At 34.0% G+C, this 48898-nt stretch carries 34 protein-coding genes; 13 read left to right on the top strand and 21 right to left on the bottom strand.

Going from position 1 to position 48898, the window contains the following annotated elements; genetic code table 11:
* The 3 genes from rpoC to VGE71_RS09965 form a co-directional block, all read left to right on the top strand.
* The coding region (gene rpoC / locus VGE71_RS09975) for a DNA-directed RNA polymerase subunit beta' (RefSeq protein WP_331138198.1) at positions 1-3879 on the top strand (3879 nt) is incomplete at its 5' end.
* A 10-nt stretch (positions 3880-3889) separates the two neighbouring features.
* A complete protein-coding gene (locus VGE71_RS09970) occupies positions 3890-4201 on the top strand; it encodes a DUF3467 domain-containing protein (protein WP_012024017.1) in 312 nt (103 codons plus the stop codon).
* 355 nt (positions 4202-4556) lie between these two features.
* On the top strand, positions 4557-5282 hold the full coding sequence (locus VGE71_RS09965) for a hypothetical protein (protein ID WP_331138197.1): 726 nt from the start codon (positions 4557-4559) through the stop codon (positions 5280-5282).
* Between the two features lie 70 nt (positions 5283-5352).
* On the opposite strand, the gene VGE71_RS09960 is transcribed toward VGE71_RS09965, so the two are convergent.
* Positions 5353-6945 carry a peptide chain release factor 3 gene (locus VGE71_RS09960; RefSeq protein ID WP_144215154.1) on the bottom strand — a complete coding sequence of 531 codons (1593 nt, stop codon included), beginning with the start codon at positions 6943-6945 and terminating at the stop codon, positions 5353-5355.
* Positions 6946-7293: 348 nt separating this feature from the next.
* Here VGE71_RS09960 and VGE71_RS09955 point away from each other — a divergent pair, with 348 nt between their 5' ends.
* Both VGE71_RS09955 and VGE71_RS09950 read left to right on the top strand, forming a co-directional pair.
* Positions 7294-8727 (top strand): peptidylprolyl isomerase, encoded by a 1434-nt coding sequence (locus tag VGE71_RS09955; RefSeq protein ID WP_331138196.1) that lies wholly within the window; start codon positions 7294-7296, stop codon positions 8725-8727.
* 77 nt (positions 8728-8804) lie between these two features.
* Positions 8805-9758, top strand: a complete 954-nt coding sequence (locus VGE71_RS09950; RefSeq protein WP_331138195.1) for a MoxR family ATPase — start codon at positions 8805-8807, stop codon at positions 9756-9758.
* A 50-nt stretch (positions 9759-9808) separates the two neighbouring features.
* Here the strand turns inward: VGE71_RS09950 and xrtN are convergent, their stop codons facing one another.
* Entirely contained in the window at positions 9809-11050 is a 1242-nt protein-coding gene (gene xrtN / locus VGE71_RS09945; protein WP_331138194.1) for an exosortase N, read from the bottom strand.
* Positions 11047-13548, bottom strand: a complete 2502-nt coding sequence (locus VGE71_RS09940; protein WP_331138193.1) for an XrtN system VIT domain-containing protein — start codon at positions 13546-13548, stop codon at positions 11047-11049. Before VGE71_RS09940 ends, xrtN begins: the two co-directional genes overlap by 4 nt.
* Positions 13549-13973: 425 nt before the next feature.
* Between VGE71_RS09940 and VGE71_RS09935 the strand changes: the two genes are divergently transcribed.
* The 3 genes from VGE71_RS09935 to VGE71_RS09925 all read left to right on the top strand — a co-directional run bounded on the left by VGE71_RS09935 (position 13974) and on the right by VGE71_RS09925 (position 20659).
* Positions 13974-16745, top strand: a complete 2772-nt coding sequence (locus tag VGE71_RS09935) for a bifunctional aconitate hydratase 2/2-methylisocitrate dehydratase (RefSeq protein WP_331138192.1) — start codon at positions 13974-13976, stop codon at positions 16743-16745.
* Positions 16746-16862: 117 nt separating this feature from the next.
* Complete coding sequence (locus tag VGE71_RS09930) at positions 16863-19127, top strand: aconitate hydratase (RefSeq protein ID WP_331138191.1); 2265 nt, start codon at positions 16863-16865, stop codon at positions 19125-19127.
* A gap of 386 nt (positions 19128-19513) precedes the next feature.
* On the top strand, positions 19514-20659 hold the full coding sequence (locus VGE71_RS09925; RefSeq protein ID WP_331138190.1) for an NlpC/P60 family protein: 1146 nt from the start codon (positions 19514-19516) through the stop codon (positions 20657-20659).
* Between the two features lie 6 nt (positions 20660-20665).
* Here VGE71_RS09925 and VGE71_RS09920 read toward each other — a convergent pair whose 3' ends face one another.
* From VGE71_RS09920 to VGE71_RS09910, 3 genes are all read right to left on the bottom strand, one after another.
* A complete protein-coding gene (locus VGE71_RS09920; protein ID WP_331138189.1) occupies positions 20666-21049 on the bottom strand; it encodes a response regulator in 384 nt (127 codons plus the stop codon).
* Positions 21039-22349 carry a HAMP domain-containing sensor histidine kinase gene (locus VGE71_RS09915; RefSeq protein WP_331138188.1) on the bottom strand — a complete coding sequence of 437 codons (1311 nt, stop codon included), beginning with the start codon at positions 22347-22349 and terminating at the stop codon, positions 21039-21041. The genes VGE71_RS09920 and VGE71_RS09915 overlap by 11 nt, the downstream gene beginning before the upstream one ends.
* 394 nt (positions 22350-22743) lie before the next feature.
* Positions 22744-23502: a methyltransferase domain-containing protein gene (locus VGE71_RS09910; RefSeq protein WP_331138187.1), complete on the bottom strand. Its 759-nt coding sequence runs from the start codon at positions 23500-23502 to the stop codon at positions 22744-22746.
* A gap of 329 nt (positions 23503-23831) precedes the next feature.
* Here VGE71_RS09910 and VGE71_RS09905 point away from each other — a divergent pair, with 329 nt between their 5' ends.
* Positions 23832-25241: an APC family permease gene (locus VGE71_RS09905; RefSeq protein ID WP_331138186.1), complete on the top strand. Its 1410-nt coding sequence runs from the start codon at positions 23832-23834 to the stop codon at positions 25239-25241.
* Positions 25242-25426: 185 nt separating this feature from the next.
* Here the strand turns inward: VGE71_RS09905 and VGE71_RS09900 are convergent, their stop codons facing one another.
* The 5 genes from VGE71_RS09900 to dinB all read right to left on the bottom strand — a co-directional run bounded on the left by VGE71_RS09900 (position 25427) and on the right by dinB (position 32468).
* On the bottom strand, positions 25427-25888 hold the full coding sequence (locus VGE71_RS09900) for a DUF1810 domain-containing protein (RefSeq protein ID WP_331138185.1): 462 nt from the start codon (positions 25886-25888) through the stop codon (positions 25427-25429).
* 158 nt (positions 25889-26046) lie between these two features.
* Positions 26047-26673: an alpha-ketoglutarate-dependent dioxygenase AlkB family protein gene (locus VGE71_RS09895; RefSeq protein ID WP_331138184.1), complete on the bottom strand. Its 627-nt coding sequence runs from the start codon at positions 26671-26673 to the stop codon at positions 26047-26049.
* A gap of 44 nt (positions 26674-26717) precedes the next feature.
* Positions 26718-28100, bottom strand: coding sequence for an exonuclease domain-containing protein (locus VGE71_RS09890; RefSeq protein WP_331138183.1), 1383 nt, complete (start codon positions 28098-28100; stop codon positions 26718-26720).
* 129 nt (positions 28101-28229) lie between these two features.
* The gene (locus VGE71_RS09885) at positions 28230-31283 is read right to left on the bottom strand and encodes a DNA polymerase III subunit alpha (protein WP_331138182.1); all 3054 of its coding nucleotides are present in this window, start codon (positions 31281-31283) and stop codon (positions 28230-28232) included.
* Positions 31284-31286: 3 nt separating this feature from the next.
* Positions 31287-32468: a DNA polymerase IV gene (gene dinB / locus VGE71_RS09880; protein WP_331138181.1), complete on the bottom strand. Its 1182-nt coding sequence runs from the start codon at positions 32466-32468 to the stop codon at positions 31287-31289.
* 87 nt (positions 32469-32555) lie between these two features.
* On the opposite strand from dinB, the gene VGE71_RS09875 reads away from it, so the two are divergent.
* The 4 genes from VGE71_RS09875 to VGE71_RS09860 are packed head-to-tail and all read left to right on the top strand — an operon-like array spanning position 32556 to position 34839.
* Positions 32556-33329, top strand: coding sequence for an XRE family transcriptional regulator (locus VGE71_RS09875; protein WP_144215137.1), 774 nt, complete (start codon positions 32556-32558; stop codon positions 33327-33329).
* Positions 33330-33363: 34 nt separating this feature from the next.
* On the top strand, positions 33364-33858 hold the full coding sequence (locus VGE71_RS09870; RefSeq protein ID WP_331138180.1) for a hypothetical protein: 495 nt from the start codon (positions 33364-33366) through the stop codon (positions 33856-33858).
* A gap of 40 nt (positions 33859-33898) precedes the next feature.
* Positions 33899-34393 carry a hypothetical protein gene (locus VGE71_RS09865; protein ID WP_331138179.1) on the top strand — a complete coding sequence of 165 codons (495 nt, stop codon included), beginning with the start codon at positions 33899-33901 and terminating at the stop codon, positions 34391-34393.
* A complete protein-coding gene (locus VGE71_RS09860; protein ID WP_331138178.1) occupies positions 34390-34839 on the top strand; it encodes a GNAT family N-acetyltransferase in 450 nt (149 codons plus the stop codon). Before VGE71_RS09865 ends, VGE71_RS09860 begins: the two co-directional genes overlap by 4 nt.
* Positions 34840-34952: 113 nt before the next feature.
* On the opposite strand, the gene VGE71_RS09855 is transcribed toward VGE71_RS09860, so the two are convergent.
* The 10 genes from VGE71_RS09855 to VGE71_RS09810 all read right to left on the bottom strand — a co-directional run.
* On the bottom strand, positions 34953-36668 hold the full coding sequence (locus VGE71_RS09855; RefSeq protein WP_331138177.1) for a sensor histidine kinase: 1716 nt from the start codon (positions 36666-36668) through the stop codon (positions 34953-34955).
* 210 nt (positions 36669-36878) lie between these two features.
* Complete coding sequence (locus tag VGE71_RS09850; RefSeq protein WP_331138176.1) at positions 36879-38000, bottom strand: sensor protein KdpD; 1122 nt, start codon at positions 37998-38000, stop codon at positions 36879-36881.
* A 228-nt stretch (positions 38001-38228) separates the two neighbouring features.
* The gene (locus VGE71_RS09845) at positions 38229-39305 is read right to left on the bottom strand and encodes a porin (protein WP_331138175.1); all 1077 of its coding nucleotides are present in this window, start codon (positions 39303-39305) and stop codon (positions 38229-38231) included.
* 434 nt (positions 39306-39739) lie between these two features.
* Complete coding sequence (locus VGE71_RS09840) at positions 39740-40291, bottom strand: K(+)-transporting ATPase subunit C (RefSeq protein ID WP_331138174.1); 552 nt, start codon at positions 40289-40291, stop codon at positions 39740-39742.
* A 148-nt stretch (positions 40292-40439) separates the two neighbouring features.
* Complete coding sequence (gene kdpB / locus VGE71_RS09835; protein WP_331138173.1) at positions 40440-42497, bottom strand: potassium-transporting ATPase subunit KdpB; 2058 nt, start codon at positions 42495-42497, stop codon at positions 40440-40442.
* 185 nt (positions 42498-42682) lie between these two features.
* Complete coding sequence (gene kdpA / locus VGE71_RS09830; RefSeq protein WP_331138172.1) at positions 42683-44401, bottom strand: potassium-transporting ATPase subunit KdpA; 1719 nt, start codon at positions 44399-44401, stop codon at positions 42683-42685.
* 101 nt (positions 44402-44502) lie between these two features.
* Complete coding sequence (gene kdpF, locus VGE71_RS09825) at positions 44503-44580, bottom strand: K(+)-transporting ATPase subunit F (RefSeq protein WP_073489533.1); 78 nt, start codon at positions 44578-44580, stop codon at positions 44503-44505.
* A 167-nt stretch (positions 44581-44747) separates the two neighbouring features.
* The gene (locus tag VGE71_RS09820) at positions 44748-45029 is read right to left on the bottom strand and encodes a DUF7674 family protein (RefSeq protein ID WP_223710149.1); all 282 of its coding nucleotides are present in this window, start codon (positions 45027-45029) and stop codon (positions 44748-44750) included.
* Positions 45030-45481: 452 nt separating this feature from the next.
* Positions 45482-46825, bottom strand: a complete 1344-nt coding sequence (locus VGE71_RS09815) for a sigma-54 dependent transcriptional regulator (RefSeq protein ID WP_331138171.1) — start codon at positions 46823-46825, stop codon at positions 45482-45484.
* Between the two features lie 276 nt (positions 46826-47101).
* A partial coding sequence (locus VGE71_RS09810; protein ID WP_331138170.1) for a M1 family aminopeptidase occupies positions 47102-48898 on the bottom strand: 1797 nt, incomplete at its 5' end.

The following is a 48898-nucleotide window of genomic DNA, read 5'->3' as shown; positions in this document are numbered from 1 at the left end:
GTAGTAATCCAACCGGGTATTGCTAAAAATGCTGATGGTGAATCATTACAAAGATTAGATTTCTTAACTGAAGAAGAGTATTTGAATATTTTAGATACACTTCCAATGGAAAACCAATACTTAGATGATTTAGATCCAAATAAATTTGTTGCCAAAATGGGAGCAGAGTGTATTATGGATTTGTTAGCTAGAATTGACTTGGATGCTTTATCATATGAGTTAAGACACAGTGCTAACAATGAAACATCTAAACAACGTAAAACTGAGGCTTTAAAAAGATTACAAGTTGTTGAGTCTTTCCGTGAGTCTAATGAAAACCGCGAAAACCGTCCGGAATGGATGATTATGAAAGTGGTTCCGGTTATTCCACCAGAATTACGTCCACTTGTGCCACTTGATGGAGGTCGTTTTGCAACTTCAGATTTGAATGACTTATACCGTCGTGTAATCATCCGTAATAACCGTTTGAAAAGATTAATGGAGATTAAAGCTCCTGAAGTAATCTTGAGAAACGAAAAACGTATGTTACAGGAATCAGTAGATTCATTATTTGATAACACTCGTAAAGCTTCTGCTGTTAAAACAGAATCAAACAGACCATTAAAATCATTATCTGACTCATTAAAAGGTAAACAAGGACGTTTCCGTCAAAACCTTTTAGGAAAACGTGTGGATTATTCTGCTCGTTCGGTAATTGTCGTTGGTCCAGAGTTGAAATTATATGAGTGTGGATTGCCAAAAGATATGGCATCTGAGTTATACAAACCATTCGTTATTCGTAAGTTGATCGAAAGAGGTATTGTAAAAACAGTAAAATCTGCTAAGAAAATCATTGACAAAAAAGAGCCTGTAGTTTGGGATATCCTTGAAAACGTAATTAAAGGACACCCAGTATTACTTAACCGTGCTCCTACTTTGCACAGACTTGGTATTCAAGCATTCCAACCAAAATTAATTGAAGGAAAAGCGATCCAGTTACACCCATTAGTATGTACGGCTTTCAACGCCGATTTCGATGGTGACCAGATGGCGGTTCACTTACCATTAGGACCAGAGGCTATTTTAGAGGCACAATTATTAATGTTGGCTTCTCACAATATCTTGAACCCTGCAAATGGTGCTCCAATTACTGTACCTTCTCAGGACATGGTCTTGGGTCTATACTATATGACCAAAGAGCGTATTTCTACAGAAGATCACAAAATTATTGGTCAGGATTTGACTTTCTACTCTGCTGAAGAAGTAAACATTGCATTAAACGAAGGAAGATTAGAATTGAATGCTCGTGTGAAAATCCGTGCAAAAGATTTTAATGACGCTGGAGAATTAGTGTACCAAATTATTCAAACAACTGCAGGACGTGTATTATTTAACGAAGTAGTACCTGAAGCAGCTGGATATATCAACGACGTATTGACTAAGAAAAACCTTAGAGATATTATCGGACACATTTTAAGTGTGACTGATGTACCTACAACGGCAGCTTTCTTGGATAATATGAAAGATATGGGTTATAAATTTGCATTTAGAGGAGGTTTATCATTCTCTTTAGGTGATATTAGAATCCCAGAACAAAAAACGAAGTTAATTGCAGATGCTAGAGAGCAAGTTGAAGGTATCTCAACTAACTACAACATGGGTCTTATCACAAATAACGAGCGTTACAACCAAGTTATTGACGTATGGACTTCAGCAAATGCTCAGTTAACAGAGTTAGCAATGAAAAATATTAGAGAAGACCAACAAGGTTTCAACTCTGTATATATGATGCTTGACTCTGGTGCGAGGGGTTCTAAGGAGCAGATTCGTCAGTTAACTGGTATGCGTGGTTTGATGGCTAAGCCTAAAAAATCTACTGCTGGTGGTGGTGAGATTATTGAAAACCCTATTCTTTCTAACTTTAAGGAAGGTCTTTCGATCCTTGAGTACTTCATTTCTACTCACGGTGCTCGTAAAGGTCTTGCGGATACGGCTCTTAAAACAGCCGATGCTGGTTACTTGACAAGAAGGCTTCATGACGTTTCTCAAGATGTTATTGTTAACATCGAAGATTGTGGAACTTTAAGAGGTGTTGAAGTTGCAGCATTGAAGAAAAATGAGGAAATCGTTGAATCTTTAGGAGAGAGAATTTTAGGACGTGTTGCATTACAAGACGTTATTAATCCTCTTACTAACGAAGTAATGGTTCAATCAGGTCAACAAATTACTGAAGCAATTATGAGAACTATCGAAGCTTCTCCAATTGAGAAAGTAGAAGTTAGATCTCCATTAACTTGTGAAGCTTTAAAAGGTATTTGTGCTAAATGTTACGGTAGAAACTTAGCTACTGGTAAGATGACACAAAGAGGTGAAGCTGTCGGAGTTATTGCAGCTCAGTCTATTGGAGAGCCAGGTACACAGTTAACACTTCGTACGTTCCACGTTGGAGGGGTTGCTGGAGGTATCTCTGAGGAGTCTAGTATTGTTACAAGATTCGCAGGTAGACTTGAAATTGAAGATTTAAAAACAGTTAAAGGTGAAGACGGAGAAGGAAACTCTGTTGATATCGTAGTTTCTCGTTCAACTGAGTTGAAATTAGTTGATGAGAAAACTGGAATTGTTTTAAATACACATAACATTCCTTACGGTTCTAGTATTTTTGTTAATGATGGAGATACTGTTGCAAAAGGAACTGTAATTTGTAAATGGGATCCATATAACGGTGTAATTGTTTCTGAGTTTACTGGTAAGATTGCTTACGAAGATTTAGAGCAAGGACAATCGTTCATGGTTGAGATCGATGAGCAGACTGGTTTCCAAGAAAAAGTAATTTCTGAGGCTAGAAACAAAAAATTAATCCCAACTTTATTGGTTTACGGTAAAGAAGGTGAATTGATTCGTTCTTACAACTTACCAGTAGGTGCACACTTAATGGTTGAAAATGGTGAGAAAATTAAAGCAGGTAAAGTATTAGTGAAAATCCCTCGTCGTTCTTCTAAAGCAGGCGATATCACGGGAGGTCTTCCTAGAATTACTGAGTTGCTTGAGGCTCGTAACCCTTCTAACCCAGCTGTTGTATCTGAAATTGATGGTGTTGTATCTTTTGGAAAAATTAAGAGAGGTAACCGTGAGATCGTTATCGAGTCTAAATTTGGTGAAATTAAAAAGTATTTAGTTAAACTTTCTAGCCAAATCTTAGTACAAGAGAATGACTTCGTAAGAGCGGGAGTTCCATTGTCTGATGGTGCAATTACACCAGATGATATCTTAAGAATTCAAGGTCCAGCTGCTGTTCAACAGTACTTGGTAAATGAAATTCAAGAGGTTTACCGTTTACAAGGGGTAAAAATTAATGACAAGCACTTTGAAGTAGTTATTCGTCAAATGATGCGTAAAGTAAAAGTTGAAGATCCAGGAGATACTCTATTCTTAGAAGATCAATTGATCCACACTAAAGACTTTATCCTTCAAAATGATAAATTATACGGAATGAAAGTGGTTGAAGATGCTGGAGATTCTTCAGTATTGAAACCAGGTCAGATCATTACACCTCGTGAATTACGTGACGAAAATTCATTATTGAAACGTACAGATAAAAATCTTGTTGTAGCAAGAGATGTAATCACTGCAACTGCAACGCCAGTTTTACAAGGTATTACAAGAGCTTCGTTACAAACTAAATCATTCATTTCTGCGGCTTCATTCCAGGAGACAACGAAAGTACTTAACGAAGCTGCTGTAGCTGGTAAAGTAGATGATTTAGAAGGATTAAAAGAAAATGTAATTGTTGGACACAGAATTCCTGCAGGAACTGGTATGAGAGAGTACGATAACACTATCGTAGGATCTAAAGACGATTACAACGAAATGATGGCAAATAAAGAAGAATACATTTATTAATTAGGAAACTATGAGTAATCCGAAACAACAACAAGAGCAAATTAATATTGAGTTAGACGAAACTATTGCAGAAGGAATTTATTCTAATCTGGCAATTATTAATCACTCATCATCTGAGTTTGTTTTAGATTTTGTTAGCATTATGCCAGGTATTCCTAAAGCCAAGGTAAAGTCAAGAATTGTTTTGACACCACAACATGCTAAAAGATTGTTAAGAGCAATAGGTGAAAATATCCACAGATTTGAAGCAGCTCACGGCGAAATCAAAGAAACGGAACAAGCACCAATTCCGCTTAATTTTGGTCCTGCGGGACAAGCATAAATTTCAAAAGCCCCATTTTAAATGGGGCTTTTTTTATTCTTAGTTTAAAAATAAAATGTATTTCATCTGATTTAATTTACTTTAATCGACAAAATTTCTTTTCATTCCTGTGTTAAAGTAGATTTGCAAACCTATGAAAAGATTAATTTTTGAAATATAATGACTTAGTAAGGTTGATTGAATTCAAATTAAAGAAAAGCGCTGATGAAAGATTAGTGCTTTTTTTATATCTAATAGTGAGTTTGTTAGAGGTCTTTGTAAAAATATTTCGTTCGCTTCCCAACCTTTTGTTTAAAAATGTACTCTATATAAGTAAGAATCATTTGAAAGATTTTAATTTAAAAAGAAGTACAATATGAAAACGAAATTCACCTTAGAAATAGCAAGCCCATGTTCTGAAAATTTTGATAAAATGATTCCTAACGCAAATGGTTCATTTTGTAATTCTTGCATGAAAAACGTAATTGATTTAAGCAAGAAGACCAATTCGGAAGTGGCAAGATTCATTGCGGAAAATAAAGACACGAATATTTGTGCGAGATTAAAAACGACACAACTTGAAGAAGAATTTCAATATAATGAAGTGTCTAAAATCAATAACTTAAAATATGCGGCAGTGGCGGCATCTGTTTTATTAGTGTCAAATCTTTCGGCACAAGAAAAAGAGGTAGTTAAAACTGAAATAGGTTGTTCTGAGCCTGTTTATACGGTAGGTAAAGTGGCGTATAATCATAATACAAATGAGGAAGTTTCGATAATCATTCAAGGAAAATTATTGGAAGCAAAAACCAATAAGCCTTTTGATAGAAAAGAATATCCCAATTTGATGCTTGCTGTCGATGGTTCACAAGCTGTAAAAGTAAATCCGAAAACAGGAGAATTTTCTATAAAAGCTAAAATTTCAAAAAGCAGTAAAACCTTCATGATTACGATCACTGGAAATGATTATTATCTTTCAAAAGAAATATCTTTTTCTGCAAATGCGGTAAAAAATAAAGTTTTATCTCAAAATATAGTTATAGAAGCGGAAGAACTTACTAGAGTCTATATTGCAGGCGGATTAGGAATTAATTACAGATAATATAAAGATTAAAAAAGGCTGTCTATAGTATTTTAGACAGCCTTTTGTATTTTTTTCAATACAGAAAGTATTAATCAAACTCAGATGTAAAGAATAATTTTACACTTGGATATTTACTTTGTGTCATTTGAATTGTAAAATCTGAATCGGCTAAAAATACCAATTGGCCATATTTATCGTGAGCCAAGAATTTTTGTTTGATACGTTTAAATTCTTTGAATTCTTCGTTTTTAGCATCGTCTGGTTTTACCCAACACGCTTTGTGTACAGGGAAATTTTCATAAGTACATTTTGCTCCGTATTCGTGCTCTAAACGATATTGAATTACCTCATACTGAAGTGCTCCAACCGTTCCGATAACTTTACGATTGTTCATTTCTAAAGTAAACAACTGAGCAACACCTTCATCCATCAACTGATCAACACCTTTTTCTAATTGCTTAGCTTTCATCGGGTCAGCGTTATTAATGTATCTAAAATGTTCTGGAGAGAAACTTGGAATTCCTTTAAAGCTCATGATTTCGCCTTCTGTCAAGGTATCTCCAATTTTAAAGTTTCCAGTATCATGTAAACCAACAATATCACCTGGATATGAAATGTCTACAATTTCTTTTTTCTCTGCGAAAAAGGCATTTGGACTAGAGAATTTTAAATTTTTCTTCTGGCGAACGTGGTAATAAGGTTTATTTCTTTCGAAAGTTCCAGATACAATTTTGATAAACGCTAAACGGTCGCGATGTTTCGGATCCATATTTGCGTGGATTTTGAACACAAATCCAGACATTTTTTCTTCTGTAGGCTCAACTGTACGAGTTTCAGAATCTTTTGCTCTTGGAGATGGGGCGATTGTAATAAAACAATCTAACAATTCGCGAACTCCAAAATTATTCAAAGCAGAACCAAAGAATACCGGCTGAATTTTTCCATCTAAATAATCTTGACGCTCAAATTTTGGATATACTTCGTCAATTAATTCTAATTCTTCACGAAGTTTATTTGCTGCTTTTTCACCCACAATTTTATCCAATTCTGGATTGTTTTGAACATCAGAAAAAGCGATAGTTTCTTCAATGTTTTTACGACTGTCTCCGCTGAAAAGATTGATGTTTTCTTCCCATAGGTTGTAAATTCCTTGGAAATCATAACCCATTCCGATTGGGAAACTTAAAGGAGTTACTTTCAAACCTAATTTTTGCTCCACTTCATCCATCAAATCGAAAGCGTCTTTACCTTCACGGTCTAACTTGTTGATGAAAACAATCATCGGAATGTTACGCATTCTACAAACAGAAACTAATTTTTCCGTTTGTTCCTCAACCCCTTTTGCAACGTCAATCACAACGATTACACTGTCAACAGCGGTTAAAGTTCTAAAAGTATCTTCAGCAAAATCCTTGTGTCCAGGAGTATCAAGGATATTGATTTTTTTATCTTTATAATTAAAAGCAAGCACAGAAGTTGAAACCGAGATACCTCTTTGGCGTTCGATTTCCATAAAGTCACTCGTTGCTCCTTTTTTAATTTTGTTATTTTTTACAGCACCTGCTTCCTGAATAGCCCCTCCAAATAACAGCAATTTTTCTGTTAATGTAGTTTTACCAGCATCGGGGTGCGAGATAATTCCAAATGTTCTTCTGCGTTGTATTTCTTTTAAAAAGCTCATATTTCGTATAAATAGGTTGCAAAAGTACTATTAAATACGGCTTTATAAAAATATTCAGTTCTTAAATTTGGAAGTCTTTAAGTATTATTGATTTTTTTGAAAAAATAGAACTGTATACAAGAGGTTATAATAGTTTTGAGAGTATTTTTGATTAACATTCTTGAGAGCGATCTTCATATCCTATAATTTTTTGTTAATAGTATATCAGATAGTTGTATTATGTAATTGAATTGTTATTTTTGTTCGTTATAAGGTATAAAAGAACTATATTGATTATTTATGTTTGAAGGCATAAATAATGGTGAAGAATTATCTAAACAGGCTTACATTCAAATAAAATTTAAAATAATGTTATTAAAAAAATTACAGCTAAAAACAATTGATTACAGATTCGTACTAACAATTTGTTTTTTCCTTTTTTTGACTCCAATTATTAAGGCACAAGAAATAATTCCTGATGTTGTTGCTCAAAAACCTGTTGAAGCTCCTACTGGTGGGAAATTGAAAGTAGATGGGATTATTGCAACTGTAGGAGATTATATTGTTTTAGATTCTGATATTGATAAAGGATTTTTAGAAATTACGACACAAGGAGGATCTATAAAAGACATTACAAGATGTCAAATGCTTGGGAAACTTTTAGAAGATAAATTATATGCACACCAGGCAATTCAGGATAGTATTATTGTTAGTGATGCTGAAGTAAGAGGAATGATGGAAGAGCGTCTGAATTATATGACGCAGCAAGTTGGTGGAGATATCAGCAAAGTTGTTGAATATTATAAAAAGAATTCTGTAGAAGAATTTAAAACGTATTTTGCTGACATCTTAAAAGAGCAAAAACTTGCTACAGAAATGAGAGAGAAAATCATTAAAGATGTAGAAATTACTCCTGAAGAAGTTCGTAACTTCTTTAAGAAAATCCCTAAAGATGAATTACCAACTTTTGGAGCTGAAATGGAAGTAGCACAAATTGTTGTTGAACCTAAAATTTCTCCAGAAGACAAAAAGAAAGTTATCGACAGATTAAACGCTATAAGACAGGATGTGCTTGACGGGTCAAGTTTTGCTACAAAAGCGGTTCTGTATTCTCAAGATCCTGGATCTTCTCCAAATGGTGGTTATTATAAAATGACAAGAAAAACCCCATTCGTAAAAGAGTTCAAGGATGTGGCGTTCAGTTTGCAAGCAGGTGAAATTTCAGCACCATTTGAAACTACTTTTGGATTCCATATTATTATGGTTGAAAAAATTAAAGGGCAGGAAGTTGAGCTTCGTCACATTTTGATTGCACCTACAGTTTCTGAAGCTGCTTTAAAAGAAGCGAAAGAAAGAATTACTAATATCAGAAATAAAATAGTAGGTAATGAACTATCATTTGCAGATGCTGCAAGAACAGAATCTGATGAAAAAGAAACGAGAGCAAATGGTGGAACTTTAGTGAATCCTACAACTCAAGATACACGTTTTGAATTGACAAAAATGGATCCGACTTTGTATAGCCAGGTTTCTAATTTAAAAGGAAATGAGGTTTCTCAACCAATTTTAAATACAGACGATAAAGGTAAAAAGACTTATAAGCTTATTACAGTTACAAATCGTATTGAAGACCATACTGCTGATTATGCTAAAGATTATACAAAAATTAAAGAGTTAGCATTAAAAGAAAAACAAATTAACGCAATTGCAAAATGGTTTGATACTAAAATTAAAGATACTTACATCAAAATTATTGGAGAATACAAAGAATGTGATTTTGCAAATAATTGGTTGAAAAAATAATTTTTATTAAATAAATAAAAAGAGTTAGTTTTATGAATTCGTAGAACTAACTCTTTTTAATTTAAATATACTCATAAATGTCTGACGTAACAGCAATTCACAATTTAGTTCAAAAAAGAAACGAATTAAAAAAAGAAATAGCGAAAATCATTGTAGGGCAGGACGCCGTTGTAGATCAAATTTTGCTTTGTATTTTTTCTGGAGGACACGCACTTTTGATTGGTGTTCCTGGTTTGGCAAAAACATTAATGATTAACACTTTGTCTCAAGCGTTAGGTTTAGATTTTAAAAGAATTCAGTTTACACCAGATTTAATGCCATCTGATATTTTAGGAAGTGAAATTTTGGATGAAAATAGAAATTTCAAATTTATAAAAGGACCGATTTTCTCTAATATTATTTTAGCGGACGAGATTAACAGAACACCTCCTAAAACGCAAGCGGCTTTACTTGAAGCAATGCAGGAAAGATCGGTTACAATCGCAGGGCAGCATCATAAATTAGATTTACCATATTTTGTTCTGGCAACTCAAAATCCGATTGAACAGGAGGGAACATATCCTTTGCCAGAAGCTCAGTTAGACCGTTTTATGTTTGCCATAAAATTAGAGTATCCAACTTTCGAAGAAGAAGTCCAAGTTGTAAAGCGAACAACTTCTGATACAAAGACCGATATTAATCCGTTGTTTACGGCTCAGGAAATTATAGATTTCCAGCATTTAATCCGTAGAATTCCTGTGGCAGATAATGTAATTGAATATGCCGTTACTCTGGTTAGTAAAACACGTCCTGATAATGCACTTACCAATGATTTTGTGAAAAATTATTTGGATTGGGGCGCTGGACCAAGAGCTTCACAGAATTTAATTTTAGCAGCAAAAGCTCACGCTGCATTCAATGGTAAATTTTCGCCAGATATTGAAGATGTACAAGCAGTAGCAACTGGAATTTTGCGTCATAGAATTATTAAAAATTATAAAGCAGATGCTGAAGGAATAACAGAAGAAGTTATTATTAAAAAGCTAATGTAGAAAATATAGATTAAATGAAACAGCCCGATATTTTTCGGGCTGTTTTTGTTTTATAAAGGTGTTTTGAAAGTTTCATTAATTAAACGGACAGGTTTGTTGTGAATTAACTTTATCAATAAAACTTTGATAAGTGAAGTGTATTTCTTTCCATCACATTCGTACCACCAATAAGACAGATACTTTTTGTTGTTTTTCTCAATTTTAATTTGCCAGATTTCTTCGTTGTTTCTTTTCGTCTCTTTAGATTCGGTAATAGAATATCCGTCTCCTGTCCAGCATATCAATGGTTTGTGCGCTGGAGTTTTAATGTAAATAAGTTTTTCTGAAGTTGAAATTTTGAAAACTTCTTTATTAACCCAGTTTCCTTGTTGAACATTGTATTGTGGATTTAAATTTTCCAGCAAGTTGTCATTCGAGTCTGTTTTGATTTTTAAACTTGTGCAAAGTATTACTACAAAGGTTACTAGTATAGCTGAACCTAAAATCAGTTTTTTGTTTGCTTTTGGGAGCTCTTTTTGTTTCGGTTTGAAATAACGAATCAAAAATAGCATTGGAACAATTTGATAAACAACAAAACAAAACAGCCCAATACTATGATGCAGCATATTTTCTTTTGTACAATTGAATAAAATCAAAATTACAATTCTGAAATAATTAGAAACGATGTTCAGTGTTATTACAAGTAAACAAAATAGAATAATCTGCTTAATGCCAAAGTAATTTTGTTGTTTACGTTCTTCTAAAGTCAATAAGAAAGCACCAGTGAGTAATCCTGTTTTAAACATAGAAAGTCCCATGCATGCTGTGTCTACTGTGATTTTAGCACTATTTATATAAAAATTTACTCCCTCAATCTTGTCTATAGTGATTACATTTTTTAAAGTCAGAAAGACGGTGTAGCAGAGTGTTTGTTTTATTTCGGTTGTTAGAAAATTAAAAAATGTATTAAAGAGTGATGAAAATAATACAATACAGAAAAAGGCAATGAAAGAAAATTTTCCACTGAACTTATAATACAGAAAACAGGCAAATATGGCTAATGCCAAAAAATGCAATGATTTTGTATGAAGACGAAAACTTATAAACTCTAATATAAAAATTAGTCCCACCAAAGGATAATTTAGATTTAAGTTTGTTCTTCTTCCTCCAATGATAAATAAGGCGATTGAGAATAAGATTCCTATAAAATTACTATCAAGATTATTTTTAATAATGTCATAATTTATTAAAAATGCCACAATCGCACTAAGAATCATCAGAGGCTTTATGTATTGTAATAACAAATGTTTCATCGGTTGGTTTGTTTTTTGCTTTTTCTGTTGTAAAGCAGTACGGTCGTTAAGGCGATAAAAATAAGAGCCCATTCGTGTGGTTCTGGTACAGCGCCATCATTATTGATTGAGGCGTTTCTAAGAGTGTCTATGTTTTTCTCAATTCCATTATTTTTGTAATCTTCATCTGTTTCCAAAACTATTAATGATGAAATAGGTGTTACAATATTCGCGTCTTTGGCCAGATTTACATATTGGTTTGCAGTTAAAGAGTCGTTCTGAATTTTTACTTGTTCTTCTAAAACTTTTCCAAAAGCATACATTCTGTAAATATGATTTGGCCCATCACTTTTAAGAATACTGTCTTTTGCAGTTTCCTGAATAGAAATTGCTGCGGGCTCAATGTTTACTGAGTTTTCTTCAGTTTTATATACAGGAAATTGTTTCTGTTCTATCATTTTTAAACTATTCTTGAGCGAAGTCTGGTAGTAATCAATGTACTTCTGTTCTTTGATAGTTTGCCAAAACGGATTAATTTCTGCCGAAAGATTGATGACTTTTAAGTTTTGTTGTTTGGTGCCTGTTCTTATTTTATTTAAATAACCTGATTTATCTAACTCTTCAAAATTGGCCGAGAACGCGCTTGATTTAGTTATAATTAAACTGTTTTGGGTTATTTTATAAAGAGGTAATAAGGAATAATGCAAGTCTTTAAATTCTGAATGGATGGTTTTAAAATTATCAATATTAAGGGCTTTCTTCTCTTTGTCATTATATACGTAAATTGATTTTCCCGGTAAATTGACGAATGATTTTATTTCGTTTAAAGTCCATTTACTATTGAGATCTAAAATAATTTCTGAAGGCGTAAATGGAATAGTCGATTTTTGAATTTCTTTAACTTTGTAAACCTTGTCTTTCCATGCAAAAGAACTCGAATGAAGAGGCTTGCTTAAAGACATAACAGCTTCCCAATCCTCTAATCCTTTTGAATTATTTATGAAAGCGTTATTTTTAAATTCAAAATCTTTACTAGTTCTGACTTTAGTGTTATCTGTAATCTGAATTCGTGAAATTGTAGAAGCATTTGAGATATTAGGTCCTTTTATTGAGATGTTTCGGTATTTCATTTCGGTTTCACCTGCTTGTAAAGGAGTTGTAAAACCGCATTTGAAAATTCGAGGGTTTTCATAATTTACAGGAAAAACTCGAACAACAATTTTGTTGCCCTCTTTCCACTGCATCAAAGACGGATCGCGGCTTTCTACTCCAACAATTTGTTTATAGGCTTTTTGAGCTTTTTCTTTGGTAGTGAGGACACCTTTGCGTTCGATTCCGTTTACCCATAAAGAAAGCGAAGTTGCGACAGAACCTTCAGGAAGTTGAAAAGAATAAATGGCCTCTTTGTCTTGCCAAGATTCTTTTTTACAAGCAATATCCATAGTGATTTCGGTGTAAGCCAGTCTTGTAGCAGGATAAATTTTAACATCTTCTTTGATGCTTTTAGTAAACAAATCCTCGCCGCTCCATAATTGTTCTTCTGTTTCCAGTCTTTTATCAAAGTTTGATTTTAGTATATTAATTCGGTCGTCAAGACTTAAATTAAGATCGTTGCAAAATAAATAAGCAATAGTAATAAACGGATTGTGAATCTTTCTCTCGTTATACCTAGCACTTCCAAATGAATTAAAGCCTCTAAGACTAAAGAAATCATCATTGCTTTTGTAGACAATATCTTTTTTAAGCAAAATTTCATTAAAAAAATTAGGCTCCAGATGTTGTGAAATCTTAATGTAAGCAGGCAAATCGTCATTATAATCAAATGATTTTGAAATTTCGTTTTCGCTTATTCTTTTGCTTTCAATATTCAGCCGAATTGTAAAGGCAAATAAAGCAAATACGACACTTAAAATACCAGCAGTAAAAAAGGTAATGTATCGTATGTCGTTATTAAATAATCGTAAAAGTGTTGTCAAGTGAATTAAGGAGATTATTGCGGGAACTAATCCGTAAAATCCCAATCCTAACAGAAGTATTGTAACTAATGAAATTATACTAATTGGTATTAAGAATAAAGCATAATATAGAATTATTGAATAAGATAATCCATTGATGAATAATAAGGTTAATGGAATATTCCTTTCGTTTTGCCTGTTGTAAATAAAGAAATTTGAAATGCAAAAGGTCAAAGTGAGAATGTAAACCCAGATAGGGAGATCTTCAAAAATTGGAATTAAAACGTTTAACGAAAAGCATCCGATTAGCCAGTTTAAAAATAGAAAAGGAATTAGATGAGAATATCTTTCTCTTCTTCTTAAAAGAAAAAACGAAAGAATAATACCATAGATAAATTCAAAAATTAAATTTATTTGGCAGAATGGTTCTGCACTGCGTGAATTAAAAGCCGACAGAATCAGTACGGTACAAAGTAAAACCATGCAAAACAGGGTGATTACTAAACTGACCATGATACCTTCTTTTTGAGTGTATTCTTTAAATTGTTCTAATTTGTTTTTCATAGTGTTGTGTTTTTAAAAGAACTTTGAATTGCAAAGTTATAAGAAAAAATTAATTCAAGATACTTTCGTTGATTTTTTTTTAATGTAAGATTAAGGTTAAAAAAAGGTATTGATAAAAGTGCTGAATCAGTCTTTTGAAATCCTTACTATAACGTTATAATTGCTTATTTAGAACTGTTCTTTGTAGAAATAGAAGTAAAATCTCACTTACTTCATAACATTAAATTTCGACTTTGTTAAAGAAAAGATTTTAAAATATCAAAAAATCATTTTTTCAATTCAAAATTGATTTTTTGTTAAAAACAAGCATTGAAAATCGTTTTTTAACAATAATAATTTTTGAAAAGGCTAGTTCTATTATATTTTTTTTAATTCTCAGCTTTAATCTTTAAATTTGCGTACAAAAAAAATACTTCTACTTAATTATGAATACTTACAAAGATTACATTCAAGAAATTGAAGAAAGAAAAGGTCAGGGACTTCATCCAAAACCAATTGATGGAGCTGAATTAATAAGCGAAATCATTGCTCAAATTAAAGATTTAGGTAATGAATACAGAGAAGATTCTCTTAAGTTTTTTATTTATAACACTTTACCAGGTACTACAAGTGCAGCTGGTGAAAAAGCGAACTTCTTAAAAGAGATCATTCTTGGTCAATCTTTAGTAAAAGAAATCACTCCTGCTTTTGCTTTTGAATTATTGTCTCACATGAAAGGTGGGCCTTCAATTAAGGTTTTACTTGATTTGGCTTTAGGTAATGATACCGCTATTGCAAAAGAAGCAGCAAAAGTTCTTAAAACACAAGTTTTCCTTTACGAAGCAGATACAGATCGTTTAGTAGAGGCATTTAAAAATAATAATGAAATTGCCAAAGAAATTCTTGAAAGCTATGCAAAAGCTGAGTTTTTTACAAAACTTCCAGAAGTAGCAGACGAAATTAAAGTGGTGACTTTTATAGCTGGTGAAGGGGATATCTCTACAGATTTACTTTCTCCAGGTAATCAGGCGCACTCACGTTCTGACCGTGAACTTCACGGACAATGCATGATTACTCCTCAAGCACAACAAGAAATTAGAGCTTTACAAGCACAACATCCAGATAAAAGTGTGATGTTAATCGCTGAAAAAGGAACAATGGGTGTTGGTTCTTCAAGAATGTCAGGTGTAAACAATGTGGCTCTTTGGACAGGAAAACAAGCAAGTCCATATATTCCATTCGTAAATATTGCTCCAATCGTTGGAGGAACAAACGGAATTTCTCCAATTTTCCTAACAACTGTTGATGTTACTGGTGGTATCGGTTTAGACCTTAAAAACTGGGTTAAAAAAGTTGATGCAGACGGTAATGTTGTTCGTAACGAAAACGACGAGCCAATTTTAGAGCAAACATATTCTGTTGCTACAGGTACAGTTTTAACAATCAATATTAAAGAGAAAAAATTGTACAATGGTGATCAAGAATTAATTGATATTTCTAAGGCATTTACGCCTCAAAAAATGGAATTTATCAAAGCTGGTGGTTCGTATGCTATTGTATTTGGTAAAAAACTTCAAACATTAGCTGCTAAAGTTTTAGATGTTGAAGCACCTCTTGTATTTGCTCCATCAAAAGAAATTTCTCATGAAGGACAAGGTCTTACGGCTGTAGAAAAAATCTTCAATAAAAATGCTGTTGGTATCGCTCCAGGTAAAGTATTACACGCAGGTTCTGATGTTCGTGTTGAAGTAAACATCGTAGGTTCTCAAGATACGACTGGTCTTATGACTGCTCAGGAATTAGAATCTATGGCTGCAACAGTAATTTCGCCAATCGTTGATGGTGCTTACCAATCTGGATGTCATACTGCTTCTGTTTGGGATAAAAAAGCTCAAGCGAATATTCCAAAATTAATGAAATTTATGAATGATTTCGGTTTGATCACTGCTCGTGACCCGAAAGGAGTTTATCATTCAATGACAGACGTAATTCATAAAGTACTTAATGATATTACAATCGATGAGTGGGCTATCATTATCGGTGGTGACTCTCATACAAGAATGTCAAAAGGTGTTGCTTTTGGTGCTGACTCAGGAACTGTTGCTCTTGCATTGGCTACAGGTGAGGCTTCAATGCCAATTCCAGAGTCTGTAAAAGTGACTTTCAAAGGAGACATGAAAGGATATATGGATTTCCGTGATGTAGTTCACGCTACACAAGCGCAAATGCTTCACCAGTTTGGAGGAGAAAACGTATTCCAAGGAAGAATTATTGAGGTTCATATTGGAACACTTACTGCTGACCAGGCATTTACATTTACAGACTGGACTGCAGAAATGAAAGCAAAAGCTTCTATCTGTATTTCTGAAGATGATACTTTAATTGAATCATTGGAAATTGCTAAAGGCAGAATCCAAATCATGATTGATAAAGGTATGGATAACGATAAACACGTTCTTCAAGGATTGATCAACAAAGCAGATAAGAGAATTGCTGAAATTAAATCGGCAGAAAAACCTGCTTTAACTCCAGATGCAAATGCTAAATATTATGCAGAAGTTGTAGTTGATTTAGATCAGATTGCTGAACCAATGATTGCAGATCCAGACGTAAATAACGTTGACGTTTCTAAGAGATATACTCACGATACAATTAGACCTTTATCTTTCTACGGAGGAGAGAAAAAAGTAGACCTAGGATTTATCGGTTCTTGTATGGTTCACAAAGGAGATATGAAAATCCTTGCTCAAATGTTGAAAAATGTTGAAGCGCAAAAAGGTAAAGTTGAATTCAATGCACCTCTTGTTGTAGCTCCTCCAACATACAACATTGTTGATGAGTTAAAAGCTGAAGGAGACTGGGAAGTTTTACAAAGATACTCAGGATTTGAGTTTGATGATAATGCTCCAAAAGGTGCAGCACGTACAGAGTACGAAAACATGTTGTATTTAGAGCGTCCTGGATGTAATCTTTGTATGGGGAACCAAGAAAAAGCGGCAAAAGGAGATACTGTAATGGCAACTTCAACCCGTCTTTTCCAAGGAAGAGTTGTAGAAGACAAAGAAGGTAAAAAAGGAGAATCATTACTTTCTTCAACTCCAGTTGTTGTATTGTCTACAATCTTAGGTAGAACTCCTACTTTAGATGAATATACAACCGCAGTAGATGGTATCAACTTAACTAAGTTTGCGCCTTCAAACAAACAGTTGGTAATGTAATCAAGATTAATTATAAATCAAGAGCCCGAGTAGTAAAACTCGGGCTTTTTTTGTAATAATTACTCTATTTTTTGTAACTTGTGATGTTCAAAAAAGAATAATAAAAACAAAAAACATATGGCTTTTGATATCGAAATGATTAAAAAAGTGTACGAAAACATGCCTTCTCGTGTTGATAAAGCAAGAGAAATTGTTGGACGCCCACTTACTTTAACTGAGAAAATTTTGTACAATCACCTTTGGGATGGAAATCCAACCAAAGCGTTTGGAAGAGGAGTAGATTATGTTGATTTTGCACCAGACCGCGTTGCGTGTCAGGATGCGACTGCTCAAATGGCATTATTGCAATTTATGCACGCTGGTAAATCTAAAGTAGCTGTTCCAACAACAGTTCACTGTGATCACTTAATTCAGGCAAAAATAGATGCTGCAACCGATTTGGCTAGAGCAAAAACACAAAGTAATGAAGTTTTCGACTTCTTATCGTCTGTTTCTAATAAATATGGAATTGGTTTCTGGAAACCAGGAGCGGGAATTATTCACCAAGTAGTACTTGAAAATTATGCTTTCCCTGGCGGAATGATGATTGGTACCGATTCGCACACTGTAAATGCTGGTGGTTTAGGAATGGTAGCAATTGGTGTTGGTGGAGCAGATGCCGTGGACGTTATGTCTGGAATGGCTTGGGAGCTTAAATTTCCTAAATTAATTGGAGTTAAGTTAACGGGTAAATTATCAGGATGGACAGCTCCAAAAGATGTGATTCTTAAAGTAGCCGGAATTTTGACTGTAAAAGGTGGAACCGGAGCTATTGTAGAATATTTTGGTGAAGGTGCAACAGCTATGTCTTGTACAGGTAAAGGAACAATTTGTAATATGGGAGCTGAAATTGGAGCTACAACTTCAACTTTTGGTTACGATGCATCAATGGGACGTTACCTTCGTTCTACAAACCGTGCAGATGTTGCCGATGCAGCAGATAAGATTGCTCCTTATTTAACAGGAGATCCAGAAGTATACGCTAATCCAGAGCAATATTTTGATCAGGTTATAGAAATTAACTTGTCTGAATTAGAACCACATTTAAACGGACCGTTTACACCAGATTTGGCTACACCAATTTCTAAAATGAAAGAGGAAGCAATCAAAAATAACTGGCCATTACAAATTCAGGTTGGTTTGATTGGTTCTTGTACAAACTCTTCGTATGAAGATATTTCACGTGCAGCTTCTTTGGCAAGACAAGTAGCAGCAAAAAACTTAAAAACAAAAGCAGAGTTTACTATTACTCCAGGTTCTGAAGTTGTTCGTTCAACAATAGAAAGAGATGGATTTATTGATACTTTCCATAAAATTGGAGCAACCGTTTTTGCTAATGCCTGCGGACCATGTATTGGTATGTGGGATAGAGAAGGAGCTGAAAAAGAAGAAAGAAATACAATTGTTCACTCTTTCAATCGTAACTTCTCGAAACGTGCAGATGGTAATCCTAATACATTAGCTTTTGTTGGGTCTCCAGAATTGGTGACTGCAATGGCGATTGCTGGTGATTTGGGCTTTAATCCGTTAACTGACAAGTTGATTAACGAAGATGGAGAAGAAGTAATGCTGGATGCTCCAACAGGAGACGAACTCCCAGCTAAAGGATTTTATGCTGAAGATCCAGGATTTCAGGCTCCGGCCGAAGATGGTTCTGGAGTTACAGTTGTAGTCAATCCAACTTCTGAACGTTTGCAGTTATTGGCTCCTTTTGATGCTTGGGATGGTAAAAATATCACAGGTGCCAAATTATTAATCAAAGCATTTGGAAAATGTACAACTGACCATATTTCTATGGCCGGACCTTGGTTACGTTTCCGTGGGCATTTAGATAACATTTCCAATAATATGTTGATTGGAGCTGTGAATGCATATAATCAAAAAACAAATTCGGTTAAAAACCAATTGACAGGACAATATGATGCGGTTCCTGCTGTTGCTCGTGCTTACAAAGCTGCTGGAGTTCCATCAATTGTAGTTGGAGATCACAACTATGGAGAAGGTTCTTCTCGCGAGCATGCTGCGATGGAGCCTCGTTTCTTAGGTGTCAAAGCGGTATTGGTAAAATCGTTTGCTCGTATTCACGAAACTAACCTTAAAAAACAAGGCCTTTTAGGATTGACATTTGCAAATGAAGCAGATTACGATAAGATTGAGGAAGATGATACTATTAACTTCTTAGATTTAACAGAATTTGCTCCAGGTAAACCGTTGACATTAGAATTTGTTCACGCAAATGGTACAAAAGATATTATTTTGGCAAACCATACTTATAATGAAGGACAAATTGGCTGGTTTATTGCTGGTTCAGCTTTAAACTTAATTGCTGCCGGAAAAGCTTAATCCGTTGATATAATTTAAAAAAGACGCTCTGTGAAAACAGGGCGTTTTTTTATTAGGAGCTAATCCAGCTCTTCGCTATATCTTTTGTTTTTTAAAGAAAAAACAAAAGGATGCCGCTTCGATCTGGGCTAGGAGATTCATTTTTTCAGGTTAAAATGATGTTTTTTAGTATAAAATGTAAAGTGTTGAAATTCAAATACGAAGCTTTTTCTGATGTTAATTAAGGTTTAAATTTGGTCTCTAGATAAAAATTAGTTGTTAAAAAGCGTGTGTTTTTTACTTTAAAAAGTTAAATTCGCAATGCACGTAATAAAAATGATTTTTTTGAGTTTAAAAAATAACGTTTTGAGCTCATTAAATAATAATAAAGATGTAATTCAAAAAATATGGTCTATAGGTTAATAATAGTTTTGTTTTTTTTCGGTTTTGGAGCTTTTGCACAAGATAATTTCATTAAGCACAAAATTTCGCAAGGAGAAAACCTTTCTGTTATAGCCAAAAAATATGGAGTGAAAGTAAAGGAAATTGCCGATGCAAATCCAAACGCTCCTAAAATTCTTAAACTGAACTCTGTTCTGTTAATTCCTAACAAAAATAAAAGCACAACAAAAGCTAAAACTAAAACAGTTGAAGCGGTTGTAAATAATACTTCGGGTTCGCATGAAGTACTTTCTAAAGAAACACTTTGGGGAATTTCTAAAAAATATAATGTCAGTGTCGATCAGTTGAAACAAGCCAATCCGCTTTTAGAAACTGAAGGGCTGAAAGTTGGACAACAAATCGTTATTCCTTCAAATAATGTTGCTTCAAACGATAAACCTGTAATACAAGAAATTGCTTCTCCGGAAGTTGAGCTCATTAGAGAAGTCAAAACCAAAGAAACTAAATATGGAATTTCTAAAGAATACGGAATTTCAGTTGCAGAATTAGAGCGTCAGAATCCTTTGGTAAAAAGAAAAATGCCAGTTGGATATGTTCTTAAAATTCGCTTACCAAAAGAAAAAGCCGATGCGATTCAAGCATCAAAAATACTTCCTGAATCTAATGAAAATGTAGTTTCTTCTTCAACTCAAATTGCCGAAAGTACAGCTATTCCAGAAATAAAAAGAGATTCTACCTATATCAAAGTACCAACAGGAAGTCATTCAGAATTAATTGATCAGCTTATTGCAAATGCTACCGAAAATATAGGAACACGTTATCGTTCTGGTGGTACCACAAAAGCAGGTTTTGACTGTTCAGGATTAATGTTTTGCACTTTTGGCAATTTTGATATTAAACTGCCAAGAAGTTCAATAGAACAATCTCGAATAGGAACCAAAGTAGCTTCAGACGAAGCTCAAAAAGGAGATTTAATTTTCTTTAAAACCAACGGACGACGCCACATAAACCATGTTGGGATGGTTGTTGAGAATATCGATGGCGAAATTAAATTTGTACATTCATCAACACACGGAGGGGTAATCATTTCCTCTACAAAAGAACCTTATTATACTAGGTCATTTTCTCAGGTAAATCGTGTTTTAGAATAATCTTTTTTAAACAAAAGTCTTTTGCAATAATTCCAATCTGAAAGGTTTATTCCAAAAAGCAGAAACGTATTTGTTTTCTTTCACTTTGTTGATTTCATCGGTATCCAAAGTAGACGAAAGTACGAAGATTTCAATTTTATCTTTTACATCTTCGGCAAGTCTTTCAAATTCATCTAAAAATTGAAATCCGTTCATAATAGGCATTTGAATGTCTAAAATTATAATCAGTGGTTGGTTGTTTTGATGTTTGAGAAGCCACTCTAATCCTTCTTTTCCATTATTAGCAATGTATAACGGATTAACATCTAATCCTTTTTTAAGTAATTTTTTTGTGACAAACTGATCAATTAAGTTGTCTTCTATGATAATAAATTGAGATCTAAACGGCATGTGGGTTAGGTATAGTTACTATAAATTTACTTCCAATACTACTTTCTGAAAAAACAGAAATATCACCTTTGATATTTTCAACGGCTTCTTTTACGATATATAATCCTAATCCGGAACCTTTGTTTTTGTTGGTTCCGAAATACATATCAAAAATATTTTCTTTGTGTTCGTCGTGAATTCCAATTCCGTTATCCTCGACTTCAATTTTGTTCAAACCTTCGCTAAAATAAGTTTTGATTGTAATGAACATTTCTTGTTTACTGCAATCGGCATATTTTATAGCGTTTGAAATTAGATTGTTGATAATGATTTTTAGACGAAGACTATCGCTCTCAATTTGATCTATCTGAATTTCCTGAGTGAATTTTATTCTATTGGCATTTTCAATATGCATTAATTGTAAAATAGCTTCATTAAATAATTCTTTTAAACTGACAGGTTCCATGATTACCTCTTTTCTTTTGTTTTTAGAATAATCAATAATGTCGCTAATAAATTGATCCTGACGAGCCAGACTTTGATGCATCATCTGCAGATAATTACGAACCTGATTGACGTCGTCTTCCAAAGCTGTAATTTCGATTAGGCCTTTTAATGAAGTGATTGGGGATCTAAGATCGTGAGACGCACTGTAAACAAATCGGTCTAATTCGCGGTTTACAATAACCAGATTTTCGTTTTTAACTTCGATTTCCTTTTTAGAAATCAGAAGTCTTTTAACCATAATCGAATAGTAAAGACACACACTGCAGATTATGATCAGGATGAAAAAAATATTTGTAAAAATGAGCAAATCTTTTATTTTGCGGGTTCCTTCTCCTAAGATGTTAGAAAAATTACGTTGATTAATTGTTAGTTGATCACTTATTGTGCTTATTTCTTTTAGATAACGTTTTTGATCTTCGAGAGTTAGAAGTTTGTGGTTAATTTTGGCATTAATTTCTTGGCCAATAACAAATAATTGAAAAATGAGTTTGTCGCCTTTTCCCCATTCTTCTATGGCTTTTGATAAATAAGAAACTTGTTTGAAATTGTCAAATAACCAAATAATATCATCTAAATCTTCTTCGTGATTTCGACCAATTAATAATCCTTTTCGAGCGATTTTATTGTCTCCTGCTTTTAAAAGTGTAATTCTTGCAGTGCCATCTCCTTGTGGTATTTTTAATTCTTCCAAATACAATTTCCATTGATTTGGATTTTTGGTATAGAGATAAGTTATAAGATGTCGGGAAGCGTCTTTTTGTCCCTTAGAGTAATGTGATTCGCCAGTGACATAAGCTCTGCTTGCAGATAGCATTTTAATGGTGAAAAAATTAATACAGATAAGTAATGCGCAAGAGATGAAAACAATTAAAATAAGGATAAAGACATTGGGAAAACGAAAGTTTTTTAAAGCTTGTAACTTAGACATAAACTTATAATTAGTAGGTTAATAATAAAGGTGTCTTTCTTTGTTTTTTTCTAATCTTAAAACAATCTTATGGGGTAAGATGATTTTAATATTAAATTAAACATTTGTTAAAATTATCGGCGTTTAAAAAATAGATTTGGAATGATTTACTCAAATATAGTGAAATTTATCTTATAAGTTTTACAAAAAAATGACTTTCAAGCAAAATTTTTTATAATTTGTTGGTTTTTGTTTAAGTTGTTAAAAGGTAGTTGTTTAGGTGTTTTCTTCGTGTAGAAAACTAAAATTTAGCATAAAGAATTAATCTTCTGAATGCATAAATAGATGGAACGTTTGGGAAATAAGTATTTATTCTTTTTTTAAATTCTGTACTTAATTCTTGAAATTGATTTTCATTCAATCGCTCTTGATAAACCGTCAATGCCGATCCAGAAATGAAATCGAAAAAATCATCTTGTTTAGTCGAAATTATAGGATAGACTTTTTCATAAATAACAAGATCTGTTCCTCCGTTTTCAAAGAAAATTTTAGCGTATTTATCTAATGTTAAAACAGGTGAAGGTCTTGTCCAGTTGTTTAAGTAAGAAGCAAAAGGTTCTTCTTGTACAAGATTAAAAAGTATTTTATTGAGAATATTTTCGTTTTGCTGTGGCATTTGTACAGCCAATTGTCCGCCTGTATTTAAGTGCGAAATAATTCTTGGAAAAAGTTCTTCGTGATTGTCAATCCATTGTAAGGCGGCATTTGAAAAAATTAAGTCCCATTTGTTTTCTTCCTCTAGTTCTTCTAAAATAGTTTTTTCTTTAAAATGAAGATTTTCTCTTGCAGGAGCTTTTGTCAGCATTTCGGCAGAATTATCTACACCAAGAACATTGGGTTCGGTTAATCTTTCGGCTAGTTTTTGGGTCAGTTCTCCAGTACCACAGCCTAAGTCGATAACTTTTAGATTGGGTTTGTCAACAATATGACTAAAGAGATCTTCAAATGGTCTAAAACGTACTTCTTTAAATTCGTTGTATTTTTTTGGATCCCAAGTCATAAATGAATGTTTTTATTTAAAGGTAAAAAAAATCTTTAAGCTTTAAAAATTAAAAGGATCGATTGGTTTAACATAATATTTTTTTGTGGGGAATCCTAAAAAAGTACTTATGAAAACGAATTTGCGTAAGGGATAGAGGCGGTATCCTTTTATGGAGAGAAGCGGAATAAAAGATATAGCCGATAGCCCGACCCGAAGGGATACGCCCAAATTATTTTTAGAACTTAGATTTCATTCAAATTAATAAATAATGACAAGATTGGAATTTGGAATTTTTAGATTTGGGATTTAAAAAAAGTATATCTTTAACCAACACTAAACCAATAAAAATGCAAGAAAACGACCAAGAACATTTTAAAAGAGAACTCGGACTCTTAGACGGAACCATGCTTGTGGTTGGCTCTATGATAGGATCTGGGATATTTATTGTAAGCGCTGATATTGCTCGGCAAGTGGGCTCGGCAGGATGGCTGACTCTCATTTGGCTAATCTCGGGATTAATTACAATTATCGCCGCAGTAAGTTATGGCGAATTAAGCGCGATGTTTCCAAAAGCTGGCGGACAGTATGTGTATTTAAAAGAAGCGTACAACAAATTGATTGCTTTTTTGTATGGTTGGAGTTTTTTTGCTGTAATCCAAACCGGTACAATTGCTGCTGTGGGAGTAGCTTTTTCAAAATTTGCAGCTTATTTGTATGAACCTTTAAGTGACGAGAATATATTGTATGAATTGGGTTCGTTTAAGCTCAATGCAGCACAATTGGTTTCTATTTTTACAATCGTTTTGTTGAGTTATATTAATAGCCGAGGAGTAAAAAATGGTAAAATTCTCCAAACGGTTTTAACCATTATCAAAATTTTGTCATTGGTTGGATTAATTGTTTTTGGATTAACGCTTGCCGCTAAAGCTTCTGTTTGGGATGCAAATTGGGCTGACGGATGGAACACACGAGCATTTGATAAAGAAAGCGGCTCATGGCTACCAATTGGCGGAACGGCTTTGATTTCTGGAATTTCTGCTGCAATGGTAGGATCTTTATTTTCTAGTGATGCCTGGAATGGAGTGACTTTTATTGCTGGAGAAATTAAAAACCCACAACGTAATGTTGGCCTGAGTTTGTTTCTCGGAACTTTTATTGTTACGATTATTTATGTTTTAACGAATATTATGTATCTAGCTGTAGTTCCTCTTGATGAGATTGCAACAGCAAAATTTGATCGTGTTGCAGTTGTCGCTTCAGACTATATTTTTGGAAATGTTGGAGCGCTGATTATCGCAATCATGATTATGATTTCAACTTTTGCCTGTAACAATGGTTTAATTATGGCTGGTGCAAGAGTATATTATACGATGGCAAAAGACGGTTTGTTTTTTAAAAAAGCAGCCGTTCTCAACCGATCAAGTGTACCAGCATGGGCATTATGGGCACAGTGTATTTGGGCTTCGGCTTTATGTCTTACCGGAAAATATGGCGATTTATTGGACTTTGTAATTATCATTGTATTGATTTTTTACATCCTGACAATCTATGGAATTTTCATTTTAAGAAAAAAGATGCCAGATGCAGAAAGACCGTATAAAGCATTTGGATATCCATTTTTGCCAATGTTGTATATCATTATAGCGGCTGCAATTTGTGTTTCGTTATTAATTACAAAATTTTCAACCTGTGGATGGGGAGTTTTGATTATGTTGACAGGAATTCCTGTTTACTATTTAACCAAACCAAAAGAATAGATTTTTATTTCGAATAAAAACTTATATAGGTAAAAAAGCGTTTTTGAAATACTCAAAGCGCTTTTTTCAATATACTTATAACTGTAATAAATTTTAGATACAGAGTATAGGAATCTTTATTCTAAAAAAAAAGACATTGCTTTGAGAACAATGTCTTTAAAATTTAAAAATCGATGAGTTACTGTTTATACTTCAGCAGGCTCAATAGATGATTTTATAGTTGAATTAATAATTGATATAGTCAAAGGATCTAATTCTCCAGAGAAAAATGCCTCCAAAACTTCTTGAAAGATTGGATTTGTATTTTCTGTTAATGAGAACAAAGTCATACAAGAACGTAATTTTCGAGCATCTAAATCTCCAAAAATTCCGTCAGCAGATTTCATTTTAAAACTTAATAACAATTCTGAGATTTCAATTAAATGTTTTCCTAAAATTGGATGTTCCAAATAATCTGTTGCTTCTTTTAAGTCGTTAATGGCATAAAGATTTGCAGTGTCACTTTTTCCTAAGCCTTTTATTTGAGGAAAAATAAACCACATCCAATGTGTTTCTTTTTTCCCTTTTCCGATTTCAGAAAGAGCAGTAAGATAAAGTTTGTTTTGCGCATCTAAGAAACGCGCTAAATCATTGTTTGAATAAGCCATTACGGTGTATATTTAAAAAAGGTTGCAAAAATAGTAAAAAAGATAGGTTTTGCCTAATAAAACGTTCATACAGTGCATGTTTTAACTTTTTAAAGAAGGAATATCTTACTTCTATTTGAATGAAAAATGCACTTTTTACGGATTCAATTCTATAAAAATCAAAGATTTCGATTGGTTCTCCTAAAGGTAAGATTGATCCTCGGTAAAACATCGCGAGCCGTTTTCGGAACTTGATGTTGCCAAAAACTATTTGTTGTTCCGGCCATTAATAAAAACGATCCATGATGCAGCGGAATCTCAATTGGCGGAATTTCTTTCCTGAATTTATGACGAAGTTTAAACATTCGTGTCTCTCCAAAAGTAACCGAAGCAATAATAGGATTTGGGCCTGTATTGTGTTCCTTGTCACTATGCCAGCCTACACCGTCATTTCCGTTTCTATATAAATTAAGCAGAACGGCATTAAAATCAAGTTGTGTTTCTTTTTCGACACGGCCTCTTATTTTTAACAATTCATAAGTCCAATCTGGGCCTTTTGGATCTGCGCCAACATTATCTTTGTCTTCATACCAGGCAATCATTCTGGGAACCGTATAGGTTTTATCGTAAACTTCCATTTCATGCTCTCTCCATTTGGTTTTGCGAAGTATTCTTTCATAAAAACTATCAGACTCTTCTTTAGAAAAAAAGTTATCGATTAATATCAATTCAGAATCTGGGATGTCAAATATTTTTTTTCCTCCCAAACCTGTTGTAAATAATTCGGTATCGCTAAATAGTGTCATAATTCAGATTTTGGTTTTACAGCTCTATTTTGTTTGTATTCGGTTTAGGAAATAAAAAGTTGTTTGTTAAAGAACACTTTACCCGGATGTTTTTCGGCATAAGTAAAAATTAATTGTTCAATATATTGATTGCTTTTATAAGGCGTAACGTAACTTTTAACTTCTTCGGCATCATTAATAGCAACATCTCTTGGAATATAGCCCATTCCATGAAAATGACCATTTTCAATCCAGATGCAACTTCTCTCGTCTGATGATCTTCCCTTGTCTATAATGGCGAAACTCGGTCTGTTGTTTAATAAATAGTTAATTGCATTATCAACTTGTTCATTATGAAGAAAAGGATCTGGAAGTTCTTTAATCTCATTAGTATAGAAAAATTCACCTTCCTCTGGTCTTGAATATTTACAAAAACGATGGTCGATTTCAAATTGTTCAGCAAGATTTCGTAATAAATGAATTCCGGTATGTTGGTTGTTGAATTCATGAATACAAGTCTGAAATTTGCTCATTTTTCCGATTGCCAGATACTTGTAGCCATTTCGGGCTTCGTATTGATAAATGCCAAATTTGGCTTCAAAACGTTTTAAAGCTCTGTTATAAGTCGGCCAGAGTTTCTTGATTTCAGTACATTCTAAAAGAAGCGCCATAAGTTCTGTAGCGCATACTTCAAAAGAAATTCCATGAATGTCTCTTAAAAAATGCTGTCTTTGCGGATTGATATTGTTTCCTGTAAAATGCGAAGTAACACGTTTTTTTAGATTGACCGCTTTTCCAACATAAATAACTTTTTTCTGTTGATTATAAAAATAATAGATTCCAGGTTTAGCTGGTAGATTATTAAAATCGTCTGCTGGAAGATTTGGAGGCAAACGTTGATCTTCTGCTGTTTTCTTAATCATTTTGTTGATTTCTCCAGCATCATCCCATTCTAATAAAAGAGAAAAAAGTAAAGCAGTAGCATCTGCATCTCCGCCTGCACGGTGTCTGTTTTCTAATGAAATGTTTAAAGAATTACACAGATTTCCTAAACTATAAGAACCTAATCCGGGTTTTATTTTTCTTGCCGCACGAACTGTACAGAGTTTTCTGGCTGACCATTTAAAACCCGCTTGTTCTAGTTGATGATGAATAAATGAATAATCAAAATTAACATTATGAGCTACGAAAACACGATCAGTCAGCATTTCCAGCACTTTTTCTGATATATCATCAAAAATTGGCGCATTGGCTACCATTTCGTTATTAATTCCTGTCAATCCAAAAATAGAAGGAGGGATGTCCTGTTCAGGATTTACAAGTGTTTCGTAACGATCCAACACATTTGTACCGTCATGAATAATAATGGCAATTTCTGTAATACGGCTTCCACTGGCATTACCACCTGTGGTTTCAATATCGACTATGGCATATTCTTGCTTCTTCATTTGTATATAACGTAAAATGTTCTATTTCTGTTATTTATTGTTTTAAATACATAGTTTTCAATCTCAGTCTCAGTATTCAGTTAATCTAGTCATCAAAGAAATACTGAAAACTGAGACTGCGACTGAAAACTAAAACTTCATTCGATGTCTAGGCATATTAATTTCATGTGCTGACGGATACGGTTTTCTATTCGTCATACTTATATCTTCTTTAATTTGATTTTGAGTTCGATACTGATCCTTAGCATCCATATATCGCGGATCTGGAATAAAAGGCATTTTTGCCATTTTGAGAATCGTAATAGTAGGGAAGTGGTAATCAACTTCGACATTTCCAAGCAACAGATAACAGCCTCCGCCCTGAAAAGGATGTTGTGCCAGACTATCTGGAAAATGAGCCGTATCAAAATAAGTTCCCTCATGATCAATCCAAGTTCCAAAATACATCGTGCCTTTCTTGGTCGGAACGTGTTTTCTGGAAATAAGGTATGCCAGCATTTTTACTTGTTTTTTATGATATTTCACCAAATCTTTCGCCATTATATTACCGCGGTATTTTGTTTGTAATAAATCGAAAACGGTACACGAAACGGGAAAACTCAACAATTCGATTTCGTCAAAAGCATCTTCAAAAACAGAGCGTTCCAAAACTGGTAATTTAAATTCTTTAGCTGGTTCTTGAAGTAGTTTTAAGTTTCTGTTTTCGGGCTTAAAATTGTTCAGTAATAAACTCGCAGTAATCAAAAGCTGATTTTTTGTTTTTCCTGTAAAACGAAAAGCGCCAATGAAAATGAGTACTTTAATACCTTCAATCCCAATCGGAATGCGATTGATGAAATCTTCTAAAGAAAGAAAATCACCGTTTTTTTCTCTTTCAGATTCAATTAAATGGGCAATTTTAGATTCCAGACTCTGTATATGCATAAAACCTAAATAAATATCGGTTCCATATAAAGTCGTTTGATATTCGCTTTTATTCACACACGGATTATGAACCGTTCCGCCCGACATTCGCGCTTCGTGTACATAAACTTCCGTTCTGTAAAATCCGCCTTGATTGTTGATTACCGCGGTCATAAATTCGACTGGATAATTGACTTTCAAATACAAACTCTGATAACTTTCAACAGCATAAGAAGCCGAGTGCGCTTTGCAAAAAGAATATCCAGCAAAAGATTCGATCTGACGGTAAATTTCCTGACTCAAAGTTTCAGGATGTCCTTTTTGAGCACAGCTTGCAAAAAAGTTGTCTTTTACTTTTTGAAGCGCTTCGAGCGATCTTCCTTTTCCAGACATGGCACGACGCAAAATATCACCATCAGGAGCGGGAAGTCCGCCGTAATGTTGAGCGATTTTAATCACATCTTCTTGATAAACCATAATCCCGTAGGTTTCACCAAGATGCTCTCTAAAAACCTCATGAAAATATTCAAACTGATTTGGATTGTTATGGCGAAAAATATACTCTTTCATCATTCCCGATTGCGCAACCCCGGGACGAATAATAGACGAAGCGGCAACGAGAATTTTATAATTATCACAATTCAATCGGCGCAATAATCCGCGCATCGCTGGACTTTCGATATAAAAACAGCCAATCGTATCTCCTTTTGCTAAATGAAAATTGCAAACCGCTTCATCTTTAGAAATCGAAGTATTGCGAATGTCAACTTTTATCCCTCGATTTTTTTCAATCAGTTTTACGCTGTCATCAATATGTCCGATACCGCGCTGACTTAAAATATCAAATTTGTCAAAACCGATTTCCTCAGCAATATGCATATCAAAAAGTACAATTGGAAAACCTTTTGGAGGCATTTCTAAAGGCGTATAATTTGTAATTGGTTCTTCGGAAATAATAATTCCGCAGGCATGCATACTACGTTGATTTGGGTATTTCCCCATCATATGCCCATATTCCTGAACCAATCTCACGATTTTATTTGTTGGGTGAAGTTCTTCTGGATTTTTTGCCAAAACATCCAATTCTTCTTTCGGAAGACCAAAAACTTTTCCAACTTCTCTAAAAATAGAACGATATTTAAATTCAACATTAGTTCCGCAGAAAGCAACATGTTCTTTGCCGTATTTTTCGAATATATATTCTAAAATCACATTACGTTCCTGCCAGCTCCAGTCAATATCAAAATCGGGTGGCGTTTTACGGTTAAGATTTAAAAAACGTTCAAAATACAAATCAAGTTCTATCGGACAGATATCTGTAATTCCGAGACAATAAGCGATAATGCTGTTGGCGCCACTTCCGCGCCCGATGTGCATAAAACCTAGTTCCGTGCTGTGTCGAACAATATCCCAAGTAATTAAGAAATAACCACTAAATTCTAGTTCGTCAATTACTTTCAGTTCTTTTTTTACACGTGCTTCGGCTTGCGGATTTTCTTTTCCATATCTTTTTTCAAAACCGTCTTCAGCTAATTCGGTTAATTTTTTTAAATCACCTTCACGACTTCCTGTGAAGAATTTTTTATTTTTTTTAATTGAAAAATCATATTGAAAATTACATTCGTCAATGATGCGTTGCGTATTTGAAATGATTTCAGGATATTTTTCATAAAAAGGCAAAAGCGCTTCTAAAGGTTTTATGAAATCTGAAGTTTTGCAATAATCTGCTTCGGTAAGTTTTGATAGAATAATATTCGTATCAATTGCTCGAAGGACTTTATGCAGATTGTATTCTCTTTTACAGCTAAAAGTTACGGGTTGTAAAACCACCATTTTAGCCATTTTATTTTTATGTTTGGAAGTCAGAAGACTTGAAACTTCTTCAGGACGAATACCGATAAATTCATTTTCATAAAGTGTTTCGGGAGCATTTTCTAAAGTATAAATCAAAAAAGCCGATTCAAATTTTGGAGCACGCAAAGGCAAAACTTCTCCGCTGAAATTATGATCCGTTAAAAAACGATTCATTTCAGCTAAACCTTCCGCATTTTTAGCCAAACCAATATATCTGAATTCATGATTGCAACGAAATTCCATTCCAATCAAAGGCTTGATTCCCCTTTTTTCACATGCTCTTATAAAATCATAAATTCCGGTTACCGTATTAATATCTGTCAATGCCATTGCTTTTAAACCATGCGAAACCGCCTGCTCGATAAGTTTATCGAGCGGAATCGTGCCGTAACGCAGAGAATGATAGGAATGACAATTGAGATACATGATTTATTTAGTACGTTTTAAAATTTCGTCCTTATTATTTGGTTTGAAAGAAGCTCCAGCACAACGCATAACGGCATCAAAACCATAACGACTTTTCATTTTGTCCATGGCTTCATAAAGTGCGAGCATTTCCTGAGTATCTTCAAAAAGATCAATTTGATACGTTCCGCGCACTAATCCGCTGAAGCGAACTCCAATCAGACGCAGACGCATACGACGCTGATAGACTTTTTCAAAAAGTTCCATTACATTTTTGGTCAAAACATGATCGGCAGAAGTATAAGCGACCCGACATTGTTTGGTTTCGGTATCAAAATTGGCGTAACGAATTTTAACCGTAACGGTTGAAGTCAGCCATTGTTCAGAACGTAACTGAAAAGCCAGTTTTTCGACCATTCCCAAAAGCACTCTTTTCAATTTTGCAATATCAATTGTATCCTGAGAAAAAGTATGTTCTGTCGAAATAGATTTTCTTTCACTATATGGTTCTACAGGCGTATGGTCGATTCCGTTGGCTTTTTTCCAAATATCGAGACCGTTTTTTCCAATCATTTGCTGTAAAACCTCGGCAGGCATTTCGGCTAAAGTTTGAATTTTGCGAACGCCAATTCGGGACAAAAGCTGAAATGTTACAGTTCCGACCATTGGTATTTTCTGAATCGAAAGCGGATTCAAAAAAGTCTGTACTTTATGTTCCGGAATTTCAAGATTCCCTACTGGTTTTCCTTCGCCTGTAGCGATTTTAGAAACCGTTTTATTGATTGATAATGAAAAACTAATCGGTAATCCAGTTTCTTTAATTACTTTTTGAGCCAATTCATCGGTCCATTTATAACTTCCGTGAAAACGATCCATTCCAGTAATATCCAAATAAAATTCATCAACACTTGCTTTTTCTAAAACAGGCGCTTTTTCTTGTAGAATTTCGGTTACATCATGAGACATTTTTGAATATAATTCCATGTCGCCTTTGATAATTTTTGCATCGGGACAAAGCTTCATCGCCATTGCAATAGGCATTGCAGAACGAACTCCAAATTTGCGCGCCTCATATGAGCATGAAGCTACGACACCGCGATCTCCTCCACCTATAATAAGCGGAATTCCGTTAAGTTCAGAATTAGTGAGTCGTTCGCAGGATACAAAAAAGGTATCCAAATCCATATGTACAATTGCCCGTGCCATTTTCCTTTTGTTTTTGTATGAAACAAAATTAGTACAGATTAGAACATTTTGTGTATATTTGCTGTTCCAAATTATAACAAATTCATTATGTCCTTATTTTCAGACAACATCAGAGCATTAAGGGTTAAGCATAAAATATCTCAAGAGAAATTAGCTGAAAACCTTAGCATTACCAGAGGTAGATACGTAAAATACGAAGACGGAACTTCGGAAGCACCGTATGATATTTTAAAGAAGATTGCATTGTATTTTCATATGAGTATTGACTTGATATTATCGGTTGATATCCGCAAAATTGATGTGCAAAATTTGATAAAACTAGAAGGCAATCGACTTATTTTGCCCATTCAAGTAGATAGTTTTGGAGAAAATTTTATTGAAATTGTATCTCAAAAAGCAAAAGCAGGTTATCTAAACGGATATGCTGATCCAGAATATATTGAAAGTTTACAGCAGATTACGCTTCCGTTTTTAGGACCAGGAAAACACCGCGGATTTCCCGTTGAAGGCGATTCAATGCCTCCACACGAAGACGGTTCTATTATTATAGGTCGTTATGTAGAAAAGCTGGGAGAGGTGATGGACGGAAAAACTTATATCCTGATTACCAAAAATGAAGGAATGGTTTACAAACGTCTCAATAAAAATAAAAAGAACAGTTTGGTTTTAGAATCAGACAACAGTTTTTATCCAAATTATGAAGTGAAAGCTTCGGACATTTTGGAGATTTGGGAATACGAATGCAACATCGGACGCTCGGATAAAAAGCAGGAAACGACAGAAACTGGAGCAATGAAAGATTTGCTTTTAGAATTGAAACGTGAAGTTCGAGAGATTAAGAATAATACTTCGAATGCTTAAAAAGTTTATATTAGCTTAAAGAAAAATATTTTTTATGAAGCGATATCTAGTAATGCTTTTTGTATTTATAAGCAGTTTTTATGGATTTAGTCAAAGCTTGCCTAGTGAACCTGCAAATGGCTTTGCTTTTCCGATAGGATCTAAATTCACGATCAAATTAGTTCCAATTGATTCTGTTAGTTTTAATTATTCAATTGTAAAATTTGAACCATTTACCGAGATGATCGATACTTTTGACAATGAGAATCTTTTTAGTAAAAGTGGAGAAGAAGATACAGTTGATTTTTATTTCTGTTTAGGAACAAGAGGAGAAACAGAAGATGAAAAGAAAAAGAATATGAAAGTGCTGTTAATCTTTAAAAACAGGTCTAAATATTCTATGACTTATAATTCCGATATTCAAAGAAAAGAAGACGGAGAATACGAGAAAACTTCAAATATGGGTGCATATGCAGGAGTAAAGGGAACTGAAATGTGGCCTTACATGATACACTCAATTGGTTTAAACGATTTTAAAAGGAATAAGTAAATTGTGTTTGTCAATGAAAATTGGAACTGAAAATATACTTATGAAAGTAACTCAATTTATATTTTGCCTCTTACTATCTAACGTTGTTTTAAGCTGTAAAAAGGAGAATATAAAACAGGAATCTGTTTTTGTAAAAACATGGTACGATACAGAAATGGATATTCCATACATGGCAAGATTTGAAATAAATAAAGACCACACTTTTAAATTTATTGGAGGAGCTTGTACAGCTAGTTTTCATTCTAATGGGAATTGGGTAGAAAACAACGACACATTAATTTTAAACAGTGTGCTTCCTAAAGAATGTTTTCAGATGAATGAATTTGGGAAAATGTGTTATTCTAAAGAAGAAATTGAAAAATTAAGATTTATTAAAACCATAAAGGATTGTGACCCAAAAAATGATGATAGTTTTGAAAATTTCAGAAACGAAAAATTTTATTTAAGAAATGATTCTCTGATTTTGAAAAAAGACAAAAAAGAGAAATGTACTGAAAAAGAAATTGTGTTTTTTAAATATGAAAAACAAAGATGAATATCCAAAAAGCTAAAATCGAAGACCATATCCGTTTAACGGAAATAACCAAAAAGTCAAAAGCCTATTGGGGATATTCTGAAGAACAATTGGAAAAATGGAGTAATAATCTAACCATTACAGAAGATTATATCGAAAAAAATCCTGTTTTTAATTTGGTTGAAGAAAATCAGATTGTTGGTTATTATTCTTATTTGAAAAAAGAAGATAATCAGGTAAAATTGGACAACTTATTTATTTTGCCTGAATATATTGGAAAAGGATTTGGTTCTTTTTTGATGGATGATTTTTTAGAAAGAATGCGAAATGAAAAATACAAAAAAATCATTTTAGACTCAGAACCTAATGCCGAACAATTTTATCAGAAAATTGGATTTGTAAAAATTGGAGAATTTGAAACTTCAATTAAAAATAGATTCATGCCGATTATGGAAATGAGTTTATAATTTAGTTTTCCGCCACGAATTCACGAATTATTTCAAATCAAAATTCGGGAATTCGTGGCGGAAAAAAATAGAGACAAAGTCATTAAAAAATCTTTATAATCTGTGGCAAAAAACTAAACCTTCAACGTAAACCAAAAAGTACTTCCCAATCCTAAATTACTTTCTACGCCAACATTTCCGTTTTGAGCTTCAATAAATTCCTTGCTAATCGCTAAACCCAATCCCGTTCCTGATTTCTGACTTCCTGGAATCTGAAAATATTTATCGAAAACTTTGTCTTTATATCTTGGTTCAATTCCTTTTCCAGTATCAATAACCTGAAAAACCATTTGGTTATTTTCTTCTTTTAATTTAATGAGAATTGTACTTTTTTCAGATGAATACCTGATAGCATTCGACAAATAATTAATCAAAACCCAGCCTGTTTTTTCAGCATCGGCTTTTACGTTTTTTAGATTTTCATTAGCATCAATAATTAACTGAATCTGTTTTTGATCTGCTTGAACTTTTACAGCTTCTACAGCATACCGTACAATTTCATGCGGATTGCTTTTACCAATATTCAGCTGAATATTTCCCGTTTCTAATTGTGATAAATTCAGTAATTCGCCTGTGATTTTCAACAAACGCTGACTGTCATCTTTAATACTTTCTACCAATTGTTTCTGATCTTCGTTCATATCGCCAGTTTTGGAATTTTCAAGCAATTGAAGACTTAATTTTATTGAAGCAATTGGGGTTTTTAATTCGTGCGAAACGGTCGCAATAAAATTAGTTTTAGCAAAATCCAATTCTTTAAAAAGCGTAATATTTCGAAGAATAATGACATCTCCAATATTGATTTCTTTTTCTTCGCCAGTTGGCGTTATGGTAATATTGTGGATTTCCTTTTCGAAATAACTTTCTTTTCCGTGAGCAAAAATTTTGAGAGGCTGTTTTTTTGGAGTTTCATTTTCTTTCAGAATTAAAGAACGAATCAAATCATTAGAAACCGCCAATTCAGAAGAAGGTTTTCCAATAATATCTTCCGATTTCAAACCGATAATTTTTAGTGCTTCATCATTCGCAAACAAAACAATTCCTTCGTTATCCAAACCAATAATCGGATCATTCATATTATTGATAAGTGTTTCCAGTCGTTTTTTCTCAAAAAGGAGTTTATAAACATTACTGTCATGATATTCTTCCAGTTTTTGAGCCATCGTATTAAACGACTTGGCTAAATCTCCAAATTCGCTGTGGCTCGTAAAATGAACACGTTCAGAATAATTTTTATTGGCAATTTCCTTAATACTCAAGGTTAATTCCTTAATCGGATTCGCAATATTATTCGGAAGATTAACTAATAAATTAAAAGCAATCAGAAAGCATAATGTCCCCACAATTGCAATCGACAAATTAGCCGTTTCAGCAGATTGTTTTGCGATGTCACTTTTCTGTTTTATAGCGTCGAGATTCAGCTTCATAATAGCAAAAATATCCTGACGAATTTGTGCTTTTACAGTTTCATCAGAATTGTTTTTAGCGAGAAGAGCGAAACTTTCTTTCAGTTTTTCAGTCGCTTGTTTTTCGCCTGGTTCTGTAATATTTCGGGTTTGCTTTTCGAGATTTTCTTCAAAATTCAAAATCGTTTTTTTCGAATCTGATTTCATTCCGTCCAAAGCAAAAATCATATTTCGCGAATATTCCAACGTATTGTAATTGGATTTCAGAATATTCTCGGTGTCCTGCTTAATCAAAAAAACAGAGTAAGCACTCACTAACGAGAGAATGATGATCATTAAAAATAACAATCCAACACCCAGATTCAATTTGGTTTTAATTCTCATTTTATAAAACAATTTTTTGAACCATATAAGGCATATAAGAAAATTTAAGCTTTGTTTTTTAACCGCAAAGGCGCTAAGATTTCGCAATGCACGCAAAGATTAGATTAAAAAACTCTAGCGACCTTTGCGTAAAACCTTGCGTCTTTGCGGTTAAATGTCAACGGTCCTAATTTAAATGAACTTATATGACTTATATGGTTTAATATTTTTTCATGACAAGATTACAAGATCGACATTTGATAACGACAATTTATTTAATAAACGCCTGAAAATTGTTGTAGACAAAATTACTTTAAATAAATTCAAATGCGGTTTTCCAATGCAGACAGTTGTAATTTGTTTTTCTTCTACGGTTGTCAAAATTGCATTGGCAATATTCGAATTTTCAAGTTTAATAACTTCAGCACCCAATTGCACAGCGAGTTTAAAGTTATTAATTAAATGTCTTTGTTTGTCAAGTGCAATTCTTGTACTGCTTTCTTGTGGAGTTTCGACATACAGAACATACCAGATTCCGTTGTAATAACTTGCCAATCGTGCCGCTTTTCTAATCACAATTTTAGCTGTTTTATCATTACTGCTTATGCAGGCTAACAATTTTTCATGTCGCAAAGCATGCAGATTCGGAACTTCGTTTTCTACTTTTCGAACGACTTGACTTGCAACTTCTTTCAAAGCCAATTCACGCAACTGTAGAATTTGTTCCGACTTGAAAAAGTTCTGCAAAGCCATCTGAATTTTATCGGCCGTATAAATTTTACCTTCTTTCAAACGCGCAATCAAATCTTCCGAAGTCAAATCGATATTCACCACTTCATCTGCGAGACGTAAAACATTATCCGGAATTCTTTCCTGAACATCAATGTTTGTAATACGTTTAACATCTTCATTTAAACTCTCAATGTGCTGAATATTTACGGCTGAAATCACATTAATTCCCGCTTCTAGAATTTCCAAAACATCCTGCCAACGTTTTTCATTTTTGCTTCCTTCCACATTTGTATGCGCCAATTCATCAACGATAACCACCTCTGGTCTAAGGTTGATGATGGCCTGAACATCAAGTTCTTCGAGTTCTTTTCCTTTATAAAAAATAGTCCGTCGCGGAATAATCGGAAGACCAGACAATAACTCATGCGTTTCTTTTCGCATATGCGTTTCGATGTAGCCAATTTTTACATCGATTCCGTTTTTCAATAGCGAATGCGCTTCCTGAAGCATACGGAAAGTTTTGCCCACACCAGCGCTCATTCCAATGTAGATTTTAAATTTTCCTTTTCGAGATTTCTGAATCAAATCCAGAAAATGCTGTGCGTTATTTTCGTTTTCCATTTTTAGTTTTTTTGCCACTAAGGCGCTAAGACACTAAGTTTTTTTAAGCCACAGATTATACAGATTAAAATGATTTTTAAATCACTTTGTCTAGATCATTTGCCACGAATTGCACGAATTAGCACAAATTTTATTTTAAAATTAATCAAAATATAATTCTCGAAAATTCGTGTAATTCGTGGCAAAAAATAATCCCTTTAATCTGTGAAATCTGTGGCAAAAACTATTCTAGAAACTAATCGCCAGTGCTGTCGTTACAAAAGTATTCGTATCTGTTGGCAGATTGTTTTTGGTGAAAATTTCATCTTTGCTTGACAGATTTCTCGCTTCAATTCTAAACATAACATTATCAGTAATTAAGTAATCAAAGTTAGCTGAAAATCCGTAGGTTTTGAAACCGTTTGGCGTTGAGGTTGCGATAATTACACCTTTTTCATCGCTGTAATATTCACCTCGTGCTGCCAATTGAATTTTATCAGTTGGTTTGTATTGCAGAATCACAACAGGCGAAAACCACGTATCATATTTGTTACTATTTTTAGCCGATTGCTGCGAACCGATATCAAAACCAGCCGTTATATTAGTCTTTTCTGTTACTTTGAATTGTCCGTAGAAATTATTAAAGTAACGCCATTTTTTGTCCATATCAGGCTGTTCGTTTCCGGCATATGTGCTCCAATTCAAAACCACTTTTTCAGTAGGTTTATACGTAACCTGCGTTCCAAAAGCAGGAGTTTGATTTCCGTCGATTTTCTGAATTCTCTGCCAGCCGTTTAAATACATCGCCGCCAAATACCATTTTCCAGAATCAGAAGTGTAGCCAATTTTTACGCCTGCTTCATAATAAGGCGAATTCTCAGCCAGAATGCTTCGGGTTAAATTCGCGCAGTCTTTTCCAATCGCACTTTCAAAACCAATATGCGATGGGATAATTCCCGCATCAATCCATAAATCATGCTTTTGCGAAATCTTCACGCCAACATTCGCTTCATAAATATTTTTCAATAAATCCTGCTCAGCCGACATATTATATTGCGCATAAGTTCCCGCCATCAAAGCAAAATTTCCTCGTACATTTTCTTTTGAATAATTCACTTTTGCCAACCCCAAATTCAGGTTCACTTCATTGCTTCGGTTATAATTATAAAAAAAGTTTGGCCGTGTATGATTTTCCGGTTTCTCGAAATCATAACTATAATAAACGTCTACATATCCCGAAAACGTAAACGGACTTTTAGATTCTTCTTGTGCATGTAAATTGCTAAAACCAAAAGCGATTAAAGCAGTAAGTATTATTTTTTTCATTGTTAATTGTGGTATTCAACCCAAAAGGGTAATTAATTTATTTAGTAGATTTTTTAGGAGCTATTTCCCGCTATCCGTTTCAATCTTTTCCTGGCTAAAGAAGCCAGAAAAAGGATTTCCACTACTATCGGTGCTAGGGCATTTGGGGTAAAAAGGCGTCTAGTATCCTAATAGGTTTTCAAAACCTGTTAGGTATTTAATTTTAAGTTTAGTTTCTGCGTTAAGTTTGTCATTTCGACTGAAAGGAGAAATCTCCGCAAGAAACTCCACACAGAGAATCGACAATACTTTGACGAGCTACTTGCGGAAATTCTTCGTTCCTCGGGATGACAAACATTGTGGTTACTGGATTATAAGTTCTATCATACCTACAAGGTTTTAAAAACCTTGCAGGAGAAAAACTTAGTATCTCAGAACCTTAGCATCTTAGAGCTTTAGCGAATCGCATCCAAAGCCATATTCAACTCCAAAACATTCACAGTTTCAGGTCCAACAACAGCCGTATTAATTTTAGATTCCACCAAAGCTTTTACTTTAGCTTCAGCTAAATTTCGTTTTTTGGCCACACGTTTCACTTGAACCAAAGCACCTTGTGGAGAAATATTCGGGTCTAAACCACTTCCTGAAGCAGTAACCATATCAGCTGGAATTTCAGCTTTTTTCAAGTACGGATGAACGACAAGAAAAGTGTCAATTCTCTTCTGAACCAAAGCTAAATACTCAGTATTGCTTGGACCTTTATTGCTTCCGGCACTTCCCGAAGCATTGTAATCAACTGCAGAAGGTCTTCCCCAGAAATAATTCGATTTATCGAACTTTTGTCCGATTTTTTGATAACCAATCACTTTTCCGTTAAGCGAAAGTGTTTCTCCTTTTCCTTGATTAGGAGCAATTTGTGCGATTCCGTAAATCGCAAGAGGATAAATAACTGCGAATAAGATTAAAGTAACCGCAGTAAGTTTTAGGAGTGAAAATATAGATTTCATTTTTTTGAGATTCTAAGGTTCTGAGATGTTGAGGTTCTAAGCTTTTTTTGTTTGAGCCTAGCAATTCAGAACCAATGTTTTTATTTTGAGTTTTTTAATGGGTTCTAGTTTTTTACGATTCTAAAAGAAACCTTAGTTCCTCAGAACCTTACATAAACAGAGCAACTAATAAATCAATAACTTTTATCCCGATAAACGGAACAATCAAACCGCCTAAACCATAAATCAAAAGATTACGTTTTAAAATGGCGCTCGCACCAATCGGACGATATTCAACACCTCTCAACGCCAGCGGAATTAAAATCGGAATGATAATCGCATTGAAAATTACAGCCGATAAAATGGCACTTTCGGGACTGTGCAAATGCATAATGTTCAAACCTTGCAGTGCTGGAATTGCCGTAATAAAAAGCGCAGGAACGATAGCAAAATATTTAGCAACGTCATTAGCGATAGAGAAAGTAGTTAAAGTTCCGCGGGTCATTAAAAGCTGTTTCCCAATTTCGACAATCTCGATAAGTTTTGTTGGGTCATTGTCAAGATCAACCATGTTTCCGGCTTCTTTAGCCGCCTGAGTTCCGCTGTTCATGGCAACGCCTACATTGGCTTGGGCAAGGGCAGGAGCATCATTTGTTCCGTCACCCATCATGGCAACAAGGCGACCTTCAGCTTGTTCTTTTCGGATGTAATTCATTTTATCTTCAGGCTTCGCTTCAGCGATAAAATCATCAACTCCGGCTTTTTCGGCAATAAACTTAGCGGTAAGTGGATTGTCACCCGTAACCATAACCGTTTTGATTCCCATTCTGCGTAAGCGTTCAAAACGTTCTTTCATTCCGGTTTTAATGATATCCTGCAATTCGATAACACCTTGGATTTCGTTGTTTTTGATTACGACTAAAGGCGTTCCTCCGTTAGAAGAAATTGAAATAACTTGTTGCAAAGTATCTTCAGGGAAAGCATTTCCAGCTTGTTCTGCGATTTTTTTAGCAGCATCTTGTGCACCTTTTCGAATATTGGTTCCGTCTTTTAAAACAACACCCGAAGTTCGGGTTTCAGCAGTAAATTTGATGGTGTGTGAAATATCTGAAGTCGTTTGTAAAAAACTGGCTTTCGATTCATTTTTTACATCAATCATTTCGCTTAATTCTAGAATACTTTTCCCTTCAGGCGTATCATCGGCAAGCGAACTCAACACAGCAGATTTAACGAAATCTTCAAAAGAAATACCTTTTGTTGGATAGAAGTTAGTTGCTTTTCGGTTTCCAATGGTTATTGTTCCTGTTTTATCCAAAAGCAAAACGTCAATATCGCCCGCAGTTTCAACCGCTTTACCCGATTTTGTAATCACGTTAGCGCGCAAAGCTCTGTCCATTCCCGCAATTCCAATCGCAGAAAGTAAGCCTCCAATTGTCGTTGGAATCAAACAAACAAACAAAGCAATAAAAGCAGCAATAGTAATAGGAGCGTTGGCGTAATCGGCAAAAGGTTTTAAGGTAACGCAGACAATCACGAAGATTAAGGTAAAAGCAGCTAACAAAATAGTCAGTGCAATTTCGTTTGGCGTTTTCTGACGGCTTGCACCTTCAACCAAAGCAATCATTTTATCCAAAAAGCTTTCGCCAGGTTCTGAAGTTACCTTTACTTTGATTTTATCAGACAATACTTTTGTCCCTCCTGTAACAGACGATTTGTCTCCGCCTGCTTCCCGAATTACAGGTGCACTTTCTCCCGTAATCGCACTTTCGTCGATTGTCGCAAGGCCTTCAATAATTTCTCCGTCGGCAGCAATTAAATCGCCCGCTTCGCAAATGAAAATATCGTCTTTTTTTAATTGAGAAGAACTGATGTTTCTGATTTCTCCATTTGGCAAAATCTGTCTTGCAGGAGTTTCTTCACGAGTTTTTCTTAAACTGTCGGCTTGTGCTTTTCCTCTGGCTTCAGCAATAGCTTCGGCGAAATTGGCAAACAAAAGCGTCACGAATAAAATTAGGAAAACAATTAAGTTGTAAATAAAACTGCCCTGATCTGTTGCGCCCATTAGGATTGAAACGCAAACGGCAAACATAATGGCGGTTCCAATTTCTACGGTAAACATTACCGGATTTTTAATCATCATTTTTGGATTCAGCTTCACAAAAGATTGCAATAAAGCTTCTTTTACCTGTTTGCTTTCAAACAATGATGTGGATTTTGTATTAGTCATTTCTTTATATTATTTAGTTGACTGTTTTCTAACACATAGAAACATAGATTTTACTTTGAGATTAAGTCGTTTCACTCGCATACATTCACATAGCTATGTGTGAAAAACGAGTTTTTCTTAGTCATCTTTTTTAAATTTTCATTCTATGTTTCTATGTGTTAAAATTTATTGTTAAGCATTATATGTTATAGTGAGAAGTATTCTGCCAATGGTCCCAATGCCAGCGCAGGAAAGAAAGATAAAGCAGCAACAATAGCGATTACAGCAAAAATCATAATTCCGAAAATTGTTGTATCTGTTTTTAAAGTTCCTGCACTTTCTGGAATGTATTTTTTGTTGGCTAATAAACCTGCAATTGCCAAAGGTCCAATAATCGGAATGAAACGACTTAGTAGCAAAACAATTCCTGTAGTGATATTCCAGAACGGATTATTATCTCCCAAACCTTCAAAACCAGAACCATTGTTAGCAGCGCTCGAAGTATATTCATATAACATTTCAGAGAATCCATGATTTCCTGGATTGTTTAGCCAGCCGGTTGCATTTCCGTTGAACCAATAACCCATCGCAGTATCATGAGCAGCAAAATAAGAAGCTAAAGCTGTTCCGGCTAGAATCAATAAAGGGTGAAGAATAGCGATAAAAGCAGCTATTTTGACTTCACGAGCTTCGATTTTCTTTCCGAAAAACTCAGGAGTTCGACCGACCATTAAACCTGAAATGAAAACTGCCAGAATGATGAAAATGTAAAAGTTGAGGTAGCCAACACCGCATCCGCCATAGAATACGTTAACCATCATGGCCAATAACTGCATCGCTCCAGAAACCGGCATCGAACTATCGTGCATACTGTTTACAGAACCTGTAGAAATCACTGTTGTAGCAATACTCCAGAAACCTGAAATAGCGGGTCCAAAACGGACTTCTTTTCCTTCCATTGCTCCATTTAACTGAGAAATCCCCATTTTTTCGATAGCAGGATTTCCACTGATTTCGCTTGAAATTGTCGGAATTACCAAGAGTAAAAAACCAACCGTCATTACACCAAAAATGATATAAGCGAATTTTTGTTTTTTAAGGAAGAAACCAAGTGCGAAAATCATCGCAAACGGAACAATCATCTGTGCCCAAAGTTCAACAGCATTGGTAAAATAAGTTGGATTCTCTAAAGGATGTGCAGAGTTCGCTCCGAAGAATCCACCGCCGTTTGTACCAATATGTTTAATAGCGATAAAAGCAGCTGCTGGTCCGCGAGAAACTTCAACGTGATCGCCTTGTAAAGTAGTAATAGTATCTTTTCCTTCAAAAGTCATTGGAGTGTCGCTGAAAACTAAAGCAGTTGCTACGATTGCTGAAAGAGGCAATAAAATACGAGTACAGCTTTTTACAAAATAGTTGTAGAAATTCCCCAGTTTGTCTGTGGTTCTTTCGCGCATAGCGGTAAAAACCATTACAGCGGCAGCAATTCCAACTCCAGCTGAAACAAATTGTAAAAACATCAAGACCATTTGCGATAAGTAAGAAACACCGCTTTCACCTGAATAATGCTGTAAATCGCAATTCACTAAAAACGAAATAGCCGTATTAAAAGCTAAATCGGGAGTCATCGATGGATTGTTATCTGGATTTAACGGTAAAGAACCCTGAAAAAGCAGCACAAAAAAACAGAGAAAAAACCAAAGCATATTGATGCTTAAAAGTGCTTTTAGATGCTGTTTCCAGTTCATTTCTTCAGCTGGATTGATACCGCTGATTTTAAAAATAAATTTTTCAAGCGGATTGAAAATCGGGTCAAGAAGTGTTTTGTTTCCTAAAAATACTTTAGCAATATATTTTCCAAAGGGAATCGCTAAAACAATAGTGAGGAGAAAAATACCTATGACACCTAGTAATTCTGTATTCATAATTTAGAGATTATTTTTTAAGATGTGAATGACTTGAAAATTGAAATAAGCAGAGAAAAGAATAGTTTAACCTCTTTACTTATAACGCTTAACTTCTCAAATCAGAATTTTTCAGGTTTAATTAATACATAAACCAAATACACGAAAACGGCAATGGAGACAATAAAGAGTGCAGTCATGATTAGATTTTTTCAAAGAATTCAACAGAGAGAAAACAAATGGCAAACAGTAAAACGGCTAGCCCGAGTAAAAGAAAAGTGACCATAATTATTTTAGAATTTAGAATTTAGATTTTAGATTGTTGCAGAAACGATTAAACAATTAAACAGTTAACCGATTAAACTTTTTAGACTCCTGAAGCATTAACCTGTTTGATATATTCTGCTTTAAGTGTTTGTGGGAAAAGATGCGAAATATTGCAGTGTCGCATTTCCATAAAAGACGAAACCGAAAAAACATACACGTTTGAAATAGCATTTTTAGTTTCGATGCTTCCGGTAATAAATAACCGCTCAGCAAGAGCTAAACATTTTTTAGCCCGAACGATATTTCCGCAGATAATATTTTTTTTAGTTATCTCAGCAAAGCGTTCCGCTTGTTTGTAAATAGAATTAACTTGATTTTTCATGAGAAGGAATTTTTATGTTCTTCCTCCTTATGCCAAAATATATTCCGAAAATGTAGAGTAGAGTGTAAGGTGTTGTAAAACAAGAAGTTGTTGTTTTGTACCAAGAAATGGACACAAAAAAAGCCTATCATTTTGATAAGCTTTTCTCGTTTTGATATGTTTCTGTTTCCATTTTGCAAGCTCCAGCGGAGCGAAATATTTATAGAAACAAATACGTATCATTATAAAAGCCCCAGCGGGGCGACATATTAGAATGTGGGTGTCGCTCCGCTGGAGCTTTTTATCAATGGGATTTATATTATTCTATAAATATTTCACTCCTCCGGAGCTTTTTTAATCAATGTATATAATGATTTTGAAATTTGATATTGCAATCGGCATTGGAATCTGGAATTTAATTTTTGGAATTTAAGCCCAGCATTGGAATTTGGAATTTTAAAAAATTGGAATTTCTATTGAATCCCATATTCCTCAATCTTTCTATACAAAGTCGCAATCCCAATTTCCAACAATCTAGCCGTTTCAGCCTTATTTCCTTTAGTATAATTTAAAACCTTTTGAATATGCAACTTCTCAATACTCTGCATTGAAAAAGCCGACATTGATTTTGCATTTTTTTCAGTTTGATGCTGCATTTCATAAGGCAGAACATCAGAAGTCAAAGTATCGCCACTGCTCAAAATAACCGATCTTTCAATAACATTTTTAAGTTCGCGGATATTTCCCGGCCAAGAATAATTTTCTAATTTCTCTATAAAACCGGCTGAGGTTTGTAAAGTCTTTTTATTCGTCTTTTCAGAAAACTGTTTTACATAATAATTCGCCAGCAACGGAATATCTTTAGCTCTTTCACGAAGTGAAGGCAATTTGATTTCGAAAATATTCAAACGGAAATACAAATCAGAACGGAAACGATGTGCTTCACTTTCTTCTTTTAAATCTCTGTTTGTGGCTGCAATTAATCTGAAATTCGATTTTTTAGAAGTCGTATCTCCAACGGGAATATATTCACTCGTTTCTAAAACACGCAATAATTTAGCCTGAAGATCGATTGGCATTTCTCCAATTTCATCCAAGAATAAAGTCCCACCATTTGCTTCCTCAATAAAACCTTTTTTATCTTTTAAAGCTCCTGTAAACGCACCTTGTTTATGGCCGAAAAGTTCACTTTCTAAGATTTCCTTGCTAAACGTACTGCAGTTCAAAGCCACAAAAGATTTTCCTGCACGATTGCTGTTTTCGTGAATTGCTTGTGCAAAAACCTCTTTTCCAGTTCCCGTTTCTCCAGTCAATAAAACAGTCGAATCAGTTTTGGCAACTTTTTGAGCCAAATCAATAACTTGCTCAATTCCTTTTGATTTTCCGATTATCGTATTGAAAGAATATTTATCGCCAATACGTTTCTCAAGCTGTTTTACTTTTTTCTGCAAATGTACTTTTTCGACCGCTTTATAAAGAAGCGGAATAATCTTGTCGTTGTCATCGCCTTTTACAATATAATCGAAAGCACCGTTTTTCATCGCCTGAACGCCATCAGGAATATTTCCAAAAGCTGTTAGCAAGATAATTTCTGTCAAAGGAAAACTGCTTTTTATGTTTTGAACAAAATCAACGCCATTTCCGTCAGGCAATTTTACATCACACAAAACAACATCAATATCGGTTTGTTCCAGTTTTTTAAAACCAGATTTTAAATCTTTCGCTTCAAAAACTTCAAATCCTTCCGATTTTATAATGCGAACCAGTAGACTTCTCAGTTTTTCTTCGTCGTCTATAATTAAAATTTTGTGTGTCATTTGCAGAGATGCTAAAACCAAGTTTGGTATTTGATGTACAAATTTAGGGTTAAAATCTATTCGCTTTTTTGATTGAGGATAAATTATTTTTTCATTTTGGTTCCAATTTTTTAACACATAGAATCATAGATTTTTCTTTTTTTACTAAAAGGCGTTCCAATTGCATTAATACACATAGTTTTCTATGTGTTAGAAACGAGTTTCTTTTAGTCTTCTCTTAGAAAAAGAAAAATCTATGATTCTATGTGTTTAAATAATTATGTGTAATGAAAAAACTTAATCAATCTCTTTCTCGTTGTCCTTTATAAAAGTGTCAATATTCATTAAATAAGGATCAATTACAATTCGTTGAGGTTTGTTTTTGATTTTAATATTGCCTTCAATTGTATTGTTTTTGATTGGAAAAGTATAACGGAATAACTTTCCGTTTTCATCATAAATTCCAATATCGATTGTTGTATCATTTTTAATTTGTTTGCGAATTCCTGTAGCATTTTCCAGATATTTTTTAGAATTGGCTTTAAAAGAAACTTTATAAAAACCATTCTTTTTTACACTTTCGACTTCAGAAATTTTAGAAGAATAGGTAATAATCTTTTTAAACATTTCATCTAGTTTTGGATGAAGTTTAGAATCAGTCACCAAATAAATCTCTTTCAGTAAATTTTCAGAATCCGGAATTGAATTAGGATATTTATAATGATCCAGGAAATTATGTAAAGCCAGATTTACTTTTTCTTCCCCAATTAAAATTCGTAGTTGATGCATCACCAGCATTCCTTTGTCATAAGGTAAATGTGGCGTTTCGTAATTCGTTTTATATAAAGGAGTTTCTGGATCATAACTTCGACTACTCAAATACAAATCCAAATGAATTTTTAATGTTTCAAGCGCTTTTTCCAAACCATGTTCTTTTTCATACAACATCAATTCGGTGTATTGCGCGAGCGTTTCAGTCAAAATCCAGCTTCCTTCTTTTTGTTCAGGACTAATCTGCGCATTGCCCCACCATTCATGCGACAATTCATGAGCTGTCAATTGATTGATGATATCTTCTTTATCACGATTATTTAAGTTGCTGTAAAACCCAAAATTCTCTTTCATGAAAACCGTCGACGGATAAGAAGTTGCAGCAAATCCATCCGCGAAAGCAGAAACTTCGGCATAACGAATGGTTTTATATGGATATTTTCCAAAGTTGTTTTGGCAATAATCCAAAGTGTTTTTTACATCTTGGATTAGTTTGGATACATTTCTAGAATGTCTTTTATCAAAATAAACCTCAATAGAAATTCCTTTATAATTTGTTTTTTGAACTTGATATTCGGCAGAAGAAAAAGCAAATCGAAACGGAACCTTTCCATTCGATTTATAATGAAAATAATTGCGATTGTCTTTTTTCCAATTTCCAATTAAATCTCCAATTCCAATTGCGGTTTGATTTTTAGAAGTCGAAACCACAACATCATAATCAATAAAATCATTTATCGTTTTCGATTTCTCTTCTAGCTTTTTAAGTGGAGTTTGCGGTTTTAAATGTCTTTTTGTTCGCTCTTTTTCACTGCTGATTTCATTAGAATCCTGATAACCAAAAGTTGGAAAATAACGGCTTATTCGCATAAACGAACCATTTTCAATAATCGAATTAAATGCAGTATGACCTTTAAATGGCGACCAAGTTGAGGTAAAAGCAAAACTCATTTTCATTTTTTGCTGAGGTTCTAATGGTTTTTCCAATCGATACCAATAATGCTGGAATTTAGAAACATCGCCCAGATTTTTAGCATTTTCAATTTCAACAGAAGTCAGTTTCGAATTGCGATCTATATATAGGAGTAAACTATCAATTCGTTTTTCCGAATTATTGATCAATTCATAATTGCCTTTTACTTCATAACGATTTTCTTCAGGAAACAAATCGACTTTACTTTTTACCGCAATAATCGTTGGCTGGGCAAGATTCGTATATTTTTTAAACTGTTTTTCGTATTGCTCGCTCCAATTGTTCTGATTGTCTTTAGTCAAATACGGATATTCAATATTCGTTTTATAAAAAAGATAACTTCCAAAACC

The sequence above is a fragment of the Flavobacterium sp. genome (assembly GCF_036405015.1).
Classification (GTDB): domain Bacteria; phylum Bacteroidota; class Bacteroidia; order Flavobacteriales; family Flavobacteriaceae; genus Flavobacterium.
This window is presented reverse-complemented; position numbering and strand designations above follow the sequence as displayed.

What these genes read in the sequence shown, in the direction of transcription:
- VGE71_RS09885 (WP_331138182.1), bottom strand. Translation starts at nt 31,283, where the DNA reads ATGTATCTCAATTGTCATTCCTATCATTCTCTGCGTTACGGCACGATT.
- VGE71_RS09895 (WP_331138184.1), bottom strand. Translation starts at nt 26,673, where the DNA reads ATGACACTATTTAGCGATACCGAATTATTTACAACAGGTTTGGGAGGA.
- VGE71_RS09930 (WP_331138191.1), top strand. Translation starts at nt 16,863, where the DNA reads ATGGCTTTTGATATCGAAATGATTAAAAAAGTGTACGAAAACATGCCT.
- kdpF (WP_073489533.1), bottom strand. Translation starts at nt 44,580, where the DNA reads ATGACTGCACTCTTTATTGTCTCCATTGCCGTTTTCGTGTATTTGGTT.
- VGE71_RS09965 (WP_331138197.1), top strand. Translation starts at nt 4,557, where the DNA reads ATGAAAACGAAATTCACCTTAGAAATAGCAAGCCCATGTTCTGAAAAT.
- VGE71_RS09860 (WP_331138178.1), top strand. Translation starts at nt 34,390, where the DNA reads ATGAATATCCAAAAAGCTAAAATCGAAGACCATATCCGTTTAACGGAA.
- VGE71_RS09850 (WP_331138176.1), bottom strand. Translation starts at nt 38,000, where the DNA reads ATGGAAAACGAAAATAACGCACAGCATTTTCTGGATTTGATTCAGAAA.
- VGE71_RS09910 (WP_331138187.1), bottom strand. Translation starts at nt 23,502, where the DNA reads ATGACTTGGGATCCAAAAAAATACAACGAATTTAAAGAAGTACGTTTT.
- VGE71_RS09890 (WP_331138183.1), bottom strand. Translation starts at nt 28,100, where the DNA reads ATGAAGAAGCAAGAATATGCCATAGTCGATATTGAAACCACAGGTGGT.
- VGE71_RS09845 (WP_331138175.1), bottom strand. Translation starts at nt 39,305, where the DNA reads ATGAAAAAAATAATACTTACTGCTTTAATCGCTTTTGGTTTTAGCAAT.
- dinB (WP_331138181.1), bottom strand. Translation starts at nt 32,468, where the DNA reads ATGGCACGGGCAATTGTACATATGGATTTGGATACCTTTTTTGTATCC.
- xrtN (WP_331138194.1), bottom strand. Translation starts at nt 11,050, where the DNA reads ATGAAACATTTGTTATTACAATACATAAAGCCTCTGATGATTCTTAGT.
- VGE71_RS09840 (WP_331138174.1), bottom strand. Translation starts at nt 40,291, where the DNA reads ATGAAATCTATATTTTCACTCCTAAAACTTACTGCGGTTACTTTAATC.
- VGE71_RS09865 (WP_331138179.1), top strand. Translation starts at nt 33,899, where the DNA reads ATGAAAGTAACTCAATTTATATTTTGCCTCTTACTATCTAACGTTGTT.
- VGE71_RS09920 (WP_331138189.1), bottom strand. Translation starts at nt 21,049, where the DNA reads ATGCCGTTTAGATCTCAATTTATTATCATAGAAGACAACTTAATTGAT.
- VGE71_RS09820 (WP_223710149.1), bottom strand. Translation starts at nt 45,029, where the DNA reads ATGAAAAATCAAGTTAATTCTATTTACAAACAAGCGGAACGCTTTGCT.
- kdpA (WP_331138172.1), bottom strand. Translation starts at nt 44,401, where the DNA reads ATGAATACAGAATTACTAGGTGTCATAGGTATTTTTCTCCTCACTATT.
- VGE71_RS09950 (WP_331138195.1), top strand. Translation starts at nt 8,805, where the DNA reads ATGTCTGACGTAACAGCAATTCACAATTTAGTTCAAAAAAGAAACGAA.
- VGE71_RS09955 (WP_331138196.1), top strand. Translation starts at nt 7,294, where the DNA reads ATGTTATTAAAAAAATTACAGCTAAAAACAATTGATTACAGATTCGTA.
- VGE71_RS09905 (WP_331138186.1), top strand. Translation starts at nt 23,832, where the DNA reads ATGCAAGAAAACGACCAAGAACATTTTAAAAGAGAACTCGGACTCTTA.
- VGE71_RS09915 (WP_331138188.1), bottom strand. Translation starts at nt 22,349, where the DNA reads ATGCTATCTGCAAGCAGAGCTTATGTCACTGGCGAATCACATTACTCT.
- VGE71_RS09960 (WP_144215154.1), bottom strand. Translation starts at nt 6,945, where the DNA reads ATGAGCTTTTTAAAAGAAATACAACGCAGAAGAACATTTGGAATTATC.
- VGE71_RS09900 (WP_331138185.1), bottom strand. Translation starts at nt 25,888, where the DNA reads ATGGCTTATTCAAACAATGATTTAGCGCGTTTCTTAGATGCGCAAAAC.
- VGE71_RS09870 (WP_331138180.1), top strand. Translation starts at nt 33,364, where the DNA reads ATGAAGCGATATCTAGTAATGCTTTTTGTATTTATAAGCAGTTTTTAT.
- kdpB (WP_331138173.1), bottom strand. Translation starts at nt 42,497, where the DNA reads ATGACTAATACAAAATCCACATCATTGTTTGAAAGCAAACAGGTAAAA.
- VGE71_RS09935 (WP_331138192.1), top strand. Translation starts at nt 13,974, where the DNA reads ATGAATACTTACAAAGATTACATTCAAGAAATTGAAGAAAGAAAAGGT.
- VGE71_RS09815 (WP_331138171.1), bottom strand. Translation starts at nt 46,825, where the DNA reads ATGACACACAAAATTTTAATTATAGACGACGAAGAAAAACTGAGAAGT.
- VGE71_RS09940 (WP_331138193.1), bottom strand. Translation starts at nt 13,548, where the DNA reads ATGAAAAACAAATTAGAACAATTTAAAGAATACACTCAAAAAGAAGGT.
- VGE71_RS09875 (WP_144215137.1), top strand. Translation starts at nt 32,556, where the DNA reads ATGTCCTTATTTTCAGACAACATCAGAGCATTAAGGGTTAAGCATAAA.
- VGE71_RS09855 (WP_331138177.1), bottom strand. Translation starts at nt 36,668, where the DNA reads ATGAGAATTAAAACCAAATTGAATCTGGGTGTTGGATTGTTATTTTTA.
- VGE71_RS09925 (WP_331138190.1), top strand. Translation starts at nt 19,514, where the DNA reads ATGGTCTATAGGTTAATAATAGTTTTGTTTTTTTTCGGTTTTGGAGCT.
- VGE71_RS09970 (WP_012024017.1), top strand. Translation starts at nt 3,890, where the DNA reads ATGAGTAATCCGAAACAACAACAAGAGCAAATTAATATTGAGTTAGAC.